The sequence below is a fragment of the Telluria sp. ZT3P26 genome (genome assembly GCF_059686035.1).
Genome location: NZ_JCASII010000001.1, coordinates 397622 through 455082, shown reverse-complemented (window position 1 = coordinate 455082; position 57461 = coordinate 397622). Strand labels below are relative to the sequence as shown.

Here is a 57461-nt window from a genome sequence, read left to right as displayed (position 1 = left end):
CAGGGTGGCAAACAGGAACGACAGCGTGCCAGGCTCGCCCGCCACAGTACCGGGATCGAACAGCGTCGGCCCTGCACTGGCCAGGAAGGCGCCCTCCTGCGCGCCGTCGAGCCTGAACATGGCGCTGTCGAAGCCGAGGTCGAACTGGTAGGCATACAAGTCGGCAACGTCGGCGGCGCGAACGTCCACCGTAAAGCGGGCTCCGGCGGTAACGCTGGCAGGACCGGACAGGGTTACCGTGGGACCGGCGTGCGCCGTCACGGGCGCCAGCACCGACAGAACGAACGCCGCGCAGGATGCGGCAAGCAAGCGTGAAAACATCATCATCGTATCTCCAGTCAGTGAACGTCGTTGTCAGGCATTGCAGGACAGGCCAGCCGGGATCAGCCGTGCGATGGCCGACACATCGCGGATATCGATCACGCCGCTGCCATCCACGTCGAGCCGCGGCACATAGGCAGCGGTATTGCGGCGCGCAGCGATGATCGCCTTGACGGCCAGCAAATCATTGCAGCCGAAGTCGACCATTGCCGTGGTCTCGCTGCCCAGGTCGACGATGCCGGGACCGGTTCCGCCCTCGAACGTCGCCGTGACGCGGTCCATACCTGCGCGCAAGCCGGCCGGCACGGGACAGGTCGCCACACCGCTGGCATCGGTGGTGGCCGTGCAGACGGCGCCGTCGGCATTGACCCGGAACGAGACCTGCTGGAGCGCAAGCGGCCCCCAACCGTTGCTCAGGCGCGCAGCAAGGCGGTTCGGCGACGGTGTCGCGGGAAGGAAGTCGAGCGCGCTGACACGCCATACCGGTACCGACGTTGCAGCATCCTGCCCGGCCAGCCAGGCCGCCGTGCATTCGCGCCCGACCGCCAGGGCACGCAGCAGTTTTTCGTTGCCGATGATGAACTGACTCGGCGAACGCAACCCTTCGGCCTGGATCTTCTTGACCAGGTTGACCGAGCCGTCCCAATACACGTGCGGGTTGGATGCGCTGTCGATCTTCTGCCCCTTGACCAGCGCATAAGTCCGCTCCATCGAATCGAGGTAGTCGCGGATGAGGGGCGCCGCTGCCTGCATCGACGAGCCGCCGGAAACGAACAATCTGACCGGCTTGCCTTTATCGTGCGCCTCGATGACGTAGGCGGTGGCGCCCGGCGTATGGCCGGGTGTCGCCAGCACCGTGACGGGCACGCCGGCGATGGTCACATTCTTTGGCGCGCGATCGGTCGAGACCCAGGTGGCCGGCTGGTACGCCTTGCCGGTGGCATCGGCCGCGCCCAGGTAGGCGATCGCGCCGAGGTTCGTCCGGAGATAGTTCATGCCGCCATCGTGGTCGCCATGGCCATGCGTGAGCAGCACGGCATTGAGCGGCAGACTGGCGCTCAGGCCCAGCGAGCGCAGTGCCGGCACCGTGTAGGTTTCGACTTCCTGGGCATTGTTGCCGGAGTCGATCATCACGAAGCCGCGCTCGTTCTTGATGATGTAGGTGCCGACGTACTCGCTGCCGATGTACCACACGTCGTCGAAGAGCCTGGTCAGCGGCATGCGGATCACATTCCTGGCACGCTGCTCCAGGACGATCCGGTTGTTGTCATCGGGCAGATTGCAATAGAACGCGCGCCAGGATTGCACCAGCGACGGGTCGCCACCGGTATTGCGCGTCGACGCTTCCATATGGCGCTGGAATTCGGCAGTGGATTGCGCCTGGACCCAGGGGCAGACGGCCAGCGCAGTCGACAACGCGCTGCACTGGAGCAAAGTCTTGAATGTTTTCATGATCGTCTCGGCAGTAAATAGGTAATCCGTCGGGATAACGCGGTCAAGCGCGGCTTACTGGATCGTGACGTTCGCGTCCTTGACCAGCTTCGCGTAGCGCTCGGTGTCGGTCTTGATCTGGGCCGCCATCTGCGCTGCGGTGTTGCCGACCGGGACGGCGCCGATGTCGCTCATCTTCTTGCGAAACTCCGGCGACGAAACAACCTTGATCACTTCATTGTTCAGGCGCGTTACCACGTCCTTTGGCGTTGCCGCAGGCGCCAGGATGCCGAACCAGGTGCCCTGGTCAAAGCCCTTGAGCCCGGCTTCGTCGAGCGTCGGCACGTCGGGCAGGGCCGCCGAGCGCTGGATGGTGGTCACCGCGAGGGCGCGCAGCTTGCCGGCGCGGATGTGCGACAGCACGGGCGTGACCGTGTCGAACGACATGTCGATCTGGCCGCCCAGCAGGTCGATGGTCAGCGGCCCGCTGCCCTTGTACGGCACGTGCAAGATGTCGACCCCGCTGCCGATATTGAACTGGGCGCCGATCAGGTGCTGGCCGGTCCCGTTGCCGTTCGAGCCGAAGGTCAGCTTGCCGGGCGACTTTTTGGCCAGCGCCACGAGCTCGGCGATGTTTTTGGCCGGCAGCTTGGGATTGACCACCAGCACGTTCGGCACGATCGCGATCGTCGACACGGGCGCCAGATCGCGCTGGAAATCGTACGGCAGCTTCTTGTAGACGCTCGTGGCAATGGTGTGGTGGACCGCGCCCATCAGCAACACGTACCCGTCGGGCCGGGCCTTGGCGACATAGTCGGCGCCGATCGTGGCGCCGGCACCCGGCTTGTTTTCGATGATGACCGGCTGGCCCAGTCCCCGGGACAGCTCCTGACCGAGGGTGCGCGCGATGGCGTCGGTCGTGCCGCCGGTGGCGAAAGGAACAATGATGCTGATGGTCTTGGCCGGCCAGGCCTGGGCCATGGCCGCGCCACTGCCGCCGATGAGGGTGGCAGCGGCGATGGCAATGGCTGTCGCGCAGCCCGAGTACGACCGGGTCAAATGGTGCATGCTTGTCTCCTGATTTATTGGAAATTGCCCGGACGATACGATCTGACGGGGCCAGGTCGTTCGCTTTTTATACGTCGGGTCAGGTGAAATATACGGACTTGTTGCCAATTAAAGATGGTGCTAAGGTTGAACCATTGTCAAATTTGGTTCAACAATGTCAACGCCAGCCACTGCCCATTCCGAGATGTCGTTCTTCAGTTTGCTGGTGCGCGCCGGCAGCCTGTCCGCTGCCGCGCGCGAACTCGATGTGACCACGGCGGGGGTGAGCAAGCGCCTGTCGCAGCTCGAGGCGCGCCTGGGCGTGCGCCTGCTGCACCGGACCACGCGCCGCATCGGCCTGTCGGCCGAAGGCGAGATGTACCTCGAGCATTCACGCCGGATCCTGGCCGATATCGAAGACATGGAGCAGATGATCACCAGCGCCGGCACCGCGCCCAAGGGCTTGTTGCGGGTCAATGCCACACTCGGGTTCGGCCGCAGCCATATCGCGCCGCTGATCTCGGCCTTCCACAAGCGCTATCCCGAAGTCGATATCCAGCTGCAATTGACCGTCAACCCGCCCAGCCTGATCGAGGACGCGTGCGATGTCTGGATTCGTTTCGGCCAGCCCCCCGACACGCGTGTCATCGCGCGCCGCATCGCCTCGAACCGGCGCCTGATCTGCGCCGCCCCGGGTTATCTCGAACGCCACGGCACGCCGCGCGTGCCGCACGATCTGGCCCACCACAGCTGCATCGGCATTCGTCAGGGCGAAGAAGGCTACGGCATCTGGCACCTGAAGTCGGGCCAGCGCAACGAAACCGTCAAGGTACGTGGGCCGCTCAGCACCAACGACGGCGAGATCGCCGTCGACTGGGCGCTCGAGGGCCACGGCCTGATCATGCGGGCAGAATGGAATATCGCGCGCTACCTGGAGAGCGGCAGGCTGCGTCAGGTGCTCGAGAACTGGGAGACGCCACCGGCCGACATCTACGCCGTCTACCCCTACCAGTTGCAGACGGCAGCGCGGGTGCGCAGCTTCGTCGACTTCGTCGCCGACGCCTTCTCGGCCGCCACGCCGACCGGCATCGAGGTGGCGCGCTGGCCGGCGCAGGATGCCGACGCCGCTGCGCCCTAGAACGTGTGGCGCACGCCCAGGTTGAAGGCGCGGTCGCCGCTGCCTGACTCGGAATTGTTCGCCACCGTGTAGCCGGCGCCGTTCTTGTTGTCGATGACGCCATAGACCGTATACAAGGTCGTCCGCTTGGACAGCAGGTACAGGTAGCCGACGCCGTACGCGCGGGCATCCTGGTCGAATGCGGTCTTGTCGTCCTTGCGCTGGAACGTCACGACCACGTTGCCGGGACCGGCGCGTACCACGGCCCCGAGCAGCAGCGAATTGCCATCGGTCGATGCCGTTGGCGCCACCCCGCCGTACGGATTGCTGTTGTTGCCGAGCGGCGCGCTGTTGAAGCCCTTGTCCACGCTGAACGCCAGGTGGGCTTTGAACAGCTTGAAATCGTAGTTGGCCGCCAGCAGCTTGTTGCTGCCGTTACCGCGATTGACCGGCGTCACGCCCGGCGCCGCTGCCACGTCCGAATTCTTGTTGTTGTAGACCAGGCGCACATTGAGCGGTCCGGCCGAGTAACCGACCGATGCACCGTACTGGCGTCCTGCCTTGCTGCTGCCGGGCTGTTCGCCGAAACTGTAGGCCAGGTCGCCCGAGAAACCGCGCATCACCGGCGAGGCGTACAGCACCGTGTTGCTGGTGCGGACATTGCTGCCGTAATCGGCGAACAGGTTCTTTGAACCGCCGGCATAGCCGGTGCCGAACGGATCGCCGACCTGGGTCAGCGCCTGGTGCCACGCCGTGTACTGGCGCCCCAGCGACAGCGCGCCGGCCCTGGTCTTGAGCCCGACGAAGGCCTGGCGATTGAAGATGGTGCCCGAGGCATCGACTTCACCGGTGTCGAGGCGATGGCCATTCTCGAGCGTGAAGAACACCGACATCCCGTCGCCCAGATCTTCGCTGCCGCGAAACCCGATCCGCGATGTCGATCCGGTGCCGCTGGTAATCTTGTTGACGCTGCCATTCTTGCCGCCGCTTTCGTGCACGTAGCCGGCATCGGCGATACCGTAGATCGATACGCTGCTTTGCGCCCAGGCCCCGCCTGCGCAGCAGGCCAGGACGGCTGCCACGCTGAGTTTGCTGTACATGTCTCCTCCGTTTTTTATTGTGGAGCGATCGCCCCTTTTACCACGCCTGTGCAGGCCCTTCACCGGCAAGCCTGCGGTACCACTCACTGCACTGCCCCGCCCTCGCCCAGCCGGGCAATGTGCAGCAGATTGGTGCTGCCGGCTGCGCCGAATGGCATGCCGGCTGCGATCACGACAATCTCGCCCGGCGCCGCAAGATGCTCGCGCCAGGCGGTGGCGCAGGCAAATCCGGTCATCTCGGAAACCGATGCGACGTCATGCGTCAGCACCGCATGCACGCCCCACACCAGCGCCAGCCGGCGCGCCGTTGCCAGCCGCGGCGTCATGCCGAGAATCGGTGCGCGCGGGCGCTCGCGCGCAATGCGCAGCGCCGAGTGGCCGGAGCTGGTATAGGCAACCACCGCGGCCGGGGCCAGCAGGTCGGCCACGCTGCGCATGGCCAGGCCGATGGCGTCGGCGATCTCCGCGCGCGCCGGACTGTGGCTGGCCTGGATGCTCTCGGTGTAGTGGGTATCGGCCTCGGTTTGCACGATGATGCTGTTCATCATCGTGACCGCTTCGAGCGGAAATTTGCCCGACGCCGATTCGGCCGACAGCATCACCGCATCGGCGCCGTCATAGATGGCGGTGGCGACGTCGGATGCCTCGGCCCGGGTCGGCACGGGCGCGGCCACCATTGATTCGAGCATCTGGGTGGCGACAATCACCGGTTTGCCAAGGCGGCGGCAGACCCGCACGATGCGTTTCTGGATCGCCGGCACCTGCTCGGCCGGCATCTCGACCCCGAGGTCGCCGCGCGCGACCATCACGGCGTCGGCCGCGTCGACGATCGCATCGAGTTGTGCGATCGCCGCCGGCTTTTCGAGCTTGGCGACGATCGCCGCACGCTCGCCCACCAGCGCGCGCAGTTCGTGGATATCCTCGGCGCGCTGCACGAACGACAGCGCGATCCAGTCCACGCCCAGTTCGAGCCCGAAGGCCAGGTCGGCGCGGTCCTTGGCCGTCAGCGCCGACAGCGGCAGCACCACGCCAGGCACATTGACGCCCTTGCGGTCGGACAGCAGGCCGCCATTGACCACCGTCGTGTCGGCCCGTTCGGCATCGAAACCTTCGACCCGCAACTGGATGCGGCCATCGTCGAGCAGCAGCTCGGTGCCGACAGCGAGTGCGGCAAAGATTTCAGGATGCGGCAACGCCACACGGTTTACGTCGCCGGGCCTGGCGGCGTCGAGGTCGAGCCGGAACGCGGCGCCATTCTCGAGCCTGACCGGACCGTCGGCGAAGGTGCCGATGCGCAGTTTGGGGCCCTGCAGATCGAGCAGCACGCCGATCGGCCGGCCCACGCTGTGTTCGAGGGCGCGCAGGGTGGCGAGCCGGCGCCGGTGGTCGTCATGCGTGCCGTGGCTGAAATTGAGGCGAAATACGTCGGCGCCGGCACGGAACATGGCCTCGAGCGTGGTTGCATCGGTGCTGGCCGGTCCCACGGTGGCGACGATCTTGGCTTTGCGGGCACGGTTCATCGGGCAGTCTCCATGGCAGGATCAAGAATGAGAAAGGCGCGAAAATCGTTGACATTGGTCAGCGTCGGCCCGGTGATGACGGCATCGCCCAGCGCCTGGAAAAAGCCGTGACCATCGTTGCGGTCCAGGCTCTCGCGCGGCCGGATTCCCCGGGCGAAGGCGCGCGCCAGCGTGTCCGGCGCGATGTACGCGCCCGCGATCTCTTCGCGGCCGTCGACCCCGTCGGTGTCGCCGGCCAGCCCATGCACGCCGGCAGCGCCGCGCAGCGCGAGCGCCGCCGCCAGCAAAAATTCCACATTGCGCCCGCCGCTGCCGTCGCCGCGCAGCGTGACGGTGGTCTCGCCGCCGGACAGCAGCACGCACGGCGCCCGGAACGGCTGACCGCGCCGCGCCGCCTGCAATGCGATGGCGGCCAGGGTCTTGCCGACGTCGCGCGCCTCGCCCTCGATGCCATCGCCGAGAATGTACGCGTCGATGCCGGCCCGGCGCGCAGCCGCGGCCGCGGCGTCGAGCGCCATCTGCGGCGTGGCGACCAGCCTGACCTCGTTGCCGGCCAGGCGCGGGTCGCCCGGCTTGACCGACTCGCCGGCCCCGCTGGCCAGTATCTCGCGCACGTGCGGGTCCAGCGCAATGCCGTAGCGGTCGATGATCGCCAGCGCATCATGGCAGGTACTGGCATCGGCCACGGTTGGACCGGAAGCGATATCGCACGGATCGTCCCCCGGCACGTCCGAGATCAGCAAGGTGATCACGCGTGCCGGATGGCAGGCGGCCGCCAGGCGCCCGCCCTTGATCGCCGACAGGTGGCGCCGCACGCAGTTCATTTCGCCGATGCTGGCGCCCGAAGCCAGCAATGCGCGGCTGAGCGCCTGCTTGTCCTCGAGCGTGATACCGGGCAGCGGCAGCGGCAGCAGCGCCGACCCGCCGCCCGACACGAGGCACAGCACGGTGTCGGCAGCGTCGAGCTGCGATACCAGCGCCAGCATGCGCGCGGCGGCATCGCGCCCGGCGCCGTCGGGCACCGGGTGGGCGGCCTCGACCACCTCGACCTGCGCGCAGGGCGCACCATGGCCGTAGCGTGTGACCACCAGGCCTTCGATGCCGTCGCCCCAGTAGTCCTCGACCACGCGCGCCATCTCGGCCGACGCCTTGCCGGCGCCGATGACGATCAGGCGGCCGGCCGCGGCTGATGCCCCCTGGCGCGGCAGGCATTGCTCCAGGTGCGGCGTCATGCAGTGCACCGGCTGCGCTGCCGCAATCGCAGTGCGAAACAGCTGTTCGAGAAAAGTGCGTTCGGCGCCGGCGCCGGCATGTGCCCCGTCCAGCGCGCTGTTGACTGTCATGTCCATCATCATCTCCATAAGTCCGGGCCGGCTCAGGCGTTCGCCTTGCGCGGACCCGCGCCGCCGATCAGGTTGAGCGCAACCGCGTCGGCCTCGCCATGCACATCCTGCTCCGGCGCTGCCAGCGGTTCGACCGGGTGGCCGTCGAGGATGCGGTGCATGCGCACGGTGTCCACGGCGCCGACCCAGCGCGCCACGGCCACCGTACCAACGGCATTGCCGATGGTATTGGTGATGGCGCGCGCTTCCGACATGAAGCGGTCGACGCCGAGCAGCAGCACCATGCCGGCCACCGGAATATTGCCCATCGATGCCAGCGTCGCGGCCAGCGTGATGAAGCCCGAACCGGTGACCCCGGCCGAGCCCTTCGACGTCACCATCAGCACGCCAAGGATCACGAACTGGTCCATCAGCGACAGTGGCGTATTGGTGGCCTGCGCAATGAAAATGGCAGCCATGGTGTAGTAGATGCACTGGCCATCGGGATTGAAGGTGACACCGGATGGCACGACCAGGCCCACGACAGGCTTCGAGACCCCCAGGTGTTCCAGCTTGTGCATCAGCTGCGGTACGACGGATTCCGACGAACTGGTGCCAAGCACGGTAAACAGCTCGTCACGGATGTAGCGCAAAAATTTCCACAGGCTGAAGCCTGCGATACGGGCGATCGTGCCAAGCACGAACACGACGAACGCCACGCAGGTCAGGTACATGCACGCCATCAACTGGCCGAGCGACACGAGCGATTCGAGACCGTATTTGCCGACCGTAAAGGCAATCGCACCAAAGGCAGCAATCGGCGCGATGCGCATCACCATGGCCACCACGACGAACATGGCGTTGCTGAATGCTTCCAGCACGTCGACCACCGGCTTGGCACGACGCCCCATATGCGACAGCGCGATACCGAACATCGTGGCAAACACGAGGATCTGCAGGATATTATTGTTGGCCAGAGCATCGACCACGCTGGTGGGCACCATGCCCAGCAGGAAATCAATGAACCCGCCCGACGTCGCCGCGGCCGAGGTGTAATTGCTGATCGCGCTGGTGTCGAGCGACTTGGGATCGACGTTCATGCCGACACCCGGCTGGAACACATTGACCACCAGCAGGCCCAGCAACAGCGCAAACGTCGACAGAACCTCGAAATAGATCAGGGCCCGTACGCCGACGCGCCCGAGCTCTTTCATGCTCTCCATCTTGGCGATGCCAAGCACGACCATGGCAAAGATGACCGGTGCGAACACCATCTTGATCAGACGAATGAAGAGGTCGCCGAGCGGCTTGAGATCCTCGCCGAGTTGGGGATACAGAAATCCGATCAGGCCGCCGGCAAGGACGCCGATCAGGACCTGGACATACAGCTTTCCGAAGAAGCGCTTTGACATGGGGTGTCTCCTTGATAGGTGCTGCGCGGTACGCGCCCTCCCCGCTCTGCGGCGAGTTGATGCTGGACACGTACGGGAATGCGCCGCGCCGCGCGGGGAGCGCGGGCGGCAGGCTGCCGTGCGGCGGGCGCCACGACCGCCGGATGGGGCGGTCAGGCAGCGCGGGCCGCGACGCTGGCGAGTTTGCCGATGAAGTCGCACACGGCGCTGGTGACGTCGGCGGTCGTGGCCTTGCCACCCAGGTCGCGCGTGTGCAGCGCAGGATTGCTTGTCACGCTTTCAATGGCTTCCATGACGTCGCGCGCCGCGGCATTCTCGCCCAGGTGTTCAAGCAGCATCACGACTGACCAGAAAGTGCCGATCGGATTGGCCAGACCCTGGCCCATGATGTCAAACGCCGAACCATGGATCGGCTCGAACATCGACGGGTAACGGCGCTCCGGATCGATATTGCCGGTTGGCGCGATGCCGAGGCTGCCTGCCAGCGCCGCCGCCAGGTCGCTCAGGATATCGGCATGCAGATTCGTCGCGACGATGGTGTCGAGCGTGGCAGGCCGGTTGACCATGCGCGCCGTGGCGGCATCGACCAGTTCCTTGTCCCATTTGACGTCTGGGAATTCCTTCGAGATCTGCACCGCGATCTCGTCCCACATGACCATCGCATGGCGCTGGGCATTGCTCTTGGTGATCACGGTCAGCAGCTTGCGTGGACGCGACTGGGCCAGCTTGAACGCATACCGCATGATGCGTTCGACGCCCACCCGGGTCATCATGCTCAGATCGGTCGCCGCTTCGATCGGGTGCCCCTGGTGCACGCGACCGCCGACGCCAGAGTATTCGCCTTCGGAATTCTCGCGCACGATCACCCAGTTCAGGTCTTGCGGCGCGCAGCGCTTGAGCGGACCATCGATGCCCGGCAGGATACGGGTCGGGCGCACATTGGCGTACTGGTCAAAGCCCTGGCAGATCTTGAGCCGCAGGCCCCACAGGGTGATGTGGTCGGCAATATCCGGATCTCCGGCCGAACCGAACAGGATCGCATCCTTGTCGCGCAGCGCATCGAGGCCGTCGGCCGGCATCATGACGCCATGCTTGCGGTAGTAATCGCCTCCCCAGTCAAAATCCTCGAAGTTGAACTGGAATGTACCGCTGGTTGCCGCCAGCGCTGCCAGTACTTGCTGGCCTGCCGGCACGACTTCCTTGCCGATGCCGTCGCCTGGGATGGTTGCAATGTTGTAGGTATTCATTGATGCTGTCTCCGTGAAGGGTAATGTCGTGAGCACCACTTTATCGGATGAAGACAGTTACAAGATAACCATAATTCAAAGCATTGTTAACTCAGTTTTAATAATTGCAGCAATATCGGTGGGGACGACGAAGCCAAAGGGCGCGCCAACAGCCAGCGCCTCTCTATCATGGACGAACTTTCGACCACAGTTCTTTTTGGTTATATGATCATGCTTCCGGGTCGGGCGGTTCAGCAGGATCGTGCATACCGAAAATTCATCTCGTCACAGGAGCATGCATTGAACACACGCTCGCTAACCTTGCTCGCAGCCGGGGTCCTCGCGGCCATGCTTGCCGGACCAGTCCTGGCGCAGGGAGAAAAAGTGTCGTCCGCTGTCGAGCTGGCACGCCAGGCAGACCGGCTCAAGCCCGGCCAATGGGTGTGGGCGCCGCAGATTTCGCCGCAGGGGCCGCTGCTGGTCTTCGTCGACCTGTCGAAACAGCTCGCCACCGTGTACCGCAACGGCGTGCGCATCGGCGTGAGCACCGTCTCCACCGGCAAACCCGGGCACGAGACGCCGACCGGCGTATTCACCATCCTGCAAAAGGATGCGAAACACCGTTCCAGCAAGTACAACAACGCGCCGATGCCGTTCCAGCAGCGCCTGACCTGGGACGGTGTCGCGCTGCATGCCGGTGGACTCCCGGGCTACCCGGAAAGCCATGGCTGCGTGCATCTTCCCTTCGCCTTTGCCAAGGCACTGTTCGAGACGACCGGGCATGCCACGACCGTCATCATCGCCGGCAATGCAGCCCATCCCGTCAGCACCGGGTCGGGTGACGTGCTGGCGCCGTCGGATGGCGACGTGCCGGACACCGGCTTCTGGAATCCGGAGCGGTCCGCATCGGGGCCGGTGACCATCGTGATGTCGCGCAGCGACCAGGCACTGATCGTGCTGCGCAACGGGGTCGAGATCGGCCGCTCGCCAATCTCGCTGGATCAGGGCAACGATGCCACCCATGTCCTGACGCTGACTGAAGATGCCGATGGCCAGCCGGCCTGGGTCTTTGCCGGGGTGTCGGGCCATGAGGACGAGGCCGGCCGCGTCGTCGACGAGGCCACCCGCAACCTGGTGCGCATTCCGCGCGAATTCCATGAACAGGTGGTGCCGATCCTGCGTCCTGGCACCACCTTGCTGGTGACCCAGGCGCCGCTCAGGAGCGGCCAGCCGGGTACCGGTCTTACGGTGATGAGCAGCAGCCCCTAGCAGGTCAGAAGCGGCGGTGTCCGCTGTCCATTTCGCAACGGCCGTTGAAGGCGATCATGCCTTCGACGGTGATTGCGCCGCTGCGGCGATCGATGTTCAGGGTCGGCCGGTTCAGTGCGTTCAGGCGGAAGCGGCCCCGGATCTCGTTGTGACCGACGAGCAGCTCATCGATATCCCACCAGCCATCGCTGCCGCCGGAATTCATCGGCGGGATCAGCTGCTTCGGAATGCGGATGCGGCCCCGATCGTCATGGATCGAAATAGTCACGGTCGTGTCGAAGTCATGCTTGCCGGCGACCACTTCCGACTTCTGCTCGTACTTGTGGGTGGACGAATTCCACTCCACGCCCGACCGGTTTTCGTAGCGGGTGTTCTCGGCCTGGCCGAAGCACGACAGCTGGATGTCTTCGCCACCGTAACGGCGGTCATCGTTCTGACGCGTGTCATCCGACCGTGGACGGTCATACCGTTCGTACTGCTGGGCACTGGCCGACATCGCGACCAACAGCATGGCAAGAGGGAGAATTTTCATGACTGACTCCTTTGAGTGTTGTTGAATAATAGACTTACATAACTACCGGGTCCGCAGCAGTGCCGTGCAGGTTCACGTCGAACTTGCGGCGCGCAACGGCGATGCCCTCTGCCTGCAGCGCCGAATGGATCCGCGTCAGCAAGGCGTTACGAACGGTGCCCCAGCTCCCCGGATCCTCGGTCCACACACTGACAACGAACCTGAGCCCGCCATCGCCGTAGTCGGTCAGCATCACCCTGGGCGGTGGTTCGGTGGACAGGCCGGCGGTCGCCTCCACCTGCGCGCTCAGGATCGTGAGCACACGGTCCGGATCGGCATCGTCGGCCACACCGATCGTGATCTCGAAGCGCCTGGTGCGGTCGTACATCGTCCAGTTCGTGAGACTCCCGTTCAGGAGCAGGCCATTGGGGATGACCGTATCGGCGCCATCGGCCGTGCGGATGGTGGTCGAGCGCAGGCTGATCTCGCGCACGGTGCCCGAGACGCCGGCCGCATCGACCGTGTCACCGGGCTGGATCGGGCGCTCGAACATCAGCACGAGCCCGGAGACGAAGTTGTTGACGATATTCTGCAGACCGAACCCGATGCCCACGCCGAGGGCGCCGAACACGATGGCCAGTTGTCCGAGCGCCACGCCGGCGGCCGACAGCGCAATCAAGAAGCCTGCCAGCAAGACGGCGTAGTAGCTCAGCGTGGCGATACTGCTGCCCACCCCGCGCGCCAGATGACGGTGGCCTGGCAATTCCTCGCGCAACACGCGGCGCACGGCGCGCGCGGTCCAGTAGGCCAGCCAGGATGACACGGCAAAGGTGAGCACCTCGCCCAGGTGCACCGAGATTTCCCCGACTTCGATGCCAAGGCCCAGGATGGTGCTCAGCGCGCTGCGCGCGGGGCGCAGCAGGCGGAAGCGGTCGAGGCTGTACAAGAGCCAACCGCAGGCCGCCGCCAGCAGGAGCACGTTGACCAGCGATGTCCGCAGGTCGGCATAATTGCCGGCGCCGGTCTGACCGCGCCGGGCTGCGCGGCCTGCCAGCGCCGCGCGCGCCATGTCGCGGCACACGATCGCGCAGGCATAGAGCAGGATCGCCATATAGGCGCTGTCGATGATGCCGCTGGTGAGCATTTCGGCCAGCGTCACGTTGCCCACGATATTGCCGACGACAGCGATGACCAGCAAGCCGGCAACCGTCCACGCGAACGGCCGTACGAATACCCGTGCACGCGACGCCAGAGCAGCCTGCGGCGCGCGCTCCGGCATTGGCGTTGCCAGGCGGATCGCGTGCCAGGCCAGGACCAGCGCCAGACCATCCAGCACGAGCAGCAACGCGCGATACAGGCTGCTGTCGGCGCTCGCCAGCACACCGAGCCGGTCGACCGCATACAGCAACACCGCCGCGAACGGCCATACGGCCGAGGATCCCCGTCGCCGCTTCGGCAGCAGGCGCAACACCGGAATGAGCGCCGCCATCAGGGCGATCTCATGCACAAGCATCGGGGCATCGGGCTCCAGCACCAGAACCCCGACCATCGACAGCAGGATCCATGTCGAAACAGGCCGGTGCAAGGCGTGGCGCGTGGTGACTGTGGCTGCGGTGGCCGTGCGCCGGTTGCGCATGTTCAGCCAGACCAGCAGGATCAGCAGCAGCACTTGCACCAGCAGCAGCGCGTGCTGGTTGTCCGTGCCGGCGGCCTGATAGTCGATGGCGAACTGGCGTTCGATCAGCACGCCGCGCTCGATGGCAGCCCACATTTCGTGGCGTCCCCCGGCTGCGTCAAAGGCGTGCCAGATCGGCGGCGAATCGATCCGCAGCAGACGCTCGTCGACCTCGGCAATGACGAGCGCCATGCGGTTGCGCTCGGCCTCGAGGCGCGCCCTGAGCTCCCCGCTACGCTGCATCAGCATCAGCTGGTCGCGCAGCACGTCGCCCAGCCGCGCCTCGGCATCCGCGATGCCTGCCAGGATGACTTCGACCCGCTCGGACAGCACGACCGGCAGCGCGCCGCTGGCCGCCGCAGCGCGCGTCGCCGTCCAGGCAGCGCGGCTGTGCGCCAGTTGCACGGCCAGCTCATCGTACGGTGTGAACACGTGGCGCGCCTGCTGGTCCCAGGCGACCAGCCGCCGCGCATTGAAATCGAGATGGCGCGCCAGACTCTCGAGCCGCATCACCGGCAAGCCACGCAGCTGGACACCCATGATGTTATTGGTCCTGGCGTCCACCGCCGCCGCGATGGCGTCGAGCGCACGGGCCTGACCGCGTGTCACCTCGGTATTCGCCGCCAGTTGCCTTGCCAGTTCGACCCTGCGCTGCTCGGCATCGGCCTGAAACAGCAGATCCTGGACCGGGATGGCCGGGACGCTGGCCCCGGTTGGCGCCGGGTCAGGCTTGGGGGCGCCGGGAAACGCCTGGCTCGCGTTCCCGGTGCAATGCATCATTGCCATCACCAGGAAGCAAAACAGGGTACGGCTCAGGCTCGAGAAACAGGCAGTCCGCATGCAGGTACCGGATTTCAAAAACGGGTATAGACGAAATGGGTAAAGAATATTATTCTCAAGACAACCTTATACGTAGTTCAATTGCCGCTAGCAACATTTTTTTCAAGCGAACGATAACGGGAGGAATACCATGCGCGTGACTTCAGCGATCCTGACAACCTGTCTTGCTCTCACTGCATGCGCAGGTGCACCACCGCCGGCCACGCTGGACGGAACGTCGTGGCGCCTGGCGATGTTCCAGTCCAATGACGACGCAACGGGCACGCTTCGCCCGGCCAACGGCGACAGCTTCACGATGGCGTTCGGCAAGGACGGCCAGGTCGCGGCAAAACTCGACTGCAATCGTGGCACCGGACCATGGCGTGCCGAGCCAGCCGCCGGCAGCAGCAGCAGCAGCAGCAGTGGCAGTATCACCATCGGCCCGCTGGCCACCACGCGCATGATGTGCCCTCCCGATCCGGTGGGTGACCGGCTGGCACGCGATGTCGACACGCTGCGTTCCTACCGTCTCCAGGACGGCCGCCTGTACCTGATGTTGCCGGCCGACGCCGGCGTCTATGTCTGGGACCGCGTGGCGCCATGAGCGTTCCTGCCGCAGGCCCATCCGCAATGCGTGCACCGTTGCAGCTGAACCCGATACGCGCGTTGCTGATCATGGTGGTGTGGGTCGCGCTGACCATCGGCATCGGCTACGCCGTCGGCGACGGCGAGAAACACCCCCTCGCGTACGCAGCGTCCAATCAGATCGGCTGGCCCTGGCTGGCCGGGGCAGCCTTCGCAGGCGTCGTGGCCTGGCTTGCCGGCGCCGACGCGATGGGCCTGCGTCGCCCCTCGCCTGCGTCATCCATCAAGCTCGTCTGGCTGCCGCTGCTCTACGCCGTCATCATGCTGACGGTCGATGCGCTGATCGGCTTGCCATCGCCGGGCGTGATAGCCATTCTCGCGCTGAACATGCTGTTCGTCGGCCTGTCCGAAGAACTCATGTTTCGCAGCATCGTGTTCCGGGGCCTTCTCGCACGATTCAGTATCTGGCCCACCATCCTGCTCACGTCATTCCTGTTCGGCATCGTGCACTCGCTCAATGTCTTCACGACCGGGCAACTGGACCAGGCAGTGCTGCAATCGGCTGCCGCAGGCATGCAGGGCCTGGCCTATCTGGCCATCCGCATCCGTACCCGCTCGGTGTGGCCCATGGTGATCGTCCATGCGCTCTGGGATTTCTCGCTGATACTTTCGGCCACGACGCACCCCGCCGAGGCAGGCGCCGATGCCGGCTGGACGTGGACACCGTTGCTCATCGCGCTGCCCGTGTTCCTGTATGGCCTGTTCTTGTTGCGTCATGTCGGCAAGAGTGCTGACGACTGGCGCAACGCCGCCCCCAGTACGAAGGGATCACCATGATGCTGCGGGCAACTCGATCAAACCACTATTAGAAAATTTGGAGACATCAATGCCTGTATCACATCGTCGCTGGATCGTACCTGTGTTTCTGAGCACGGTTTTCTTCGTCGCGCCCGTGACGGCGCAAGTGCAGCCCGAGGCGCCCCCGGTACCGCTGCGGTTCGCTCCCGGCCAGACAGAGGTGGAAGTGCGCGGGACCGTGACGGGTTACCAGACCCAGGCCTACACGTTCGACAGCGCCGCTGGCGGCAACGCCACCGTGCGCCTGGATCACAAGGGGCAAGCCTCGCTGTACTTCAATGTTGCGGCGCCTTCCGGTGCGACGATCTTCAACGGCAGCATGGACGGCCCAAGGTTCCAGGCCATTCTGCGCGAGCGCGGCCGCTATCAGGTCAGCGTCTATTTGATGCGCAATGACGCTCGCCGCGGCAAGCAAGTGCCATTCACCTTACGTATCAACCAGTCCGCATCCAACATGCAACAGCCCTTGCCGCCACACGCAGATGGCCCGAGCTTCGACTGCAGCAGGGCGCGCGGCGTTATTGAAACTGCCATCTGTCGCAGTCCCGCCCTGTCCGAACTCGACGGGCGCCTCGATTTTGTGTATCGGGACGCGCTGGCAGGGGCTGGTCCCCGGCAAAGGGAAGATATCCGCAACGACCAGCGCCAGTGGCTGAACGCGCGTGCGTCGTGTGCCCGTGATTCTGCGCTGGAGCGGTGCCTGACCAGGCTTTACCTGGCGCGTATCAGCAGGCTTGAGCCGAAACGTTGAGGGTCGGTGGGCGGGGGAAGCCGAGGGAGAGGAAGCAGTTAGCGCGTTTGCTAACCGTTTGGTTTGACTGGTAGGCCTCCCGTGAGTCGAACACGGCACCGACGGATTATGAGTCCGTCGTTAGCGCTTTGCGCTACCTTGCTCTCGCTGCTCTTTCCCTTTCAGATCAACAGTTTACGCTGGTGGTGCTACTTGAGGCAACCAGGTTCGCAGTGCTTTGCTTGAGCAACAGTTGAGCAACAGTTGAGCATAAGAGAGTGCCCCCACCCCGTGGGATGCCTCTAACCCTTCCTTAGGTGCATTGCCCCTTCAAAATATCTCAGCAAAATTATCCGTTTAAGACGCTTGTTGACTCTCAGCGAACCGCAACATCAAGGCACCAGTAATCGCAAATGCATCCACTCATTCATTCGCTCAACGGTTTGTTTGGTTGGAAAAAACTGATACAAATTCATCACGCACGGACACGGGCACGTAGGCGCTCATAGAGGACAATCGATGACTCATGCTGAAGTTCAACGACCACTGCAAAGCGTTGTGCCAACTCTGCAGGAGCCCATCCCCCTTCACATCGAACAATTAGGAAGTACTTGTCGCCATAAGATTCTATCCCTCTAGCAAACTCGATAGATGCTCGTTGCAGTGTCCCCTTTTCTCGCGATGTGGACCCAGGCTTCAATTTACAGTCAAACTTGGCTGAAAGTTCAGGTACCCCCCCTTCATCCTTGGACCGTTTTCGATAATGTTCAAAGACAGTTTCAGCGGTACAGCCTCGAATGAGCCGAAAGCTCATTTTTATACCGAGATAGTCACTGCGGGAGTGGCGAACAGGAGGGTCATATGCAAGTGTTACCGTGACTTTCCTGCGTCCTGTGTTTCCTTGAAATTCCGAAGGGATCGGAATTTCATAGACAGCAAAGTGATCGACTGGAAGGCTCGCCTCTGCATAAAGGACAACTCGGCTTTCATCTGAATATGCTGCCCGTTGGACATCAGCCTGACCATGCCCACAGACATCAGAAACTGCGCTCCCTGATAAGGTCTGTAACCTACCCGTCATCTCATCACTATGGCTAGCGGAATTGGCTAGGAGTGCACGCAACAAATTTGCGCTCGCTGTGGGAATAAGAGCAAGAAGCTGGCTTGCCTTGAACGCTACAAATGGTGCTGCGTATGAGGTACCGGAACCCGAGCTGAACAAATTTTCAACGTGCTTGTTGTGAAGGGTAAGTAGTCCTGCGCTAGGATAATGTGAACCATTTTTTAGGCTTCCGGTGACTGCATCGTAGACCATAGTTCCGCCGAAATCGACTAAGTCAGGCTTGATACACCCATTCACTCCGGGTCCAGCGCGTGTGAACGGTGCGGGCTCTCCTGGTTCCGTGATGTGCCTAATGTGAATGTCATCGACCATGGCCTGAGTCATTCCGTTTCCATGCGCAAGCGCTCCTACAGTCAATACGTTTGCAGCTCCTGCAGGCTCCAGAATTCGATTGTTAGGCTCAGTCAAGTATGCCGGGTACGACGTAACTCCTTCTTCAACTTTGGCCCCGCTCCTTGGAACTCTATTTCCAGCAGAGACGATGATCAACGCATTCAGCTCACGTGCAACTTCGTCTAGAGTAGCCGCCCATGCCCCAACCTTCCCCCCAGTATACGGACTGGTACGATCACCTAGTGAAATGACAAATATTCTGCAACCGTACCGAGAATGTAAGGTGGTAAGCGCCTCCCTCATTTGCGAAGGCACTAGCTTCCTGTTATCAAAGGCTCCATGACTATTCACTACTTTGGCTGAGCAGATACGCGCATTTCTCATCAGGGAACCTGATTCCAACTGCAAGCGCAAGTCTCCAAAGATCGCCGTCCCAGCTACCCGTGTCCCGTGCCCCCAATCATCCGCTATTCCAAGGGTATCCGGCACTGCAATGGAACCTACTAAGATATCTGTAAGGAGGGGATGAGCGTTGACTCCACTGTCAATGATCCCTATGACCGGAGCATCGTCCGGAACTTCGTCCATTGGCGGCACATCGACCAGCGACAAATCATACATATCGTCTTGAATCATGTCCGGCACTGGAGGCAAATCAATTGATGCAATTTCTTCAACTGAAAGCAGTGCTTTCAATACGATGCCGTTGATGTGAAGGCGGAGAAGTGAAATAGAAGGGCCAATGTACTCATCGTACACCTCACCCTCCATGGCAGTGACATAATTGCCAATTTCAGACAATTTCAGCTCGCGAAGAGCTCTCTTGCCCAAGTCCCACAGTTCAAGGTCGACAGTGAACTGGGCATGCGGGAGGATGTCATCAAGTGAATTGAATCCGGCCTCACGCAACCTTGGGCCTAGTCGGTCCTTTGGCTCGATTGTGGAAATCGATTCGACTGATGTGATGAAGTTTTCATAGGGCGGGTTTTTCTGCCCTGCTGGCTTAGGCCCACCGTACGCAGTAAGGCGATAACGAAATGCTGATAACTCATCAGCGTTAGCAAACAAAACCAATGTCCTGTCGGCGTCATTTGACAACACTGTAAGGCCAGCGGCTTCCCAGTCGGCCTCAAGCAAAGGACCAACCATTTGCACACGAAGTATTAATGCAGGATCAATAAATGTAACTGGGCGACGTTGCTTTTGTACTTGAATTGCAGTGTCAAGTTGCGTCTCGAGCTTAGCAGCATGAGCAGCTTTTTCTCGTGCATACGGCTTGCCAAAGCCAGGTTTTTTACGGCGCTCTAATTGCTCTGGGAGGCGAACTAACTTGAGATGTTCGAAATTTGGCATAGGTCCCTACAACAACGCTGTTGTACATTAGGCGACTCTTGCTCGCCTTCGTTTCTCATCGGATAGGGCGGCTTTGAAATCGACAGCGCTCACCTCTCTCGCACCTCGAATAATAGACGATTTTATTGCCATTACGCAAACCCTCTCAATTTCAGCATAGCTAAATCCCTTGAACGCCATCGAATGCTTCGTTGGATCAAATGTGCATTTAACATTCTTGAGCTGCGATACTAGAAATCGTTCAACCAGTGCTGGTGTAGGCCGATCGAACCATAGCACCTCATCAAAACGTCTCCAAATAGCGGGGTCCAGTGAACTATCAAGGTTTGTTGCAGCTACTAGAAATCCCTTGCTCTTTAATCGATCAATGAAAAGTAACAGTGAGTTAACTACGCGCCTGAGCTCACTGTGTTCACTACTGTCCTCTCGTGAGCGGGCAAGTGCGTCAAATTCATCTAGAAAGAGGACGCAAGGACGCTTAGAAGCGAACTCGAAGATTTTACGAATGTTAGTCGCCGTCTCACCTAAATACGAAGAGATCAGTCGATCTAATTTGACGATATATAAAGGAAGGCCAAGCTCGGCAGCGAAGATCTCAGCAAAGAGTGTCTTGCCGCACCCAGGGGGACCGCAAAGCAACACTTTCGATCTTACAGGCAGACCCTTTAGTCGAATTTGGTCCCCATGGCGGAACTCCTTCAAGAGTCCGACTAAAACCCGTTCATTGTCGCTAGAGAGGGTAATTGCTCTGTGAGAGATGTTAGGTTCAATACGTTCAACGAAATCCCGTGCAGGGTCGGTGACGTTAGGCAAAACAGACATCCCGGCGATCCCAACTTCCACCGTCGAAGAGGCTTGCTCAAGCGTTTTACGCAACGACTTCGCGAGGAGCGAATTCTTCTTGTTCTCTTCCTCCAGAATTATCTGCTCGGCTACGGATCGGAATTCGTCATTCCGACCATAGCTTGCAAATAACTTCCTCATCAACTCGCCGCGCGCCATAACTCATCTCATCACTTAGTAGGTTCGCATGGCGAACAACTTGTCTACTGACCAGCGTATTCTAACAGGCAACCGGGCTGAATCAGCATTTGAATGAGGCTAAAGACTCTGGGCACTGAGTCGTTGCTAACGTCAGGAACATTCATGCTAGATGTTCTGACTTTATCGGATTCGTTCATGCAGTGAAGAACTTAACTTGCACACAGACGTTACCAATTGCCTAATTTTTGAGCATGGCCATAAGTTACTGTTGTACCAATTCGTTGCCCAGCAGATGATTGGCAATGAACTTAGCGCTGCCACTTTCCGGATGGGGTTCGGCGTAAGCCAAGAGCGCGGCTATGGAATCGTAATCCAACTATCCCTGCCCGCTGCGTGGCCCGTTTAAAGGCATTAGAGATGGTATATGAGGCAGAGGCAGCAAATACGGTATCGCCTGCTTTTTCGATGCTGTTTAGGATTGCTAGGGCTCGGAATGATAGCGGCACGATCCTACGCTCGCCGTTCTTCGTATCAGGCAGAAGAGCTATTCTCTTGTCGAAGTTGATGTTGTCCCATCGAAGAGATAGAAGCTCGTCTGCACGCATTGCTGTCTCAACCGCCAATAGGATGAGTGACGACAGCACAGTTCCCTCCGTAACCGCCAACAAGGCATTCAGCTCTCCTTCTTCTAGGCGGCGCTCTCTTCCTCTCGATGGTCGTGGTCTTTTGATCTCGGCTAGCGGGTTCGCTAGCAAGGTGAAACCCCACTCAAGCTTAGCGCACTTGTATACCGCAGAAAGCAAGGACAGCTCAATTCTAATAGATGTGTTTACCTTCCCTGCTTTGGCTCGCTGATCACAGTAGGGGGCAATTTCTGCTGGTTTGATGGATGCGGCATCTCGACTCGCCAATGGATGTTTGAGCCAGGAATTGATGCGGACACTTCCTGCTTGCCTTTTCTGCAAGGGTGAGACTGAGGCCAAGTCGCGCTGAAAGAGCGTAGAGAGAAGAACCGTCTCACGTCCAAGCGCCTCACCTCGCTCAAGTTTGAGTTCGGTGTTCTTCGCCCATGTTTGCGCGTCCTTGAGCAGACTGAAAGACTTACAGACCGTAGGATGGTCTTTCCTACAGATGCGTACGTGCCACTTATCGCCACGCTAGCCGATTGATGCCATTTGATTCCCCCTTGAGCATACGTTGAGCAGGAGGGAAAGGCAGAGAGATAGGAAGGTGATCAAAGTCACCTAACCCTTTGAATACACAACAAAAATATTGGTAGGCCTCCCGTGAGTCGAACACGGCACCAACGGATTATGAGTCCGCTGCTCTAACCAAGCATGAGCTAGAGGCCCAGAAACTGGGATAGTGGCAAGCAACTCGCCACCTGCTCATCGATAGGAACGTGATGAGCGAAGTGGCGAGAGCATATTGCCTTTAGTACAGGGCCGTCAAGCCCGCATCAACAATCAGCTGTTGTTCTCGAGGAAGCTCTTGAGCTTGTCCGAGCGCGACGGGTGACGCAGTTTGCGCAGCGCCTTCGCTTCGATCTGGCGAATCCGCTCACGGGTGACGTCGAACTGCTTGCCGACCTCTTCCAGCGTGTGGTCGGTCGACATCTCGATGCCGAAGCGCATGCGCAGCACCTTGGCTTCGCGTGGCGTCAGCGAGTCCAGCACATCCTTGACCACGCCCCGCATCGACGCGTGCAACGCAGCATCCGATGGTGCCAGCGTGTTGTTGTCTTCGATAAAATCGCCCAGATGCGAATCGTCGTCGTCACCGATCGGCGTTTCCATGGAAATCGGCTCTTTCGCGATTTTCATGATCTTGCGAATTTTATCTTCCGGCATCTCCATCTTGATTGCGAGCGTGGCCGGGTCGGGCTCGGCACCGGTCTCTTGCAGGATCTGGCGCGAGATCCGGTTCATCTTGTTGATCGTTTCGATCATGTGAACCGGAATACGGATCGTGCGCGCCTGGTCCGCGATCGAACGGGTGATTGCCTGGCGGATCCACCACGTTGCGTAGGTCGAGAACTTGTAACCGCGGCGGTACTCGAACTTGTCCACGGCCTTCATCAGGCCGATATTGCCTTCCTGGATCAGGTCGAGGAATTGCAGGCCGCGGTTGGTGTACTTCTTGGCAATCGAAATCACCAGGCGCAGGTTGGCCTCGGTCATTTCGCGCTTGGCCTTGCGCGCCTTCATTTCACCAGCCGCCATCTGGCGGTTGATGTTGCGCAGGTCAGGCAGCGGCAGCACGACGCGCGCTTGCAGGTCGATCAGGCGTTGCTGCAGTTCCTTGATCGTCGGGATATTACGGCCCAGGATCGCGCTGTAGGCGTGGCCGGCGTTGACTTCGCCATCCACCCATTCCAGATTGGTTTCGTTGCCCGGGAAGACCTTGATGAAGTGGGCGCGCGGCATGCCGCAGCGGTTCACGGCCACGTCGAGGATCTGCTTTTCGATGTGGCGCACTTCGTCGACCTGGCCGCGCAGCGTGTCGCACAGCTTTTCCACGACCTTGGCCGTGAAGCGGATGCCCAGCAGTTCGTTGGAGATCGCGTCCTGCGCCTTGACGTAGGCTTTCGAGTTGTAGCCGTCCTTTTCGAACGCCTTGCGCATCTTGTCGAATTGCTGGGCGATCTCGGCGAATTTGCCCAGGGCAGTCACTTTCAGCGCTTCGAGCTGTTCGGCCGAGTAGCCGGCGGCGCCCGAGTTGCTTGGCGCCTCTTCTTCTTCCTCTTCGCCTTCGGCGTCGTCTTCGTCGTCTTCGTCGTCGTCCGAGTCGCTGGCGGCGGGCGCGGCAACTTGCGGCGTATTGTCTTCGCCTTCCTGGTCGACCAGGCCGTCGACGATTTCGTCGATCTTGATTTCGTCGCTGTCGATCTTGGCGGCGGTGCCGATGATCTCGGCGATCGTCACCGGGCAGGCCGAGATGGCCTGGATCATGTCCTTCAGACCGTCTTCGATGCGCTTGGCGATCTCGATTTCGCCTTCGCGCGTGAGCAGCTCGACCGAGCCCATCTCGCGCATGTACATGCGGACCGGGTCGGTGGTGCGGCCGAAATCGGAGTCGACCGTCGACAGCGCAGCTTCGGCAGCCGCTTCGGCTTCATCGTCGCTGGTGGCGTTGGGGACATTGTCGGACAGCAGCAGCGTCTCGGCATCGGGCGCGTGTTCGTAGACCGCGATACCCATGTCGTTGAACGTGCCGATGATGCCCTCGATCGCTTCCGGATCGACGATGTTTTCGGGCAGGTGGTCGTTGATCTCGGCGTACGTGAGGAAGCCGCGCTCCTTGCCCGACTTGATCAGGGCCTTGAGCTTGCTGCGGCGCAGCTCGAGTTCTTCTTCGCTGGCCTCTGTATCGGACGAGAACGCATCCTTGAGCAGTGCCTTCTCTTTGGCCTTGCGGTCCTTGGCCTTGGCCTTGTCCGCAGCCTTGAGTTCGGCGCGCTCGACCGCATTCAGCGCGGCGATCTCGTCGTTTTCAGGAGTGAATTCTTTTGGCTTGCGACCGCGCCGGCCCGGCACTTTGACAGAAGGCAAGACGTAGCCCGACGTGTCGATGGCGGCAAGCGTGGCCGCATCGGTCGTCTGGTTGACAGGTGCCGAGGTCGCCGTACGCACCTCCGCCTTGTCTTGCACATTGTCGGCCTTGGCGGCAGACGTTCTCGTGGTCGTGGCAGCCACGTTGGTTTCGGGTTTCTTGGTTGGCACAGGCGCTTTCGATGTCACAACGACTAACTTTACGATGGTTAAGAATAAAGTTTTGTTACCTTCATCATCCTGCAGGCACAAATCCATGCCCCGCTAACTAATACTCCACGCACGCAATTGAACCAAGAAGTGTTTCAACAGTTGCAATAGTTAGCGTTTTATTATAGCACGCACCCTTTCTTTTTCCAGTCGTGAACGCCTTGGCCCACGGGGAGAAAGCCAGTGTTCATCGGGGTGCCATCGCCGCAGTGGCTTCACGTTCCAGAAGGTCCAGCTGGGCAGTAATCTCGCGATAGCGAGTACTGACCTGATCTGGGGTCAAGCCGGCAGAAAACAACTGGTTCAATTCTTCGCGTAACGAATCCATCTTGATCTGGCGTACCGAACTGAGCAGGACGATGCGGTCGCCGTCGACCTCATTTTCAGGTTCGGCGGCAATTTCGGCAATCATGCCATCATACTCGTTAGTGACTTCATGCAACTGTTGTGACAGTGCGGCAAACGTGCCGTGTGGGCCCAAGGCCTGCGCGGTGTCGATCAGATGCCGCAGGCGATCCGCGCCCTCTTCGCCAAAATAGTCGAAGGCGCTCAGCGCGACCTCGTCGAGTTCCAGCGCCAGGTGCGGATGCGCGACCAGGATGCGCAGCATCTTGCGCTCCAGGCCAACCGGCTCGGGCCGGCCCTGGCGCGGCGGCGCCCGGCGCGCGGTGGCTACCGGCTTAGACAACTCGAACAGGCTTTCGATCTCCGCCGGCGTCGACTGGGTCATGCTGGCCAGGCCGCGCACGATCTGCAGGCGCAGGCTCGACGGCGTCATCGATTGCAGCAGCGGCTTGGCGTCGAACTGCGATTTGGCGCGGCCTTCGGGCGTATCGAGATCGTGCTCCTGCGTGACTTCGCGCAACAGGAATTGCGACAGCGGCATCGCATCGGCAATTTCTTGCTCGAAGGCTTCGGCGCCGCGCTCGCGCACGAAGCTGTCCGGGTCATGCTCTTGCGGCAGGAACAGGAACTTGATGGTCTTGTTGTCGCTTACTTGCGGCAGGCATGCTTCCAGTGCGCGGCGGGCGGCCTTGCGGCCGGCCTTGTCGCCGTCGAAGCTGAAGATCACGTCGTCGGTCTGGCGCAGCAGCTTTTGCACGTGGGTGCTGGTGCAGGCGGTGCCAAGCGTGGCCACCGCTTGCGGGAAGCCCAGCTGCGCCAGCGCGACAACGTCCATATAGCCTTCGGTCACCAGCACATAGCCGGCGTCGCGGATTGCCTGGCGCGCCTCGAACAGGCCATACAGTTCCAGGCCTTTCTGGAACAGCGGGGTTTCGGGCGAGTTCAGGTACTTCGGTTCGCCTCTGTCGAGCACGCGGCCTCCGAAGCCGATGACCTGGCCCTTAGTGTTGCGGATCGGGAACATCACGCGTTCACGGAAGCGGTCATAGCGTTTGTGGCGGTTGCCCTCTTCGTCGACCTTGTCGATCACGAGGCCCGACTCGACCAGCACATGCGCCTCGTACTCGGGGAACACCGCGCGCAGGCTGTCCCAGCCGGCCGGCGCGTAGCCCATGCCGAAGCGGGCGGCCACTTCGCCGGTCAGGCCACGGTTCTTCAGATACGCGATGGCGTCCGGCGCCTCGCGCAGCTGCGCGCGGTAAAACGCGCACGCCTGCGTCAGTGCATCGGTCAGCGCCAGCGACTGCGCCTGCTGCGCAGCGCGCTGGGCCGGCGGGATCTTGTCATCGACGTCGGGCACGATCATGCCGACGTTCTGGGCCAGGTCTTTCACCGCATCGACAAAGCCCATGCCCGAGTATTCGATCAAAAAGCCGATCGACGTCCCGTGCGCGCCACAGCCGAAGCAGTGATAGAACTGTTTCGTCGGGCTGACGGTAAAGCTGGGGGACTTTTCGTTGTGAAACGGGCACAGGCCCATGAAGTTCGCCCCGCCCTTCTTGAGCTGGACGTAGCGGCCCACGATATCGACAATGTCGACCCGGTTGAGCAAATCGGTGATGAAAGTTTGCGGAATCACTTGAGCTTACACAGTGTTTGTCTAGGGCCAGACTATACCGCAGCGCCTGCTGCAAATTGATATGCAACAAGTTGTCGTCCCTGCCCGAGGGTGGGCAGAAACGACGCGTTGCAGGTACCGCTTACGCGCCAGCCAGGGCTTTCTTGACCAGGCCGGAGACCACGGTCATGTCGGCGCGGCCAGCCAGTTTCGGCTTGAGCACGCCCATCAGCTTGCCCATGTCTTGCGGACCGGTCGCGCCGGTTTCGGCAACGGCAGCAGCGACTTCGGCAGCGATTTCTTCGTCCGACAGGCCGGCTGGCATGTACGCCGACAGGATGACCATCTCGGCCTTTTCGATGTCGGCCAGGTCAGGACGGTTGCCGGCCTCAAACTGGCTGATCGAATCCTTGCGCTGCTTGATCATCTTTTCGATCACGGCCAGCACCTGGGTATCGTCCAGCTGGGTCTGTTCGTCGAGTTCCTTGCGCTTGACTTCGGAAATGATCAGGCGCACCGCTGCCAGGCGGCCGGTTTCCTTGGCGCGCATGGCGCTTTTCATGTCTTCGGTCAGTTGTTCTTTTAAGCTCATGGGATCTCCGTATTCAAAAGGGTGAAACGACAAAACCCGCTGCGGCGAAACCGAAGCGGGTTTGCGGACTTCAGCGACTCGCCGGGACTGGCAATGCCGTCACCGGGTCTTGGCCGTCTGAACTGTCTTAGTACAGTTTCTTCGGCAGTTGCTGGCTGCGGATGCGCTTGTAGTGACGCTTCACTGCTGCTGCCAGCTTGCGCTTGCGTTCTGCGGTCGGTTTTTCGTAGAACTCGCGTGCGCGCAGTTCCGTCAACAGACCGGTCTTTTCGATGGTGCGTTTGAAGCGACGCATGGCGACTTCGAACGGCTCGTTTTCTTTAAGGCGGATAGTGGTCATGTAAAAATCAAACCGTTGGATTTAGGGAAGAACGAAATTCTAGCATCGTTTGCAGTCGAGTGGAAGCTTTAATCACGAAGTGGTGTTTTCAAACGTCAACTATTTACCACCGCCAGACCGGCCGCCACGCCCGATGCCCAGGCCCACTGGAAGTTGTAGCCGCCCAGCCAGCCGGTCACGTCGACCGTCTCGCCGATGAAGTACAGGCCGGGCACCTTGTTGACCATCATCGTCTGCTGCGACAGGCTTTTGGTGTCGACGCCGCCGAGCGTGACTTCGGCCTTGCGATACCCTTCCGAGCCGGTCGGGACGATGGCCCAGCGGTTGATCGCGTCGCCCAGCGCGCGCAGTTTTGCATCGGCCATGTCGGCCAGGCGCGCAGTCGCATCAAAGCCATTGGCCGCGAGCAAGCCTTCGGCCAGGCGCGCGGGCAACCACTGCGTCAGCACATTGCCCAGCTGTTTTTTCTCGGTTTTCTTCAGGCCGATCAGTGTGTCGGCCACATCCATATCGGGCAACAGGTTCAGCACAATCGGCGTGCCCGGTTGCCAGTAGCTGGAAATCTGCAGGATTGCCGGCCCCGACAGGCCGCGGTGCGTGAACAGCAAGTCTTCGCGGAAATGCCCTCCCCGTGCGCCCTTGCCTTTGCTGCTGCCGGTACTGACGTCGACCTCGAGTGCGATGCCCGCCAGCGGCACGAACGGTTCCCAGCTCGGGCCGTCGAAGGTCAGCGGCACCAGGCCGGGGCGGGTCTCGATCAGTGGCAGGTCGAACTGCGTGGCGATGCGATAGCCGAGATCGGTCGCGCCGATCTTCGGGATCGACAGGCCGCCCGTGGCAACCACGACACTACCCACCAGCAACTCGCCGGCATCGGTGTCGACGGCAAAGCCGTCATCGGTCTTGCGCACACCGGCCACCTTGCACGGCATGCGCCACTCGACGCCGCCCAGATCGCACTCGGCGCGCAGCATCGCGATGATCTGCTCGGCCGAATCGTTGCAGAACAATTGGCCGCGGTGCTTTTCGTGGTGGGCGATCCGGTATTTCTTGACCAGCGCCAGGAAGTCCTGCGCGGTATAGCGCGACAGCGCGCTGCGGCAGAAATGGGGATTGTTCGACAGGTAGTGCTGCGGTCCGGCATTGACGTTGGTGAAGTTGCAACGCCCACCGCCCGAGATGCGGATCTTTTCGGCCAGCTTGGCCGCGTGGTCAACCAGCACCACGCGCTTGCCGCCCTGCGCCGCGACGGCCGCGCACATCATCCCGGCCGCGCCCGCGCCGATTACCGCCACATCGAATTGATTTGCCATGCCTGCCACCACCTTTGCTCAACCCGCCATTGTATGCGAGTGGCGCACTGGCGAACAGCTAGTCGGCCGCTGGCAGACTGCGGGCGCGGATCTTGCGCGAGACCTCGACGCAGTACGCCACCTGCGTGGCAATCGATGGCGGCACCGGCACCTCGCCGCGCAGCGCGGCGCCGATCCAGGCGGCGGTGGTCACGGCATCGCGGCCGTCGGGCACGATCGCCAGGTCGTCGGTGGGCGCGTCGCGCTCGACCAGCAGCGCGCGCTGGCCCGCATGGAACCAGTCGATGCGCTGGGCGCGGTGCGGGTGGGCGACGGTTTCGCCCTCGGTGCCGCGCATCAGGAACGCGTCGCCACGGGTTTCGCTGTCGACGCCTTCGAAGTATTCGCCCAGCGTCGTCAGGTATTCAGGGTGCGTGTACGAGACCAGGCGCAGCGCCGGGCCATCGAACGGCTGCAGGACCTTGACGATGGTGTGGGTCGAATTGCGCACGCCCAGCACGCGGCGCAGCGCCAGCATGCGCGCCAGTTCCGGGGCCAGGTGCTCGATCGGCATGAAGGCCGCGCGGCCATGGACGAATTCATTGTGCACTTCGGCGCCGGTGGTTGCGTCAGTGACGCCCAGTTCGTGCAGGATTTCAGCCGTGGTGACGCGCCCCGGATCATTGCTCACGCCATGCACCAGCACCGGCACGCCTTCGCGCGCCAGCAGCAGCGCCAACAATGGCGTCAGGTTGGCCAGCTTGCGCGAACCGTTATAGGTGGGAATCGATACCGGTGCGAATTCGCCGCGCGGCGCGGGCAATGGCGTGAATGCGGCGCTCGCTGCATCCATGAAGCCGGCCAGTTCATCGACCGACTCGCCCTTGATGCGCATGGCAAGCAAAATGGCACCCAGTTCGAGGTCGGACACGCGGCCCTCGAGGATGGCCGCATACAGCCGGTGCGCGTCATCGCGCGTCATGCTGCGCGCCCCTTTCACGCCGCGGCCGATTTCCTTGATGAAGGGGGCAGCGACAAAGCGTTCGATATCGGTAGTCATGGCAAAAGGATACACGTGAAAGGGGCAATCCGAGCGCGAGCTTGACTAACGTGTTGCCGACCTCGACTAGGGAGAGCGCTCCTCGCGTTGCGTACTTAGTTCCTTACCGTCCAAGAGTATTGACCGGCTGCCAGTTTTCTCCAACATACCAACATATTTCTCCGATGCTGAAACAAGTATGCCTATCGAAACTTGCCTTCCCTCTTCGGTTACTTCAGTACAAGGGAAAAATTTTTCTCTCGAAAGCGATTCGCATCCTTTTGAAATCTTTGCCAAATAAGATTTGGCTTCACGCTTTGCCGCAGTCTGACCTAATATAACCGGCATCGTGAGGATTAGAGCAAAAAACAATGGAACGTAAAATGTTAGGATCGAACCTAGCAACGGAAAGAAAATTGTAAATGACACTTTCTTCAACAGCGGGCTACCGATGAACCTAGACTGGATGCTGGTAACCCATCGATGCTTTTCCAAAGCCACCACTATCAAACCAATAGCTGTGACAAACACCCATATGAAAACAATAACCAACGCTACTATGACATCCGAGAATATTGGCGGCAATATCGCAGATAATGTTGAGAAACAAGCATAAAACGCGTATATGAAATACTCAGTGGCCTCTTGTGGATAAAGTTCCGCGTTTAAACCCAATTCACTAAGTAAGCTTTGATGATATACCACCCCTACTAAGTAAGCAGTCCAAGTTAGCGCGGTAATAACTATCGTTCCATTAATGAATGCAAGAGAAGCAGTGGTAGGCAATTTCTTCTCTCTGACGTACTTCGAAGCCCGTTTTCGACTGAATATCATAGTCTTATGCAAAATATATAATTCCGAAAACCAATTCTTACATAATTTTGACGCCTCAAAAGCTAATTCAACTGGTAGTTGTAAAAAAGAAACTTTTGTGATTCACTTAGCGCAAAGGACATCTCATGTGCACATACAGCAATTTCCGCTTACACTGATCCATCCCCCAAAAGAAATATAGATCGCATCATGACCAGTACGCCACAAATCGAAAATACCAACGTCAGCTCGTTTGCCCGCATGCCAACGCCAGTCGAGCTGCATACCAGCCTGCCGCTGAACGAACGCGCCTATGCCACCGTGATGCAGGGCCGCGAAACGCTGCGCAATATCCTCGACCGCAAGGACAAGCGCCTGTTTGTCGTCGTGGGTCCGTGCTCGATCCATGATCCCGAAGCCGGCCTCGACTACGCGCGCCGCCTCAAGGCGCTGCAGGATGAAGTGAGCGAGACGATGGTGCTGGTGATGCGCGTGTATTTTGAAAAGCCACGCACGACCACCGGCTGGAAGGGCTATATCAATGACCCGTTCATGGACGATTCGTTCCGCGTCGAGGTCGGCATGGAACGTGCGCGCCAGTTCCTGCTCGATGTCTGCGAAATCGGCTTGCCGACCGCGACCGAAGCACTCGACCCGATCTCGCCGCAATACCTGGGCGACCTGATCGCCTGGACCGCCATCGGCGCGCGCACGACCGAATCGCAGACGCACCGGGAAATGTCGTCGGGCCTGTCGACGCCCGTGGGCTTCAAGAACGGCACCGATGGCGACGTCAGCATCGCGATCAATGCGGTGCTGTCGTCATCCAATCCGCACGCGTTCCTGGGCATCAATGGCCAGGGCTCGGTGTCGATCGTGCGCACCAGCGGCAATGCCTATGGCCACGTGGTGCTGCGCGGCGGCGGCGGCCGGCCGAACTACGATTCGGTCTCGGTGGCCATTGCCGAACAGGCGCTGACCAAGGCCAAGCTGCCGGCCAACCTGGTGGTCGACTGCTCGCACGCCAACAGCTACAAGAAGCCGGAGCTGCAACCGCTGGTCATGTCCGATGTCATCCAGCAGATCCGTCACGGCAACCAGTCGCTGGTGGGCGTGATGATCGAGTCGAACATCGTCAGCGGCAGCCAGTCGATTCCAGGTGACCTGTCGCAGCTGGTGTATGGCTGCTCGGTGACCGATGGCTGCATCGGCTGGGAAGAAACAGAAACCATGCTGCGTGAAGCGCACAAGGAATTGCTGCAGCGTCCGTAACAAACCGCGCAGCATCCGCAGGGTGGGCAGCGCCGCCATCCGCCCTGCGGTAGAATGCCCGGTTCCGCTCAATCCACCTGGCTTTCCCCCATGATCGTTCTCGGCGTCGAATCCTCCTGCGATGAAACCGGCTTTGCTCTGTATGACACCGAGCGCGGCCTGCTGTCCCACGCCCTGCATTCGCAGGTGGCGATGCACGAAGAATATGGCGGCGTGGTGCCCGAACTGGCCTCGCGCGACCATATCCGGCGCGCCATTCCGCTGCTGGACGAGGTGCTCAAGCGCGCCAATCTGCCGGCCTCGAACATCGACGCCATCGCTTACACGCAGGGCCCTGGCCTGGCCGGCGCGCTGCTGGTCGGCTCGTCGGTGGCGTGCAGCCTGGCGCTCGCGCTCGACAAGCCGGTGCTGGGCGTGCATCACCTCGAAGGCCACCTGCTCTCGCCGCTGCTCGCGTCGGAACGCCCGGACTTCCCGTTCATCGCCCTGCTCGTCTCGGGCGGTCACACGCAGCTGATGCGCGTCGATGGCGTGGGCAGCTACACGCTGCTGGGTGAAACGCTGGACGATGCTGCCGGCGAAGCCTTCGACAAGTCGGCGAAGCTGCTGGGCCTGGGCTATCCGGGTGGCCCGGCGATCTCGCAACTGGCCGAGCGTGGCGACCCGGCGGCCTACAAGCTGCCGCGGCCGATGTTGCACAGCAAGGACTTCAATTTCAGCTTTTCGGGCCTGAAGACGGCGGTGCTTACCGTCGTCAAGAACCACGACGTCAAGGTGATTGCGGATATCCCGGAACAGGACAAGGCCAATATCGCGCGCGGCTTTGTCGACGCGATTGTCGACGTGCTCACCGCCAAGTGCGTGAGCGCCATGAAGCACACGGGTTTGAACCGGCTGGTGATCGCCGGTGGCGTTGGCGCCAACAAGCAATTGCGCGCGTCGCTCAATGCGGCGGCCGCCAAGCGCAAGTTCAAGGTCTATTATCCGGAGCTGGAATTTTGCACCGACAATGGCGCGATGATCGCGTTTGCCGGTGCGATGCGTCTTGAGCGCAACCCGGCACTGGCGCAGCGCGATTACGCGTTCAATGTGCGTCCGCGCTGGCCGCTGGACGAGCTCGAAGCGGCCTGAAAACACAGCGGCGCCAACCTTCAAAAAGACTGCCGCCCGCATTGAACTTGCCTGTCTGACACTGATCCTACGGTGTGACCGTTGCCATTAAAACGGTGGCAATATCCGTCGATCAAGTTTTACGGAGGTGAACAATGCGCGTAGTCAGCTGGAATATACATTGGGGGTGTGGCAAGGACGGTCGGATCCGCATTCATGCGATGATCGACGTGCTGCGCCGGCTGAACCCTGATGTCATTTGCCTGCAAGAAGTCGCTGCCAATCACCCCGAGCTTGAAGGCAGCGCCAGCGCCAACCAGTTCAAGCAACTCGCCGGCGCCTTCGGCGGCTACCACGCAATGGAGCACGCGCCGAGCGAGATTTACCAGAACAATGTCCCGCGCCTGTTCGGCAACCTGATCCTGTCCAAGTACCGCATTTCGCAGGTGCACCGTCACCTGCTGCCGTGGCCGGCCGACCCGGAGCATGCGGCCGGCATGCCGCGCGGCCTGCTTGAAACGGTCGTCGAAGCGCCTGGCGGCAAGCTGCGCCTGCTCACGACGCATCTCGAATATTATTCGCCCGTCCAGCGCATGGCGCAGGTCAACCGCATCCGCGAACTGCATGCCGAGGCCAGCGCACGCGCGCTGCTGTTCCAGCCCGATCCGAACCTGGACGCGCCATACCAGCTGGGCTTTCGGCCCGGCTCGGCCATCCTGTGTGGTGATTTCAATTTCGCGCCCGATGCGCCGGATTACGCGGCGCTGCTGGCCGCGCCGGAAGGCAGTGCGCTGGCACTGGTCGATGCCTGGCGCGTGGTGCACGGCGACATGGCGCGCGCGCCGACCACCGGCTTGCACGGCTATCCGTGGCCCGAGCGGCCTGAATGCTACGATTATTTCTTCGTCACCGACGATCTGGCGCCGCGGCTGACTGCCCTTGACGTGCAGTCCGAAACCGCGGCATCGGACCACCAGCCGGTGGTCCTCGATCTGGTTTAAACGGCGGCGTCGACCGGCGCTTCCAGGCCCGGAATCTCACGCAGCGCGCGTTCGAAGACTTCCGGCAGCTGGCCACCGGAAATCAGGTGTTTCTGGTTGATGATCACGGCCGGTACCGACTTGATGCCGGCATTGAGGAAGAACTGCTCGCGCTCGCGCACTTCGTCCTTGTACTCGTCCGATGCGAGGATGCGCGCTGCCGTCTCGCGCTCCAGGCCCACGCTCTCGACCGCGCGCAGCAGCACGGCGTGGTTGCTCGGGTCTTCGCAGCGGGTGAAGTACGCTTCGAGCAACGCGACTTTCAGCTGGCGTTGCTTGCCTTCTTCTTCGGCCCACGACAGCAGGCGGTGCGCGTCGAAGGTGTTGTAGATGCGGCCGCGGCGCTCCATGTCGAACGTGAAGCCGACGGCGGCGCCGCGCTCGCGGATCATTTCGCGGCTGGCTGCCTGCTGCTCGAGGCTGGCACCATATTTTTCAGTGACATGCTCGACGATGTCCTGGCCTTCCGGCGGCATGTTCGGGTTCAGCTCGAACGGCTGGAAATGCAGGTCGACGCGCACGTCGTCGCCCACTTTCAACAGTGCCTGTTCGAGCGATTTGAGACCGACCGCGCACCATGGGCACGAGACGTCCGACACGAAATCAATCCTGAGTTGCTTGGTCACGGTGTAGTACCTTTCTGTCCGGCGCGGCGCGAATGTGCCGCTATTGCCGACCATGGTAACGCCTCCGTAAAAACCCCGCGCACGCTGCCCTATTTTGCTTTCCCGGCCCCGCCCGACTTGCTGCCGAGCTTGGATTCCTTGCCCGCGATCAGGTTGCCGATATTGCCGCTGTGACGCCACACCAGCAGTGCGCTCATGGCGATCACGGCCAGCAGGATCGCATCGGCGCCAAACAGCAGGCCGTAGTACAGCGGCGCGAACACGGCCGCCACCAGGGCTGCCAGCGACGAGTAGCGGAAGGCATAAGCGATGATCAGCCAGGTCGCCAGCGTTGCCAGGCCGAGCCATGGATTGATGCCGAGCAGCACACCGAGCGCGGTGGCCACGCCCTTGCCGCCAACGAAGCGGAAGAACACGGGCCACAGGTGGCCGATGAACACGGCGATGGCCACCAGCGCGATGCCGGTATCGTCCAGCCCGTAGTCGTAGCCATAGCGCACCGCCAGCCAGACGGCCAGCCAGCCCTTGGCCGCGTCGCCGACCAGCGTGGCAATTGCCGCCTTCTTGCTGCCGCTGCGCAGCACGTTGGTGGCACCGGGGTTTTTCGAGCCATACGTGCGCGGGTCGGACAGGCCGAATGCGCGGCTCATCACGACGGCAAAGGAAATCGAACCGAGCAGGTAGGCGGCAATCGTGGCAATCAGGGTGTTCATCGTGTCTCTTTCGTGGGCACCGGTATCGGGCTCATTCTTCTACCGGAAATTGGTGCGTGAATATACACCATCGGATGGGTGCGGCGAAGCTACTCGGCGATGGCGCATGCCACCGGCCGCGCCTGCAGCACATCGACCAGCACGCGCGGATCGATGCCCACCAGATAGCCGCGGCGCCCGCCGTTGATGTAGATTTTTTCGAGCTGCAGGACACTCTCTTCGACATACACCGGCAGCGCCTTGCGGATGCCGAACGGCGATGTTCCACCAACCAGATACCCTGAATGGCGCTGGGCCACATCCGGCTTGCATGGTTCGACCGACTTGCAGGGGATGGCGCGGGCCAGATTCTTGGTCGAGACCTTGCAGTCGCCGTGCATCAGCACGATCAATGGCCTGGCTGCTTCATCCTGCATGACCAGGGTCTTGATCACGTCATGTTCCGGCACGCCCAGCGCACTGGACGAGACCGACGTACCACCATGCTCCTGGTACGCATACGGATGCTCTGAAAACACGACGCCATGCTTGCGCAGGAATTGGGTGGCGGGGGTCTCGGAGACGTGCTCTTTCTTGGCCATGCGTGTTACGCTAAAGACGAACAATAGGGGTTTCTATTATGCAGGAAGAACTTCGGTTTGCCACCTTCAACACTTTCAATCTGGCACCGCCTGGCGCACGCCTGTACGACAATCTCGCCCCCACCACGGCCGACGAATACGAAGCCAAACTGGACTGGACGGCGCGCCAGCTCGACCTGATCAATGCCGACGTGATCGGCTTCCAGGAAATTTTTTCGCAGAGCGTGCTGGCGGAAGTCCTGCGGCGCACGCGGCGCTATCACGACGCGCACCATATCGGCTTCGATCCCGACCCGGGCGCGGCGCGCCTGACGCCCAGCGTGGCCCTGGTCTCGCGCCTGCCGCTGGCCGAGCCTGGCACCGAGCTGGGCACCTTCCCGGCCAATGTCACGATGCCCGCCGGCAGCCGCGACCCGGACCGCTTCACGCGCGCCCCGCTGCATGCGGGCGTGATTGCGCCGTCGGGCGTGGTGATCGACGTCGTCGTCGTGCACCTGAAATCGCGCCGCCCCGATTACCGCTCTAGTGACAGCGGGGCCGACCCGCACCTGTACGCGCTGGCATGCCTGCGCTCGCTGATCCGGCGCGGCACCGAGGCCACCGCGCTGCGCGTGCTGCTGACGGACATGGCGCACACCCACCGCCGCCCGCGCATCGTGCTGGGCGACTTCAACGACGTGGCCGATTCGGTGACGACCGAAATCGTGCTGGGCGCCGGTACGCCGCTGAGCGAACGCCTGTACGACGCGAGCCAGGTGCAGCGCCGGCTCGATCACCAGCGCCATGTGGGGTATTCAATTTTGCACGACACGCGGCATTCGACGATCGACCATATCCTGGTCTCGCCGGAATTCAATCCGGCATTGCCCGATGCAATCGGAGAAGTGATCGATGTCGTGTATCTGAACGATCACCTGAACCTGGCGTTGCCGGAATCGTCGGATCACGGGCAGGTTCTGGCCAGGATCCGGCTCTTCGGCTAACACCGCCAGGTTCACGGCCGATGCGGCGCCAGGTTCGGCCGTGTACTGGCCGCGCTGGCATAGAACCCCTGGTAATCGTCGCAACCATGGCGGCGCAAGAAGTCGAGCTGCCCGGCAGTCTCGACGCCCTCCCCCACCACCCGTAGCTGCAGGCTGCGCGCCACCGCAATGATGGCCGGCACCATGGCGGCATGCACGGGATCGTGCATCACGTCGCCCACGTAGCTGCGGTCGATTTTCAGTTTGGTGAGCGGGAAGCGCCGCAATGCTTCCAGGCTCGACAGGCCAGTACCAAACCGGTCGACATTCAACTGGACACCGCGTGCGCGCAGCGCCAGCGCCGTGGCGCGAAACGCCGGTTCGCCCCGGATCAGCGCGTCTTCGGCGATCTCGAGTTCGAGCGCCTCTGGCGGCAGGCCGGCGCTCTCGAGAGCGGCGTCGATTGCCGGCAGCAAACCGTCATGCGCCAGCTGGGCATCGGACAGATTGACCGCCACCGTGGCGGTCGCACCGGCATGGCGCCATGCGCGCGCACGGCGACACGCGGCGCGCAGCACCCATTCGCCGATCGGGACGATCAGCCCGGAATCTTCGGCCACCGGCAGGAATTCGTGCGGCAGCAACAGCCCCCGTTGCGGATGGCGCCAGCGCAGCAAGGCTTCGACCGATGTGACGCGCCCGGTTGCCACTTCAATTTCAGGCTGGTATTGCAGCATGAATTCCTTGCTGTCGAGCGCCTGGCGCAAGCGGTTTTCAAGCTCGACCCGCTCGATGACGTGGGCGTTCATGGCGGGATCGAAAAAGCGGAAGGCGCCGCGACCGTTCTGCTTGGCGTGGTACATCGCCACATCGGCATGGTGCAGCAGGGTTTCGACATCGGCGCCATCGTCGGGACACAGCGCGATGCCGACTGACGCCGACAGCATCACGTCCTGCCCGCCAATGTCGATGGGCTGCGCCACGGCTTGGGTGACCGCGACGGCCACGTGGGCTGCCTGGTCGGCGCCCTTGATGTCCGACAGCAGCACGACGAACTCGTCGCCGCCCAGGCGGCTGATGGTGTCGACCTGGCGCACGCAGGCGCATACCCGTGTGGCCACTTCACGCAGCACCACATCGCCGGCCTGGTGGCCGTAGGTATCGTTGATGGCCTTGAACTTGTCGAGGTCGAGAAACATGACGGCGCAGCGGTTGCCCTGGCGCCGCCAGGTGGCCAGCGCCTGGTGCAGCCGGTCGAGGAACAGCATCCGGTTGGGCAGGCCCGTGAGCGCGTCGTGCTCGGCCTGGTGGCGCACCTGCTCCTCGATACGCTTGCGCTCGCTGATATCGGACAGCATCGCCATATAGCTCGACACGTCGCCATGCGCATCGCGAATCGCCGTGAGCGTGACGCGGACCGGATAGCGCTGGCCATTGCTGCGCGCGCTGGCCAGTTCGCCTTCCCAGTGGTCGGTGCCGTCGAGCTCGGCCCAGATGCGCTCGTAGAAGCCGTCGTCGACACCCCAGCCGAGGCTGGCAAGCGTGTGGCCGATGATCTGCTCGGGCGCATGGCCGGTGATGCTGGTGAACGCGCCATTGACGGCGCGCACGCGGTACTGGGCATCCATCATGATGATGGCGTCGCGCGCATTCTGGAACACCTGCGCGGCCTGCGCGAGACTGGTTTCGGCCTCTTTGCGCGCCGTGATGTCGACTTCCATGCAGAAGATTTCTTCCATCACGTGGTCGTGCTTGACGGGGTAGTAGCAGGAATACACCCAGTGGCGGCGGCCGGTCGGCGACTGCACCAGCCAGTCGCTCGCCTGCGGCGCCTGGCCGGTACGCCAGATGGTGGCGATCACGTCGTCGAATTCGGTCTGGCGGCCGGGGTGGAACACCACGTCGCGAAACGCCCGGCCGACCGCGTCGATGGCGCGGATGCCGTAAAGTTCTTCGCTGGCGTGGTTCCAGAAGCGGATGATGCCGGCGCGGTCCATCGAGTGCACGGCAACCACCGGCGCCGCTTCGAGGGCGGTGACGAAATGGTAGAGCCAGCCAAAGGCCTGCGGGTTGCCCCCGGCCCAGTCGAACCCGGCCTGCCTGGCTGCCGCACGCTCCGGGGGGTCTGGCAATGGCTTGCTCATGGCAGCGCCTTTCGCTTGGGCAGTGACAGCAATCAGGAAGACAAGCCTGTCATTGGCATGCTGCGAGACACGCTTCGTTTGCGACGCGGCGCTGCGTGCTGGCAGCGAGGCAATTGCACCCACCCGTCAGGTCGGGCAGCCAGCTGCCCGCTTGTCGCATTCAGATGGCTCAGACTGCAATTACCGCGGTTAGTTCAATGATGAGATCAAGCGGGGCTGGCAGGCACGGCTGCCGGGGCCACGGCCTCGCTGTCGCTGTCGTTACTGCTGTCTTGCACGATGACATTGCCGTCGGCATCGAGATCATTCTTTGGTTCGAGCTTGCGCTTGGCCTTGTCGTCGGCCTTGCGCTTCTTGTCGAGTTCCCGTTGCCGTTTTTCGTATTGAAAATTATTCCGTGCCATAGTCACCTCGATATGATGGAGCGGTAGGGGCTACCGTCCTGACCGGCCATTATGGACTACCGCGCCGATCCCGGCTTGCCTTAACGCTAACCGCGGGGGTGGTGCTCGGTGTGCAGGCGCTTGAGTCGTTCGCGCGCCACATGCGTGTAAATCTGCGTGGTCGAGATATCGGCGTGGCCCAGCAGCAGTTGCACCACGCGCAGGTCGGCGCCGTGATTAAGCAGGTGCGTGGCGAATGCGTGGCGCAGCGTGTGCGGCGACAGCGGCCCGGTGATGCCGGCTTTCTTGGCGTGCTTCTTGATCAGGATCCAGAACATCTGGCGCGACATCGGCCCACCGCGGCTTGTCACGAACAGGGCGTCATCCATCTGGCCATTGAGGATGATGCCGCGCGCATCCTTCAGGTAGCGCTCGATCCAGCGCCGCGCCTCTTCGCCAAACGGCACCAGGCGCGTCTTGCTGCCCTTGCCCGTCACGCGCAGCACGCCATCGTTCAGGCTCACTTCCACCAGCTTCAGGGCCACCAGTTCCGACACCCGCAAGCCGCTGGCATACATCAGCTCGAGCATCGTGCGTTCGCGCAGGCCCAGTGGCGTGGCCACGTCCGGTGCCGCAAGCAGCGCCTCGACCTGGCTTTCGTTCACCGTGTGCACGAAACGGGTCGGCTGGCGCGCGGATGCCATCTTGAGGCACGGATCGGCCTCGATGCGGTTACGGCGCAGCGCCAGCCCGTAGAAGCGCTTGAGCACCGACAGCCGGCGGTTGGCCGTGCTCGGGCGCGAGTCGGGATGGCGCTCGGCAAAATAGGCGGCCAGGTCATCCGCGCCGACGGCCAGCAGGCCGCGCTCGGGATGATGCGCATGCAGCCAGGTGGCGAACAGGCGCATGTCGCGCCGGTAGGCATCGAGCGAGTTCTTGGCCAGGCCCTGTTCCAGCCAGAGCGTGTCGCAGAACTCGTCGATCAGGGAAAGATCGACTGTTGTTGCCATGGGCTTGCGGTGGCGCCTTCGTGGCGCAGCAACCAGCGTTTGACGGACAGATGGAAACCGTTTTCGTCATCCTGGTTGGCAAAGCCGCCCAGGCCGCCGGTGGCGGTGACGCGGTGGCACGGGATCACGAGCGGGAACCGGTTGGCGCCGCAGGCCTGGCCGACGGCGCGCGGGGCCGAACCGATCACGCGCGCCAGGTGCCCGTAGGTGCGCACGGCGCCGCGCGGGATCGCGTGGATGTGTTGCCAGACCTTGCGCTGGAATTCAGTGCCGGCTTCCAGCAGCGGCAGGTCGAACACGAAGTCAGGATCCTGCAGATAGCGCGCAACCTGCTGCGCCGCCTCCCCGGCAAGCGCGTTGTCGGCGCTTTTTTCGGCGAACGATGGCGGCAGGTAGACCAGCTCGCAGACCTTGTCACCGTCCGTGCGGATGCCCAGCGCGCCAAAGGGCGCCGGTACGATGGCATTGAACAACAGGGAGGCGCGATCTGGCTTCATGGCGGCGGTTGGCAGTGCGCGGCAACGGGACCATCCCGCTGGCAGGCACCCCGGCATCTTACCCGCCGCAGCGAGTGCGCGGCCAGTCGTTTGGTATCAGCACATGAAAAACAGGCGAAAAAAAAGCGCACCATCTGGTGCGCTCCAATTCGGGTCACGTCTCCGGTCGTTTGGCAGTGCCAACGACTTCTGTAAAACGTGCTGTCTCCTCGAATATTCTCCGGTACGAATACCGTTCTTATAGCAATGCTCCCCCAAAACCTGTACTGCATGTTGCTGGCCCTGCGCCGCACCACTTCAGTGCGTATGAGCGCCATGATAACGCAAATGCTTATAGAAAATGTATCTTTTAGGTCACAAAAACAGAAAATTGTTTTACTTATAAACAAAATGCTTTGGTGACCACGCTTTGACGCTCAGCGTGCAACTTCGCGCAGGATAGCATGCACGGTCTCTTTGCCGATACGGCTTTCCATCTGGCTGTACACCGGCTGCAGTGCACGGCGCCATTCGGCCTGCTGCGCCGGATTGAGCGTATGGATCACGGTCGTGCCCGACTGGCGGATTTTTTCCATCGCTTCGTCATTGGCGCGCTGGGCAATCTGCTTTTCATACACGGTCGCTTCGCGCATCGCCCGCGTCAGGATCGTGCGGGTCGCCGTGGGCAGGCCGTCCCAGAACTTCTTGTTGACGATCACGGCGTAGCCCAGATAGCCGTGGTTCGACACGGTCAGGTGTTTCTGCGTCTCGTGCATGCGCTGCGTGTACATATTGGACGGCGTGTTTTCCGTGCCCTCCACCACACCATCGCGCAGGGCCGGCGCGGCTTCGGAAAACGCCAGCACCATCGGCTGCGCGCCCAGCGCACGCATCTGCGCGTCGAGCACCATGGAGGCCTGGATGCGCATGCGCACGCCGTCGAAATCCTTCAGCGCGACCAGCGGCTGATTGGCCGACATGACCTTGAAACCATTGTCCCAGAAGGCCAGGCCGGTGATGCCCTTCGGTTCGAGCTTGCGCAGCAGCTCGCGCCCGATGCGCCCTTCCGTCACCTTGTACAGCGCGGCCTTGTCCGGGAAGATATATGGCAGGTCGAACGCTTCGAATTCGCGCACGCCCAGCGGCGAAAACTTGGCCAGCGACGGCGCCAGCATCTGCACGGCGCCCAGTTGCAGCGCCTCGAGTTCTTCGCGGTCCTTGTACAGCTGGCTGTTCGGATAGACTTCCACCCTGACCTGGCCGCGCGTCATTTGCTCGGCCAGCGCCTTGAAACGCTCGGCAGCGCGGCCCTTGGGCGTATCGGGCGCCACCACGTGACTGAACTTGATCACGATCGGCCCTTGTGCCCAGGCATTCATACTTGCGGCTGCGGCCAGCGCAGCGCACAGCGCGCGCATGGCCAGGGAATTGAGTTGCATGACGATTCGATTCTTCCTGATGAAACGTTACACTGGTGGATGCCGCATTGCCCGCCATCGCGGCGATGCCACAATGCGCCCGACAGTGTAACCAAAACAGGACCTTGCATGAAATTTCCATTCATCCAGCCCGGGGCGACCGACGACCTGGACGCCGAGCCCGAGCCGCGCGCGCGCTCGCGCGGCTGGCGCTTCCTGCGCTGGATGGTACCGATCCTGCTGGTCCTGCTGTTCCTGGCCGTGCTGATCTGGCTGCCATGGCAGGCGCGCCAGATGGAGAGCAACGACCGGCAAGAGCAATTGATTGCAGATACGCTGTGGGTCGAACAGACCCTGCGCTTCGAGCTGGCGCGCAGCGAGGAAGCACTGGCCGCGCTCGGCGCCGACCTCGTCGTCGCGCCGCTGCCGCCGGCCAAGCTGTCAGCGCGCTTCCGCCAGATGTTTACCAATGGCCCGGAACTGGTGCGCGTGGTCTGGAGCGATGCCGACGGCGTCCAGCAAGCCATCCACGGCAGCGACCTGCCTGCCGCCGGCCTGCCGCCTGCCACATTGCTGGCCGGGGAGATGGCGCGCTCGATCCGGCGCGGCCGCTACAGCGTGCCCTACGGCGCCACGGCATCGACCCACGGCGTGATCGACTACTACCTGCCGCTGTTTCGCGGCGGCCAGTTCGCCGGCAGCCTGGTGGCCACCTACAGCCTGCAGGTGCTGCTCGATGAAACGGTACCGTGGTGGTTCGCGCAGGACAATGCGCTGACCCTGCTCGACCGCAACGAACTGCCAGTGGCGCGGCGCGCGTCGGGCGGCCCGGGCCGCAACGTCTACACGCACCAGCGCGAGCTCGACCTGCCCGGCGCCCAGCTGGTGCTGTCGACCAACAGCGTCAAGCGCGCGCCGCAACTGCTGCCGAACCTGCTGGTGGGTTCGGTGATCGTGCTGGCCCTTGGCCTCTTGATGAGCCTGGCGGCGCTGTGGCGCCACATCTCGCGCACGCTGGCGGCCGAGGCCGCGCTGCGCCAGCAAATGGCGTTTCGCACGGCCATGGAAAACTCGCTGATCACGGGCCTGCGCGCGCGCGACCTCGAGGGCCGCGTGACGTACGTGAACCGGGCCTTTTGCCAGATCGTCGGCCTGTCGCAGGAAGAATTGATCGGCAAGAAGCCGCCGATGGCGTACTGGGCGCCCGAAGCGATGGCCGAATACGAAGACCGCTTCCAGGGCATCCTGTCGGGCAAGGTCACGCCGCAGTTCGAAACCGTGTTCCAGCGGCCCGACGAAGTGCGGGTGCCGGTGCTGGTGTTCGAGTCGCCGCTGGTCGATGTCGACGGGCGCCATACCGGCTGGATGAGTTCGGTGCTCGACATCACGGATCGCAAGCGCGTCGAGGAACTCAACCGCCAGCAGGAAGAAAAACTGCAGGCCAGCGCCCGCCTGGCCACGATGGGCGAGCTGTCGTCGATGCTGGCGCACGAACTGAACCAGCCGCTGGCCGCCATCTCGAGCTACACGGTCGGCGCGCTGAACATGCTCGACCGCGCCGCCGGCGCCGGCCAGGAAGTCAAGCCCGGCATGCTGCGCCACGCGCTGGAACAGGCGCGCCAGCAAGCCCAGCGCGCCGGCCAGATCATCCGCAGCGTGCACGAGTTCGTCAAAAAACGCGAACCGCTGCGCCAGGAACTGACGATCCGCAGCGTCATTGCCAGCGTGCATGCGCTGATCGAATTGCAGGCGCGCCAGGCCGGCGTGGTGCTGCGCGTGCACCTGCCACCGGGCTTGCCGCCGGTGCTGGCCGACCGCGTCCTGCTCGAGCAGGTGCTGCTGAACCTCACGCGCAACGGCATCCAGGCGATGCAGGACACCGTGCCCGACCAGCGCGTGCTGCGCATCGAGGCAGCGCACATCGATGATCAGGTGGCCGTCTCGGTGATCGACCGCGGCCATGGCATCTCGGCGGAAGTGGCCGAGCGGCTGTTTTCGCCGTTCTATTCGACCAAGGCCGAGGGCATGGGCATGGGTCTGTCGATCTGCCGCACGGCGATCGAGTTCCACGGCGGCACCCTGAGTCACGCGCCGTATCCGCCCGGCGGCACCGTGTTCACGTTTTCGCTGCCCGCGCAGGCAGGGAGTCGGGCGGTCGGCTAGAATCGCGTGCGGCGCCCTGCCCGACCATTACGGAGACCTCCCATGCTGCACATCGTCGACGACGAAGAAGTCATACGCGATTCGCTCGCCTGGCTGGCGCAATCGCGCGGCCTCAACGTGCGCAGCTATCCCGGCGGCCAGGAATTTCTCGATGTCATCAAGGATCTCGACGGCAGCGGCGACTGCGTCCTGCTCGACGTGCGCATGCCCGGCATGAACGGCATTGCCGTGTTCGACCAGTTGATCGGCCGCGGCCTGCTGCCGCGCCTGCCGGTGATTTTTCTGACGGGCCACGGCGAAGTCCCGATGGCGGTCGATTCCCTCAAGCGCGGCGCCTTTGATTTCTTCGAGAAACCGTTCAACGACAATGTCTTGATGGACCGCGTCGAAGAAGCGCTGGCGGCCTCGCGCAAGGCAGCCACATCCGCTGCAGTGCAGGCGCGGCTGGCAACGCTGTCGACGCGCGAACGCGAAGTGCTCGACCTGATCCTGGCCGGCATGATGAACAAGGTCGTGGCCGACAAGCTCGGCATCAGCATGCGCACGGTCGAAGTGCACCGGGCCCACATCTTCGACAAGATGCAGGTCAAGACGGCGGTCGAACTGGCCGGCTTGCTCAAGTAAATACCGGCGGCGCGCCCGCGCTGCCTTCACACTGTCTTCATTTTCCGCGCGTCAAGGGTCTGAACGGTCCGCTGCAAGCCTTGTAAAATAATGTCTGAACGCGCCGCGGCCAGGGCGCCGCGATGCACAGGCTCTTTCAGGGAACGCGCATGAACGAAAAGACAGTTGCAGACAAAATGTTTTTACGCACGGCGAAATCAATGCTCGTGCTCAATGGCCAAGCCAATCCGACCGTCGCGGCGCAGATGCCGGCCGACATCGTCAAACAAGGGGACGGGCCGTTCGACGTCATTCTGATGTTTTGCATGGGTCAGAACGACCTCGCGCATTACCTGCCGCTCGCCAGACAACAGCTGAACGCCACCGGCTCGCTCTGGATCGCGTACCTGAAGCAGACGGCGTCGAAGGCGACCGACATCAACCGTGATTCGATCAACGCCTATGCCAGGGAGCATGGCATCACCGGCGTGGCCATGATTTCGATCGACGGCGACTGGTCGGCGCTGCGCCTGAAACGCATCGACGTTTAGGTGGCCGGATGGGGCCGGGCGCCGTGGCGCGCCAGCGCCCACGCCACATGCTCGCGTACCAGTTCCGATGGATGATCGGCCCGCCCTTGCAGTGCCGCCACGATGGCTGCATCGCCGGGCAACTGATCCGCCGCATTGCCAAGGCCCACCGCCAGATTGCGCAACCAGCGCTCGTGCCCGATGCGCCGGATCGGGCTGCCTTCCATGCGCCGGTTGAATTCCGCTTCTTCCCATGCGAACAGGCCCACCAGGTCACCCTCGCCCAGGCCGTTGCGCTCATCGAAATCCGGCACCTGCGCCCGCTGCGCGAACTTGTTCCACGGGCACGCGACCTGGCAATCGTCGCAGCCGTAGATGCGGTTACCGATCAGCGGGCGCAACTCTTCGGGGATGCTGCTTTTCAGCTCGATGGTCAGGTACGAGATGCAGCGCCGCGCGTCGAGCTTGCCCGGGCCCAGGATGGCGCCGGTCGGGCACATGTCGATGCAGGCCGTGCAGCCGCCGCAATGCTTGCCGGTGGGCGGATCCACCGGCAGCGGCAGGTCGATCAGGATTTCGCCGATGAAGAAGGTGGAACCGGCCGCGCGCGACAGCAGCAGCGTGTGCTTGCCGCGCCAGCCCAGGCCCGCTTTTTCGGCCAGCGGCAATTCCATCACGGGCGCCGAGTCGGTGAACACGCGAAACCCGAACGGCCCGATTTCTTGCTGGATCTTCTCGGCCAGCGCCTGCAGCCGGTTGCGCAGCACCTTGTGGTAGTCGCGGCCCCGCGCATACACCGACACGACGGCCGCATTCGGGTCAGCCTGGCGCAGGCGTTCCGTGGCGCGCCAGTCGTCCTGGCGTTCGGTCGGCAGATAGTCCATCCGCACCACGATCGCGCGCACGGTGCCAGGGACGAGTTCAGCCGGCCGCGCACGCTTCATGCCGTGGGTTGCCATATAATCCATCTCGCCGTGGTACCCCGCATCCAGCCAGGCTTGCAGGCCCGCTTCCAGGTGCCCCAGATCGACATCGGCAATGCGCACGTCGGCAAAGCCCAGCCCCGCGCCCCATCCCTTGATGGCGCGCGCTAGCTGGGGCAGGTCGACGGATGAGGTTGGGGAATCGGACATACCGGGGTGGGAACACCACAAGAAAAGAATGCAGTACAACACGCTATTTTATGCCATGCAGCCCATCAAAGCGCACTTGCACCACTATTTGCCGGACGAGTCGGCCACCGATGCACTGGGCGGCGCGCTAGCCCGCGCGCTGGCGCCCGGCCTGGTCATCTACCTGCACGGCGACCTGGGCGCCGGCAAGACCGCCCTCACCCGCGCCCTGCTGCGCGCGCTGGGTCACACGGGCACGGTCAAGAGCCCGACCTACACGTTGTCGGAGCCGTACAACGTGACGCTTGACCATCAACCGCTGAGCGTGATCCACTACGATCTGTATCGCATGTCGAGTCCGGAAGAATTCCTGGACGCCGGCTTTCGCGAAGATTTCGACGGCCACAACGTCTGCATCGTCGAGTGGCCCGAAAAAGGCGAGCCCGTGTTACCGCCGCCGGACATCCGTTTACTGCTGAGCGTCAGCGGCAACGGTCGTGCTGTAGAATTGCAAGCGTTGTCTGAATTGGGCCTGCTATGCCTCGATCGTCTCGCTTTCCCCCCGCCGCACCAGTAAGTACGCCCTCCGCACGCCGCCGCGTCATGCTCAAGGCCGGCGGGACGCTGCTGTTGTCCGTCGTCGCCCCACTGCCCGCCAGCGCCAACCAGATTCTCGCGGTGCGCGTCTGGCCCGCGCCCGAGTACACCCGCGTCACGCTTGAAAACGACACCGACCTCAAGACCGAGCATTTCCTGATTCCCGATCCGCCGCGCCTGGTCGTCGACATCGACGGCCTGGGCCTGAGCCCCACGCTCAAGAGCCTGGTGGCCAAGATCGAATCGAACGACCCGTACATCAAGCAGGTGCGCGTGGGCCAGAACCGGCCGAACGTCGTGCGCCTGGTGTTCGACCTGAAAGCCGAGGTCAAGCCGCAAGTGTTTACGCTCGCGCCCGTGGCCGGCTACCAGCACCGCCTGATCTTCGACCTGTACCCGGTCACGCCGGTCGACCCGATCGCGGCGATGATCGAAAGCGGCGAATGGAGCACCGGCCCGACCAAGACCGTGGCAGCCGGCACGCCGGCGCTGGGTGACCCGGTATCCGGTCCGCCGGGCGCCACGATGCCGGCCACCGTGCTGCCGCCGTCCGGCGCCATCGGACCGGGCACTGCCGCAGCGGCAGGCGCCATCGTTGCCACCACGCCGCCGGTGCAGATCCCGACCCCGCCGCCAGTGGCGCCGCGCACCCAGCCGAACGCCGCGCCGGATGCCATCGCCCGGCTCGAAGCAGAGATCTCGGGCCTGCGCGGCACACCGCCGGCCCAGGCGGTGCAGCCCACGCCCGGCAGGGCCGGTGCACGCCCGTCCCAGAAAGTGGCGCGCATGGTCACCATCGCGCTCGATCCGGGCCACGGCGGCGAAGACCCGGGCGCGATCGGCGCCAATGGCAGCCGCGAAAAGGACATCGTGCTCGAAGTGGCCAAGCGCCTCAAGAACAAGCTCGAACAATTGCCCAACACGCGCGTGATGCTCACCCGTGACGGCGACTTCTTCGTGCCGCTCAATACCCGCGTGGAAAAAGCACGCAAGGTGCAGGCCGACCTGTTCGTCTCGATCCATGCCGATGCCTGGGTTTCACCCACGGCGCGCGGCTCGTCGGTGTTCGTGCTGTCCGAAAAAGGCGCCAGTTCCAGCGCCGCGCGCTGGCTGGCCAACGACCAGAACCGGGCCGACCTCGTGGGCGGCGTGAACCTGGCCGGCGGCAGCGCCGACCGGCAGCTTGCCAGCGTGCTGTTCGACCTGTCGACGACGGCGCAGATCACCGACAGCCTCAAGCTCGGCAAGGCCGTGCTGCGCGAAATCGGCGGCATCAACCGGCTGCACAAGGCTTCGGTCGAGCAGGCCGGCTTTGCCGTGCTGAAGGCGCCGGACATTCCGTCGATCCTGGTCGAAACCGCCTTCATCTCGAACCCGCAGGAAGAAGCGCGCCTGAACGACAACGGCTACCAGGACCAGCTGGCCAACGCCATCACGAACGGCATCCGCCGTTATTTCGCCGACAACCCGCCAATGGCCAAGAGCCGCCAGACCTGACATGGACCACATCACTTTCGGGCAGCTGCCTGCCATTCGCATCACGGCGCCCGACGGTGCCACCGCCGTCGTCACGCTGTACGGCGCGCATCTGGTCTCGTGGCACGGGGCCGACGGCGGCGAGCGCATGTTCCTGAGCGCCCGCTCGGCGCTCGACGGCAGCCGCGCGATCCGTGGCGGCGTGCCGGTGATCTTTCCGCAGTTCGCCGAACAGGGCGACGGCATGCGCCATGGCTTTGCGCGCGTGGCCACCTGGCGCCTGGAAGACAGCGGCGTCGAGGATGGCGCGGCGTGGGCCGTGTTTGGTTTGAACGAGGCCGACCTGCCGCCGGCACTGGCAGGCGCGTGGCCGCACCGGTTCGCGCTGCAGCTGCGCGTGGCCGTGCGCGCCAACGAACTGATCATGGCTTTCAATGTACGTAACACGGGCGATGCCGCGTTTCCGTTTGCGGCGGCGCTGCACAGCTACCACCTGGTGCCGCACCTGGCCGACGTGCGCATCGAAGGGCTCGAAGCGGGCACGCTGTCGATCGCCGACAAGCTCGACGTGGTGTACGAACAGGTCGACGACACCATCTTCCTGGGCACCTGGGCACGCGTGCTGACGCTCGAGCAGGAAGGCTTTTCCGATGCGGTCGTGTGGAATCCGGGTGCAGCCGACTCGGCGGCGCTGGCCGACATGGAAGACGAAGAGTATCAGCGCTTCGTCTGCATCGAACCGGCGCAGCTGACGCCGGTGCAGCTCGCACCCGGCACGGCCTGGGAAGGCCGCTACAAGGTCAGCTGAGCAGTTACATCGCGCTGTTACATTGATTCCTTGATCATCCGTCCATTGCTCGGCTGCACAGGCCGCGCATTGTACGGATACAACCGCGAAAACAGCGCCATCTGCTGCGGCGAGGCCGTCATTGGCTGCTTCATCACGATCCACAGCACGTTCTCGGTACAGGGCGGTTCGCTTAGCGAGCCCATGTACGTGAAGTAGTCGCGCCGCGCCGGCAGGATCTCGTTCACGTTCAGCACGATCGAGGGCGTCACGGTCGTCAGCTTTTCCAGCGGCAGGTTGTTCCACACGGTCTGGATCATCGGATTGGCATCGCCACGCTCGAGCTGCACCGCCAGCACGGCGATCTTGTTGTCGTAGCTCTTGTGCACCATGTGCACCACCATCTCGGTGCCGCGGCCATTGACGCGTTCTTCGCCCGGCCGGTGGAAGTGGAACTGCTGCAACTCGTACGTGGTGCCGCCCACGGTCAGGAAGTTCCCGCCCGCGACATTGACCTGCACCGTGTGGCCGTTGTCGATCTCGTTGAACGAGCTCGGCTGATAATCGAATGTGATCTGCTCGAGGTTGACCTTGATGCCGTCGCGCAGGTCGATCGGCGACTGGCGGTTGCCCGCATTGCAGGCCGCCCATGCGGTATTGATCTTGGACCAGTTCTCGGGCCCGAATTCACCGTCATAACTCCAGTGCGTACCGTTCTTCGGTTTGGCCGCTTCGACGGCCACGGCCGCCACCATCGCCGCTTCCCTCTTGCGGCGCGCGTCGGCGGCCTTGCGGGCGCGCGCGGCTTCTTCGGCGCGCAGGGCCTGCTTGGCGCGCAGCTCGGCGAGCTTTTCGGCGATACGCACCGACAGGTCGACCTCGGTATCTTCTTCGGATTTCGCGGGCGCAGCGGCAGCAGCAGGCGCAGCCGCGGCCGGCTTCAGATTCGGCCGGATGGAGGCGATCGCAGGCTTGGCCGGCTCGGCCACGGGCTTGGCAGTCTTCGGTGTCGGTTCGTTCGCCTGTGCCAGGGCAGTGACCAGGCCCAGCGTACAAAGTGCGATCAGGTTACGCATGTGATTTTCGGATAGTTTGATTCTCTCCCTCCTTTATCGGACCCGGCGCCTGTAACTTGAGTGCGCACCGGCAACATAGGGACTTAATTCGTCGGATTAGCCAGTTTGCAAGCCTTCGCGACAACATCCCGTGTCATTCTTGCATCGCCCGCCCCACACGCTGCGCCCTCGACTACAATTGCCCGATACTTACAACGACAGGGGGAGCAGATGCAGGCAGCGTCATCAAACAAGACGACAATCCAGGCAACCGTCGGCGCGGCGCTGTGCGCGCTGCTGGCCGTCTCAGGCGCGCACGCCGCGCCAGCCAAGGCTGACCAGGAATTGCCACCCAGGCTGACGGTGGCCGATGTGGTGAAAGCGTCCAAAGCAGCCGACTGGCGCGCGCTCGACCCCGAGAACACGATGTACATCGAGCTGCCGACGGGCCGCGTCGTCATCGAACTGGCGCCGCGCTTCGCGCCGAACACGGTCGCCAATATCCGCGCGCTGGTGCGCGAACGCTATTTCGACGGCTTGTGGGTGATGCGCGCGCAGGATGGCTTCGTCGTGCAATGGGGCGATCCGGATGAAGAAAAGCCGCGCCCGTTCAAGGCCGCCAAGACCGTGCCCGCCGAATTCACCGTGCCGTACACGAAGAACGATGCCTTCACGCACCTGAAGGAGCGCGACGTCTACGCGCCGCAAATCGGTCACGTCGACGGCTTTCCCGTCGCGCGCAATCCGGCCACCAAACAGACCTGGCTGCCGCACTGCTACGCGATGATCGGCGTGGCGCGCGACAACGGCGCCGACACCGGCAATGGCTCGCAGCTCTACACGGTGATCGGCCACGCGCCGCGCCACCTGGACCGCAACATCACGGTCGTGGGCCGCATCGTGGCCGGCATGCCGCTGCTCACCGTCATGCCGCGCGGGACCGGCGCTGCGGGCTTTTACGAGAAGGCCGAACAGCGCACGCCGATCGCCAGCGTGCGCATGGCGGCCGACGTGCCGCCCGCCGAGCGCAGCAAGCTCGAGGTCATGCGTTCGGACAGCGCCGCGTTCCAGGCCGTGATCGACGCCCAGCGCAACCGCGGCGGGCCGTGGAGCAAGGTAGCGGCCGGCGCGATCGACCTGTGCAACGTGCCGATTCCCGTGCGCGAGCAGCCCTGAAGCCACAGGGGCGGCGGCGCAATTTGCAGCCGGGGACGATCCGGCTCTTTTTGGGCGGGCTATAATCTGCGGATGAACGCCCCTGCCCCGACCATCCGTCCCATCCAGCAGCTTCCCGACCAGCTCATTTCGCAGATCGCCGCCGGCGAAGTGGTCGAGCGGCCCTCGGCCGTCGTCAAGGAGTTGCTGGAAAACGCGCTCGACGCCGGTTCGACGACGATCACGATCCGCCTGGAAGAAGGCGGCGTCAAACGCATCGCCATCACCGACAACGGCCGCGGTATCGCGCCCGAGCAGCTGCCCCTCGCGCTGTCGCGCCACGCGACGTCGAAGATCGCTTCGCTGAGCGACCTGGAAAACGTCGGCACGCTGGGCTTTCGCGGCGAAGCGCTGGCCTCGATTGCCTCGGTCGCCTCGGTGCGCGTGACCTCGCGCACGGCCGACGCTGCGCACGCGTTCGAGATCGTCGGCTCGCACGAAGGCGTGGTGGCGCCATCGTCCGGCGCCTGCGGCACCACGATCGACGTACAGGACCTGTACTTCAATACGCCGGCGCGGCGCAAGTTCCTCAAGTCCGAACAAACCGAATACGCGCACTGCGCCGAAGTCGTGCGCCGCATCGCGCTGTCGCGCCCCGATGTCGCCTTCAGCCTGTCGCACAACGGCCGCACGATCGACCACTGGAACGTCAGCGAAGCGGCCAAGCGCAGCGCCCACATCCTGGGCAGCGATTTTGCCGAGGCGCGCCTGGCGCTGGATGAAGCGGCCGGCCCGCTGCACCTGCACGGCTACGTGGGCCTGCCGACCGCCTCGAAGGCGCGCGCCGACGGCCAGTTCTTTTACGTAAACGGACGCTTCGTGCGCGACAAGGTGCTGGTGCACGCGGTCAAGGCAGCCTACCAGGACGTGCTGCACGGCGACCGCTTCCCGGCCTATGTGCTCTCGCTCGACCTCGACCCGGCGCTGGTCGACGTCAACGTGCACCCGTCGAAAACCGAGGTGCGCTTTCGCGACAGCCGCGCGGTGCACCAGTTCGTGTTCCACGCAGTGCAGCGCACGCTGGCGCAGACGTCGGCCACAGCGCACGGCAGCGTGCCGGGGCCGATGACCGCGGCCGAGGTGCGCCCGAGCGGCACGCCGCTATGGCAAACCTCGCAACTGTCGCAGTCGCCGTCGCAGCAACAGCGCCCGCACGAGCAGACCTCGTTCGGCGCGCAACTGACGCAGACCTTCTCGCCATCGCCGTACGCAGCGGGCAGCCGCTGGGACGATGCCGCCACCGGTGGCGGCGTGCCCCAACGGCTTGAAGCCTACGGCGCGCTGTTTGCCTCCGATGCAGCCAGCACGGCCGCGGTGCCGGTGCCGGTGCCCATGACGGCCGCCGACAAGCCGCTGTCGAACGACGACTTCCCGCTTGGCTTCGCGCTGGCCCAGCTGCACGGCATCTACATCCTGGCGCAGAACACGCGCGGTCTGGTGCTGGTCGACATGCACGCGGCGCACGAGCGCATCCTGTACGAGCAGATCAAGAATGCACTCGACGCCCAGGCACAGGGCCAGGAAATGCAGGTGCAGGCGCTCCTGATCCCGGTGACGTTCTACGCCGACGCGATGGAGGTCGCCACCGTGCACGAACATGCGGACACGCTGGCAACGCTGGGCTTCGACATCGCGGCCCTGTCGCCGACGACGCTGGCAGTGCGCAGCGTGCCGACGCTGCTCAAGAACGCCGATGCGCAAACGCTGGCGCGCGACGTGCTGCGCGACGTGCGCGAATTCGGCGGCTCGCGCGTGCTGATCGAACGGCGCAACGAGCTGCTGGGCACCCTCGCCTGCCACACGGCGGTGCGCGCCAACCGCATCCTGAGCCAGCCTGAAATGAACGCGCTGCTGCGCCAGATGGAAAGCACCGAACGCGCCGACCAGTGCAACCACGGCCGCCCGACCTGGGTGCAGCTCGAGATTTCTGCGCTCGACAAGCTCTTCCTGCGCGGTCAGTGATGGGTACCATGCACACACCGCTGGCCGTGGCCATCATGGGCCCGACCGCCTCCGGCAAGACCGCTGCCGCCCTGCGCATCGCCCAAACGCGCCCCGTCGAAATCATCTCGGTCGACTCGGCCCTGGTCTATCGCGAGATGGACATCGGCACCGCCAAACCCACGCCGGACGAACTGGCCGCCGTGCCGCATCACCTGATCGACATCCTCGATCCGCTCGACGCGTATTCGGTCATGCAGTTCCGCAACGATGCGATCCGGCTGGTGGCCGAGATCACGGCGCGCGGCGCGCTGCCGCTGCTCGTCGGCGGCACGATGATGTATTTCAAGGGCCTGGTCGAGGGACTGGACGATTTGCCCACCGCCGACGTGGCACTGCGCGCCGCGCTCGACGCAGAGGCTGCGCGCATCGGCTGGCCCGGCATGCACGACAAGCTGCGCGCGCTCGACCCCATCACCGCCGACCGGCTCGCACCGAACGACGCCCAGCGCATCAACCGCGCACTGGAAATCATCGAGCTGACCGGCAAGCCGATGTCGGCGCTGCTGGCGCTGCGCACCAAGCCCGTGCTGCCGTTCAGGCTGGTGTCGTTTGGTCTTGAGACCGATGACCGCGCGGTGCTGCACAAGCGCATCGCGCAGCGTTTCGATGCGATGCTGGGCACGCGCGACGACAGCGGCCTGGTGGCGGAGGTAGCGCGACTGCGGGCACGGGGCGACCTGTCGCCGCTGCTGCCGTCGATCCGCTGCGTGGGCTACCGCCAGGCCTGGGATTACCTCGACGGGCGCATCGACCGCGCCACGCTGCGCGAGACGGGCATCATCGCCACGCGCCAGCTGGCCAAGCGCCAGATCACGTGGCTGCGCGCGATGCCGGACCGGATCGTCATCGATTGCCTGGGGCCGGATCCGGCCGGCGCGATGCTGGCGCACCCTGCGCTGTTGGAAAAATGACATGCGCAGCGACTATTTGTGACCCACACGCCCCTGCGATCTTGACAGCCATCCACTCACGCCGGATAATACTTGCCGTTGCGGTGATATAGCTCAGTTGGTTAGAGCACAGCACTCATAATGCTGGGGTCGGTGGTTCAAGTCCACCTATCACCACCAAAGATTTCAGGCGATGGCCTGGCTCCAACGAGTCAGGCCATTTTGCTTTTGCCCGTTCCGGTGATATAGCTCAGTTGGTTAGAGCACAGCACTCATAATGCTGGGGTCGGTGGTTCAAGTCCACCTATCACCACCAGAGATTTCAGGCGGATGGCCTGGCTCCAACGAGTCAGGCCATTTTGCTTTCGCCCGTTACGGTGATACAGCTCCGCTGATTAGAGCACAGCACTCGTCATGTTTGTGTCGGTGGCTCAAGTCCATCTATTAAAATTTGCCGAAGCCGCTCCGCCTACAATAGCGCCGGCTTCCGGTGCCTGCAAACGTCCCTCGCTATTGGCCCAGCCATCTGATTATCCGGTCACAGCGCAGTGACCTCGGATGTCGTACCCGAGATAACACTGAACACTAGGTGCCACTACCGCTGTTGTGTCTGACCAGGGCACTTGCCGAACACATCTGCAATCAACGATGTTTCGGCCACGGCAGCCGTGCTGTGTTGGAACAGTTGCGCATCGTGCAGGGCATTCTGCTGCCATCTCCCGCGACGTCGCTGCACACCTTGACAACCTGCATCGGTCAGCAAATTTTATTTCTCGCATGCCCTCTTCCTGATGGTCCATGCACGCTGAATTGACGTATAGTTCTCTTGAGAAATATCTGTTTGAAAGCGGGCCAGCATCTTGAAAGGTGGTCGTCATGCAATTCGAAGAGTTTGATTTTTCCAGCACGCAGTCTGCCCGCGTCCTTCCCAATCCGTCCGAAGAAGCGTCGCCACCGCAACGATTCCAGTACCTCGTCGACAATACGCCGGCGATCATCTACTGCACCGTTCCCAGCGGCGACTTCAAGATGACGTTCGTCAGCAACAACGCCGTCCATGTGCTCGGCTACCGCCCCGAGCAGATGCTGGCCGATCCGAATTTCTGGTTCGACCACATCCACCCCGACGACGCCCCGCATATTTTTTCCAGCCTGGCACTCATCTTTACCCAAGGCCAGCGCAGCTATGATTACCGGTTCCGCGCCCACGACGGCAGCTACCTCTGGATGCACGATACGCTGCGCCTGATTCGCGACAAGAATGGGGCGCCGCTCGAAGTGATCGGTTCGCTGACCGACATCACGCTGCGCAAGCAAATGGAAGAAGACCTGAAGATCAAGGGGCTCGAACAACAGGCCTTGATCGCCGAGTTACGCAATGCTCACGAGCAGCTTCTGCAATCGGAAAAGATGGCGTCGATCGGCCAGCTGGCGGCAGGCATTGCGCACGAAATCAATAACCCGGTCGGCTTCGTCAACTCCAATATGGGGTCCCTGAAAACCTACGTCGAGACGCTGCTCGACGTGATCGACCGCTACGAACTGGCGGCGGCGGCGCATCCGCAGCTTGCAGCGCAGATGGCCGAGGTACGCAATCAAGCGGACCTGGCGTTCTTGAAAGGCGATGTGGTCGACCTGGTGGGTGAGTCAATGGACGGCCTCAAGCGGGTCAAGGACATTGTGCAGGCGCTCAAGGATTTTTCGCACGTCGGCGAAGCGGTCTGGCAAGTGGCTGACCTTCATCAGGGCCTCGACAGCACCCTCAACATCGTCGCCAACGAAATCAAGTACAGGGCACGGGTGGAGAAACATTATGGGGACATACCGCCCATCACGTGTCTGTCGTCCCAGCTCAACCAGGTGTTCATGAACCTGCTGGTCAACGCAGCGCAGGCGCTCACGGGCGATGGCGTCATTTCGATCCGCACCGGCGGATCCGGCGGCTGGGTCTGGGTCGAGGTGGGCGACAATGGCAGCGGGATCCCGCCGGACATCATGAAGCGGATTTTCGAACCTTTTTTCACGACCAAGCCGGTCGGCAGCGGCACTGGCCTGGGATTGTCACTGTCGTATGGCATCGTCAGCCGGCATGGCGGCCGCATCGACGTTGCGTCCGAGCCAGGCGTCGGCACCCGCTTCACCGTGCACCTGCCGGTCACCCCGCCCCAGCAGGCCGCTACAGCAGGATAGCGCCGTCGGCGTTGCGCCGCACGTGCAACATGCCGGGTTCCTCCGCCTCCAGCCGCGCCGCCTCGAGCTCCTGGGCACTGGGCGTGGCGGCTTTTGCTGCCACCAGGCGGGCGCGCAGCGCCAGCGCCAGGCGCACGTTTTCTTCGAGCTCGACCGGGTTCCACGGCTTGAGCATGAATCGGAACGCCTGCGCCTGGTTGATCGTGTGCAGCATGGTGTCGAATTCCGCCGATGCCGACAACATGATGCGCACGGTATCCGGCGCCACCTCCTTGAGCGCTTCGAGCAACTCCGCACCGTTCAACTGCGGCATCCGGTAGTCCGATATCACCAGGTCAACGTCGCAGGTGCAGATATGTTCGAGCGCCGCCATCGGATTGGTGAAGGCGTCGATGCGCAGCTGTTCGTGCTGGAACAGCAGCCGCAACGCGCGCTGCAAGGAATGCAACACATGTGGATCGTCGTCGACCAGTAAAATCCTGCTCATGCTGCCCCCGTTGGATTGCGCACCCATATCGCGAGGCGGCAGCGCGCTTTTTGCTCGAAGTCGCGCACGTGCGCGATGATG

The 57461-nt window shown here is 62.7% G+C and carries 51 protein-coding genes and 3 tRNA genes (2 of these 54 running past the window's edge); 21 read left to right on the top strand and 33 right to left on the bottom strand.

Annotated features, from left to right (window positions below):
- The 3 genes in view from AC56LN_RS02085 to AC56LN_RS02075 are tightly spaced (at most 54 nt apart) and all read right to left on the bottom strand, a layout consistent with a single transcriptional unit that may run on beyond the window.
- On the bottom strand, positions 1-327 hold the 5' portion of the coding sequence (locus AC56LN_RS02085; RefSeq protein ID WP_499569697.1) for a cohesin domain-containing protein. 261 nt of this gene lie to the left of the window's left edge; the window shows 327 of its 588 coding nt (coding positions 1-327); the start codon lies at positions 325-327; the stop codon falls past the left edge of the window.
- A 27-nt stretch (positions 328-354) separates the two neighbouring features.
- A complete protein-coding gene (locus AC56LN_RS02080; protein ID WP_499569695.1) occupies positions 355-1773 on the bottom strand; it encodes an MBL fold metallo-hydrolase in 1419 nt (472 codons plus the stop codon).
- Positions 1774-1827: 54 nt separating this feature from the next.
- Positions 1828-2820, bottom strand: coding sequence for a Bug family tripartite tricarboxylate transporter substrate binding protein (locus tag AC56LN_RS02075; protein ID WP_499569694.1), 993 nt, complete (start codon positions 2818-2820; stop codon positions 1828-1830).
- A 154-nt stretch (positions 2821-2974) separates the two neighbouring features.
- Here AC56LN_RS02075 and AC56LN_RS02070 point away from each other — a divergent pair, with 154 nt between their 5' ends.
- The gene (locus tag AC56LN_RS02070; protein ID WP_499569692.1) at positions 2975-3937 is read left to right on the top strand and encodes a LysR family transcriptional regulator; all 963 of its coding nucleotides are present in this window, start codon (positions 2975-2977) and stop codon (positions 3935-3937) included.
- Here AC56LN_RS02070 and AC56LN_RS02065 read toward each other — a convergent pair.
- The 5 genes from AC56LN_RS02065 to AC56LN_RS02045 all read right to left on the bottom strand — a co-directional run bounded on the left by AC56LN_RS02065 (position 3934) and on the right by AC56LN_RS02045 (position 10517).
- Positions 3934-5016, bottom strand: a complete 1083-nt coding sequence (locus AC56LN_RS02065; RefSeq protein WP_499569691.1) for a porin — start codon at positions 5014-5016, stop codon at positions 3934-3936. The genes AC56LN_RS02070 and AC56LN_RS02065 overlap by 4 nt on opposite strands.
- A gap of 83 nt (positions 5017-5099) precedes the next feature.
- On the bottom strand, positions 5100-6536 hold the full coding sequence (gene pyk / locus AC56LN_RS02060) for a pyruvate kinase (RefSeq protein WP_499569690.1): 1437 nt from the start codon (positions 6534-6536) through the stop codon (positions 5100-5102).
- Entirely contained in the window at positions 6533-7879 is a 1347-nt protein-coding gene (locus AC56LN_RS02055) for a glycerate kinase type-2 family protein (RefSeq protein WP_499569689.1), read from the bottom strand. The genes pyk and AC56LN_RS02055 overlap by 4 nt, the downstream gene beginning before the upstream one ends.
- A 32-nt stretch (positions 7880-7911) precedes the next feature.
- Entirely contained in the window at positions 7912-9270 is a 1359-nt protein-coding gene (locus AC56LN_RS02050) for a dicarboxylate/amino acid:cation symporter (RefSeq protein WP_499569688.1), read from the bottom strand.
- A 152-nt stretch (positions 9271-9422) separates the two neighbouring features.
- Complete coding sequence (locus AC56LN_RS02045; RefSeq protein ID WP_499569686.1) at positions 9423-10517, bottom strand: tartrate dehydrogenase; 1095 nt, start codon at positions 10515-10517, stop codon at positions 9423-9425.
- A 168-nt stretch (positions 10518-10685) separates the two neighbouring features.
- Between AC56LN_RS02045 and AC56LN_RS02040 the strand changes: the two genes are divergently transcribed.
- Positions 10686-11765 carry a L,D-transpeptidase gene (locus AC56LN_RS02040; RefSeq protein ID WP_499569685.1) on the top strand — a complete coding sequence of 360 codons (1080 nt, stop codon included), beginning with the start codon at positions 10686-10688 and terminating at the stop codon, positions 11763-11765.
- A gap of 4 nt (positions 11766-11769) precedes the next feature.
- Here AC56LN_RS02040 and AC56LN_RS02035 read toward each other — a convergent pair whose 3' ends face one another.
- Positions 11770-12297, bottom strand: a complete 528-nt coding sequence (locus tag AC56LN_RS02035) for a hypothetical protein (protein ID WP_499569684.1) — start codon at positions 12295-12297, stop codon at positions 11770-11772.
- 34 nt (positions 12298-12331) lie between these two features.
- Positions 12332-14731 (bottom strand): mechanosensitive ion channel family protein, encoded by a 2400-nt coding sequence (locus AC56LN_RS02030; protein WP_499569683.1) that lies wholly within the window; start codon positions 14729-14731, stop codon positions 12332-12334.
- Between the two features lie 190 nt (positions 14732-14921).
- On the opposite strand from AC56LN_RS02030, the gene AC56LN_RS02025 reads away from it, so the two are divergent.
- From AC56LN_RS02025 to AC56LN_RS02015, 3 genes are read left to right on the top strand one after another with little or no spacing between them, the layout of a single operon-like run.
- Positions 14922-15374: an META domain-containing protein gene (locus AC56LN_RS02025; protein ID WP_499569682.1), complete on the top strand. Its 453-nt coding sequence runs from the start codon at positions 14922-14924 to the stop codon at positions 15372-15374.
- Positions 15375-15400: 26 nt separating this feature from the next.
- Positions 15401-16192 (top strand): CPBP family intramembrane glutamic endopeptidase, encoded by a 792-nt coding sequence (locus tag AC56LN_RS02020; protein ID WP_499569681.1) that lies wholly within the window; start codon positions 15401-15403, stop codon positions 16190-16192.
- 49 nt (positions 16193-16241) lie between these two features.
- On the top strand, positions 16242-16964 hold the full coding sequence (locus AC56LN_RS02015; protein ID WP_499569680.1) for a lysozyme inhibitor LprI family protein: 723 nt from the start codon (positions 16242-16244) through the stop codon (positions 16962-16964).
- 454 nt (positions 16965-17418) lie between these two features.
- Here the strand turns inward: AC56LN_RS02015 and AC56LN_RS02010 are convergent, their stop codons facing one another.
- From AC56LN_RS02010 to AC56LN_RS01960, 11 genes are all read right to left on the bottom strand, one after another.
- Positions 17419-19752 carry a S8 family peptidase gene (locus AC56LN_RS02010; RefSeq protein WP_499569679.1) on the bottom strand — a complete coding sequence of 778 codons (2334 nt, stop codon included), beginning with the start codon at positions 19750-19752 and terminating at the stop codon, positions 17419-17421.
- 27 nt (positions 19753-19779) lie between these two features.
- Entirely contained in the window at positions 19780-20754 is a 975-nt protein-coding gene (locus tag AC56LN_RS02005; protein ID WP_499569678.1) for an AAA family ATPase, read from the bottom strand.
- A 290-nt stretch (positions 20755-21044) separates the two neighbouring features.
- Complete coding sequence (locus AC56LN_RS02000; RefSeq protein ID WP_499570768.1) at positions 21045-21491, bottom strand: site-specific integrase; 447 nt, start codon at positions 21489-21491, stop codon at positions 21045-21047.
- Between the two features lie 518 nt (positions 21492-22009).
- Positions 22010-22088, bottom strand: a tRNA-Ile gene (locus AC56LN_RS01995).
- Between the two features lie 114 nt (positions 22089-22202).
- The gene (rpoD, locus tag AC56LN_RS01990) at positions 22203-24458 is read right to left on the bottom strand and encodes an RNA polymerase sigma factor RpoD (RefSeq protein ID WP_499569677.1); all 2256 of its coding nucleotides are present in this window, start codon (positions 24456-24458) and stop codon (positions 22203-22205) included.
- A 226-nt stretch (positions 24459-24684) separates the two neighbouring features.
- Entirely contained in the window at positions 24685-26481 is a 1797-nt protein-coding gene (dnaG, locus tag AC56LN_RS01985; RefSeq protein WP_499569676.1) for a DNA primase, read from the bottom strand.
- 121 nt (positions 26482-26602) lie between these two features.
- Positions 26603-27052, bottom strand: coding sequence for a GatB/YqeY domain-containing protein (locus AC56LN_RS01980; protein ID WP_183556374.1), 450 nt, complete (start codon positions 27050-27052; stop codon positions 26603-26605).
- 127 nt (positions 27053-27179) lie between these two features.
- Positions 27180-27392, bottom strand: a complete 213-nt coding sequence (rpsU, locus tag AC56LN_RS01975; protein WP_005665410.1) for a 30S ribosomal protein S21 — start codon at positions 27390-27392, stop codon at positions 27180-27182.
- Between the two features lie 95 nt (positions 27393-27487).
- Positions 27488-28705 (bottom strand): BaiN/RdsA family NAD(P)/FAD-dependent oxidoreductase, encoded by a 1218-nt coding sequence (locus AC56LN_RS01970; protein WP_499569675.1) that lies wholly within the window; start codon positions 28703-28705, stop codon positions 27488-27490.
- 58 nt (positions 28706-28763) lie between these two features.
- Positions 28764-29744, bottom strand: coding sequence for a DNA-binding protein YbiB (gene ybiB / locus AC56LN_RS01965; protein WP_499569674.1), 981 nt, complete (start codon positions 29742-29744; stop codon positions 28764-28766).
- Between the two features lie 66 nt (positions 29745-29810).
- The gene (locus AC56LN_RS01960) at positions 29811-30509 is read right to left on the bottom strand and encodes a hypothetical protein (RefSeq protein ID WP_499569673.1); all 699 of its coding nucleotides are present in this window, start codon (positions 30507-30509) and stop codon (positions 29811-29813) included.
- Between the two features lie 237 nt (positions 30510-30746).
- On the opposite strand from AC56LN_RS01960, the gene AC56LN_RS01955 reads away from it, so the two are divergent.
- From AC56LN_RS01955 to AC56LN_RS01945, 3 genes are all read left to right on the top strand, one after another.
- Positions 30747-31808: a 3-deoxy-7-phosphoheptulonate synthase gene (locus AC56LN_RS01955; RefSeq protein ID WP_499569672.1), complete on the top strand. Its 1062-nt coding sequence runs from the start codon at positions 30747-30749 to the stop codon at positions 31806-31808.
- Between the two features lie 90 nt (positions 31809-31898).
- Positions 31899-32939, top strand: coding sequence for a tRNA (adenosine(37)-N6)-threonylcarbamoyltransferase complex transferase subunit TsaD (gene tsaD, locus AC56LN_RS01950; RefSeq protein WP_499455522.1), 1041 nt, complete (start codon positions 31899-31901; stop codon positions 32937-32939).
- A 134-nt stretch (positions 32940-33073) separates the two neighbouring features.
- On the top strand, positions 33074-33919 hold the full coding sequence (locus AC56LN_RS01945; RefSeq protein WP_482900081.1) for an endonuclease/exonuclease/phosphatase family protein: 846 nt from the start codon (positions 33074-33076) through the stop codon (positions 33917-33919).
- On the opposite strand, the gene AC56LN_RS01940 is transcribed toward AC56LN_RS01945, so the two are convergent.
- The 3 genes from AC56LN_RS01940 to AC56LN_RS01930 form a co-directional block, all read right to left on the bottom strand.
- The gene (locus AC56LN_RS01940) at positions 33916-34584 is read right to left on the bottom strand and encodes a DsbA family oxidoreductase (protein ID WP_499569671.1); all 669 of its coding nucleotides are present in this window, start codon (positions 34582-34584) and stop codon (positions 33916-33918) included. The two genes, AC56LN_RS01945 and AC56LN_RS01940, sit on opposite strands and share 4 nt — an antisense overlap.
- A gap of 89 nt (positions 34585-34673) precedes the next feature.
- Positions 34674-35297 (bottom strand): glycerol-3-phosphate 1-O-acyltransferase PlsY, encoded by a 624-nt coding sequence (plsY, locus tag AC56LN_RS01935; protein WP_499569670.1) that lies wholly within the window; start codon positions 35295-35297, stop codon positions 34674-34676.
- An 89-nt stretch (positions 35298-35386) separates the two neighbouring features.
- On the bottom strand, positions 35387-35878 hold the full coding sequence (locus AC56LN_RS01930; RefSeq protein WP_499569669.1) for an aminoacyl-tRNA deacylase: 492 nt from the start codon (positions 35876-35878) through the stop codon (positions 35387-35389).
- A 38-nt stretch (positions 35879-35916) separates the two neighbouring features.
- Between AC56LN_RS01930 and AC56LN_RS01925 the strand changes: the two genes are divergently transcribed.
- A complete protein-coding gene (locus AC56LN_RS01925) occupies positions 35917-36861 on the top strand; it encodes an endonuclease/exonuclease/phosphatase family protein (protein ID WP_482900085.1) in 945 nt (314 codons plus the stop codon).
- 11 nt (positions 36862-36872) lie between these two features.
- Here the strand turns inward: AC56LN_RS01925 and AC56LN_RS01920 are convergent, their stop codons facing one another.
- The 5 genes from AC56LN_RS01920 to AC56LN_RS01900 form a co-directional block, all read right to left on the bottom strand.
- Positions 36873-38984: a putative bifunctional diguanylate cyclase/phosphodiesterase gene (locus tag AC56LN_RS01920; RefSeq protein ID WP_499569668.1), complete on the bottom strand. Its 2112-nt coding sequence runs from the start codon at positions 38982-38984 to the stop codon at positions 36873-36875.
- 206 nt (positions 38985-39190) lie between these two features.
- A complete protein-coding gene (locus AC56LN_RS01915) occupies positions 39191-39388 on the bottom strand; it encodes a hypothetical protein (protein ID WP_499569667.1) in 198 nt (65 codons plus the stop codon).
- 86 nt (positions 39389-39474) lie between these two features.
- Positions 39475-40377, bottom strand: a complete 903-nt coding sequence (gene xerD, locus AC56LN_RS01910) for a site-specific tyrosine recombinase XerD (protein ID WP_499569666.1) — start codon at positions 40375-40377, stop codon at positions 39475-39477.
- Positions 40350-40874 (bottom strand): methylated-DNA--[protein]-cysteine S-methyltransferase, encoded by a 525-nt coding sequence (locus AC56LN_RS01905; protein ID WP_499569664.1) that lies wholly within the window; start codon positions 40872-40874, stop codon positions 40350-40352. The genes xerD and AC56LN_RS01905 overlap by 28 nt, the downstream gene beginning before the upstream one ends.
- A 416-nt stretch (positions 40875-41290) precedes the next feature.
- Positions 41291-42277 carry a TRAP transporter substrate-binding protein gene (locus tag AC56LN_RS01900; protein ID WP_499570767.1) on the bottom strand — a complete coding sequence of 329 codons (987 nt, stop codon included), beginning with the start codon at positions 42275-42277 and terminating at the stop codon, positions 41291-41293.
- A gap of 123 nt (positions 42278-42400) precedes the next feature.
- On the opposite strand from AC56LN_RS01900, the gene AC56LN_RS01895 reads away from it, so the two are divergent.
- The 3 genes from AC56LN_RS01895 to AC56LN_RS01885 all read left to right on the top strand — a co-directional run bounded on the left by AC56LN_RS01895 (position 42401) and on the right by AC56LN_RS01885 (position 45588).
- Positions 42401-44434: a PAS domain-containing sensor histidine kinase gene (locus tag AC56LN_RS01895; protein ID WP_499569663.1), complete on the top strand. Its 2034-nt coding sequence runs from the start codon at positions 42401-42403 to the stop codon at positions 44432-44434.
- A 42-nt stretch (positions 44435-44476) separates the two neighbouring features.
- Positions 44477-45058: a response regulator transcription factor gene (locus tag AC56LN_RS01890; protein WP_332532320.1), complete on the top strand. Its 582-nt coding sequence runs from the start codon at positions 44477-44479 to the stop codon at positions 45056-45058.
- A gap of 149 nt (positions 45059-45207) precedes the next feature.
- Positions 45208-45588: a DUF3052 family protein gene (locus AC56LN_RS01885; protein WP_499569661.1), complete on the top strand. Its 381-nt coding sequence runs from the start codon at positions 45208-45210 to the stop codon at positions 45586-45588.
- Here the strand turns inward: AC56LN_RS01885 and queG are convergent.
- Positions 45585-46700 (bottom strand): tRNA epoxyqueuosine(34) reductase QueG, encoded by a 1116-nt coding sequence (gene queG, locus AC56LN_RS01880; protein WP_499569659.1) that lies wholly within the window; start codon positions 46698-46700, stop codon positions 45585-45587. The two genes, AC56LN_RS01885 and queG, sit on opposite strands and share 4 nt — an antisense overlap.
- Positions 46701-46755: 55 nt before the next feature.
- Here queG and tsaE point away from each other — a divergent pair, with 55 nt between their 5' ends.
- From tsaE to AC56LN_RS01865, 3 genes are read left to right on the top strand one after another with little or no spacing between them, the layout of a single operon-like run.
- Entirely contained in the window at positions 46756-47256 is a 501-nt protein-coding gene (gene tsaE / locus AC56LN_RS01875) for a tRNA (adenosine(37)-N6)-threonylcarbamoyltransferase complex ATPase subunit type 1 TsaE (protein WP_482900093.1), read from the top strand.
- Positions 47217-48773, top strand: coding sequence for an N-acetylmuramoyl-L-alanine amidase (locus AC56LN_RS01870; RefSeq protein WP_499569658.1), 1557 nt, complete (start codon positions 47217-47219; stop codon positions 48771-48773). Before tsaE ends, AC56LN_RS01870 begins: the two co-directional genes overlap by 40 nt.
- A gap of 1 nt (position 48774) precedes the next feature.
- Positions 48775-49560, top strand: coding sequence for a D-hexose-6-phosphate mutarotase (locus AC56LN_RS01865; protein WP_499569657.1), 786 nt, complete (start codon positions 48775-48777; stop codon positions 49558-49560).
- A 17-nt stretch (positions 49561-49577) separates the two neighbouring features.
- On the opposite strand, the gene AC56LN_RS01860 is transcribed toward AC56LN_RS01865, so the two are convergent.
- Entirely contained in the window at positions 49578-50615 is a 1038-nt protein-coding gene (locus tag AC56LN_RS01860) for a carbonic anhydrase (protein ID WP_499569656.1), read from the bottom strand.
- Positions 50616-50825: 210 nt separating this feature from the next.
- On the opposite strand from AC56LN_RS01860, the gene AC56LN_RS01855 reads away from it, so the two are divergent.
- From AC56LN_RS01855 to AC56LN_RS01830, 6 genes are all read left to right on the top strand, one after another.
- Positions 50826-51770 (top strand): peptidylprolyl isomerase, encoded by a 945-nt coding sequence (locus AC56LN_RS01855; protein WP_499569655.1) that lies wholly within the window; start codon positions 50826-50828, stop codon positions 51768-51770.
- A 72-nt stretch (positions 51771-51842) separates the two neighbouring features.
- Positions 51843-53771 (top strand): DNA mismatch repair endonuclease MutL, encoded by a 1929-nt coding sequence (gene mutL / locus AC56LN_RS01850; RefSeq protein ID WP_499569654.1) that lies wholly within the window; start codon positions 51843-51845, stop codon positions 53769-53771.
- Positions 53772-53779: 8 nt separating this feature from the next.
- Positions 53780-54724: a tRNA (adenosine(37)-N6)-dimethylallyltransferase MiaA gene (miaA, locus tag AC56LN_RS01845; RefSeq protein ID WP_499569653.1), complete on the top strand. Its 945-nt coding sequence runs from the start codon at positions 53780-53782 to the stop codon at positions 54722-54724.
- An 82-nt stretch (positions 54725-54806) separates the two neighbouring features.
- Positions 54807-54883, top strand: a tRNA-Met gene (locus tag AC56LN_RS01840).
- Positions 54884-54942: 59 nt separating this feature from the next.
- Positions 54943-55019: transfer RNA gene (locus AC56LN_RS01835), tRNA-Met, on the top strand.
- A gap of 560 nt (positions 55020-55579) precedes the next feature.
- Positions 55580-56893 carry an ATP-binding protein gene (locus AC56LN_RS01830; RefSeq protein WP_499569651.1) on the top strand — a complete coding sequence of 438 codons (1314 nt, stop codon included), beginning with the start codon at positions 55580-55582 and terminating at the stop codon, positions 56891-56893.
- Here the strand turns inward: AC56LN_RS01830 and AC56LN_RS01825 are convergent.
- Positions 56880-57380 (bottom strand): response regulator, encoded by a 501-nt coding sequence (locus AC56LN_RS01825; RefSeq protein ID WP_499569650.1) that lies wholly within the window; start codon positions 57378-57380, stop codon positions 56880-56882. The two genes, AC56LN_RS01830 and AC56LN_RS01825, sit on opposite strands and share 14 nt — an antisense overlap.
- Positions 57377-57461, bottom strand: partial view of a response regulator c-di-GMP phosphodiesterase, NosR family gene (gene nosR, locus AC56LN_RS01820; RefSeq protein ID WP_499569649.1) — the end only. It continues 1244 nt past the right edge of the window; the window shows 85 of its 1329 coding nt (coding positions 1245-1329); its start codon lies off the right edge, out of view; its stop codon occupies positions 57377-57379. Before nosR ends, AC56LN_RS01825 begins: the two co-directional genes overlap by 4 nt.

Coding starts and splice junctions, on each gene's coding strand:
- AC56LN_RS02080 (WP_499569695.1), bottom strand. CDS start 1,773: ATGAAAACATTCAAGACTTTGCTCCAGTGCAGCGCGTTGTCGACTGCG.
- AC56LN_RS02075 (WP_499569694.1), bottom strand. CDS start 2,820: ATGCACCATTTGACCCGGTCGTACTCGGGCTGCGCGACAGCCATTGCC.
- AC56LN_RS02070 (WP_499569692.1), top strand. CDS start 2,975: ATGTCAACGCCAGCCACTGCCCATTCCGAGATGTCGTTCTTCAGTTTG.
- AC56LN_RS02065 (WP_499569691.1), bottom strand. CDS start 5,016: ATGTACAGCAAACTCAGCGTGGCAGCCGTCCTGGCCTGCTGCGCAGGC.
- pyk (WP_499569690.1), bottom strand. CDS start 6,536: ATGAACCGTGCCCGCAAAGCCAAGATCGTCGCCACCGTGGGACCGGCC.
- AC56LN_RS02055 (WP_499569689.1), bottom strand. CDS start 7,879: ATGACAGTCAACAGCGCGCTGGACGGGGCACATGCCGGCGCCGGCGCC.
- AC56LN_RS02050 (WP_499569688.1), bottom strand. CDS start 9,270: ATGTCAAAGCGCTTCTTCGGAAAGCTGTATGTCCAGGTCCTGATCGGC.
- AC56LN_RS02045 (WP_499569686.1), bottom strand. CDS start 10,517: ATGAATACCTACAACATTGCAACCATCCCAGGCGACGGCATCGGCAAG.
- AC56LN_RS02040 (WP_499569685.1), top strand. CDS start 10,686: ATGGACGAACTTTCGACCACAGTTCTTTTTGGTTATATGATCATGCTT.
- AC56LN_RS02035 (WP_499569684.1), bottom strand. CDS start 12,297: ATGAAAATTCTCCCTCTTGCCATGCTGTTGGTCGCGATGTCGGCCAGT.
- AC56LN_RS02030 (WP_499569683.1), bottom strand. CDS start 14,731: ATGATGCATTGCACCGGGAACGCGAGCCAGGCGTTTCCCGGCGCCCCC.
- AC56LN_RS02025 (WP_499569682.1), top strand. CDS start 14,922: ATGCGCGTGACTTCAGCGATCCTGACAACCTGTCTTGCTCTCACTGCA.
- AC56LN_RS02020 (WP_499569681.1), top strand. CDS start 15,401: ATGCGTGCACCGTTGCAGCTGAACCCGATACGCGCGTTGCTGATCATG.
- AC56LN_RS02015 (WP_499569680.1), top strand. CDS start 16,242: ATGCCTGTATCACATCGTCGCTGGATCGTACCTGTGTTTCTGAGCACG.
- AC56LN_RS02010 (WP_499569679.1), bottom strand. CDS start 19,752: ATGCCAAATTTCGAACATCTCAAGTTAGTTCGCCTCCCAGAGCAATTA.
- AC56LN_RS02005 (WP_499569678.1), bottom strand. CDS start 20,754: ATGGCGCGCGGCGAGTTGATGAGGAAGTTATTTGCAAGCTATGGTCGG.
- AC56LN_RS01980 (WP_183556374.1), bottom strand. CDS start 27,052: ATGAGCTTAAAAGAACAACTGACCGAAGACATGAAAAGCGCCATGCGC.
- rpsU (WP_005665410.1), bottom strand. CDS start 27,392: ATGACCACTATCCGCCTTAAAGAAAACGAGCCGTTCGAAGTCGCCATG.
- AC56LN_RS01970 (WP_499569675.1), bottom strand. CDS start 28,705: ATGGCAAATCAATTCGATGTGGCGGTAATCGGCGCGGGCGCGGCCGGG.
- ybiB (WP_499569674.1), bottom strand. CDS start 29,744: ATGACTACCGATATCGAACGCTTTGTCGCTGCCCCCTTCATCAAGGAA.
- AC56LN_RS01955 (WP_499569672.1), top strand. CDS start 30,747: ATGACCAGTACGCCACAAATCGAAAATACCAACGTCAGCTCGTTTGCC.
- tsaD (WP_499455522.1), top strand. CDS start 31,899: ATGATCGTTCTCGGCGTCGAATCCTCCTGCGATGAAACCGGCTTTGCT.
- AC56LN_RS01945 (WP_482900081.1), top strand. CDS start 33,074: ATGCGCGTAGTCAGCTGGAATATACATTGGGGGTGTGGCAAGGACGGT.
- plsY (WP_499569670.1), bottom strand. CDS start 35,297: ATGAACACCCTGATTGCCACGATTGCCGCCTACCTGCTCGGTTCGATT.
- AC56LN_RS01930 (WP_499569669.1), bottom strand. CDS start 35,878: ATGGCCAAGAAAGAGCACGTCTCCGAGACCCCCGCCACCCAATTCCTG.
- AC56LN_RS01925 (WP_482900085.1), top strand. CDS start 35,917: ATGCAGGAAGAACTTCGGTTTGCCACCTTCAACACTTTCAATCTGGCA.
- AC56LN_RS01920 (WP_499569668.1), bottom strand. CDS start 38,984: ATGAGCAAGCCATTGCCAGACCCCCCGGAGCGTGCGGCAGCCAGGCAG.
- AC56LN_RS01915 (WP_499569667.1), bottom strand. CDS start 39,388: ATGGCACGGAATAATTTTCAATACGAAAAACGGCAACGGGAACTCGAC.
- xerD (WP_499569666.1), bottom strand. CDS start 40,377: ATGGCAACAACAGTCGATCTTTCCCTGATCGACGAGTTCTGCGACACG.
- AC56LN_RS01905 (WP_499569664.1), bottom strand. CDS start 40,874: ATGAAGCCAGATCGCGCCTCCCTGTTGTTCAATGCCATCGTACCGGCG.
- AC56LN_RS01895 (WP_499569663.1), top strand. CDS start 42,401: ATGAAATTTCCATTCATCCAGCCCGGGGCGACCGACGACCTGGACGCC.
- AC56LN_RS01890 (WP_332532320.1), top strand. CDS start 44,477: ATGCTGCACATCGTCGACGACGAAGAAGTCATACGCGATTCGCTCGCC.
- AC56LN_RS01885 (WP_499569661.1), top strand. CDS start 45,208: ATGAACGAAAAGACAGTTGCAGACAAAATGTTTTTACGCACGGCGAAA.
- queG (WP_499569659.1), bottom strand. CDS start 46,700: ATGTCCGATTCCCCAACCTCATCCGTCGACCTGCCCCAGCTAGCGCGC.
- tsaE (WP_482900093.1), top strand. CDS start 46,756: ATGCAGCCCATCAAAGCGCACTTGCACCACTATTTGCCGGACGAGTCG.
- AC56LN_RS01870 (WP_499569658.1), top strand. CDS start 47,217: ATGCCTCGATCGTCTCGCTTTCCCCCCGCCGCACCAGTAAGTACGCCC.
- AC56LN_RS01865 (WP_499569657.1), top strand. CDS start 48,775: ATGGACCACATCACTTTCGGGCAGCTGCCTGCCATTCGCATCACGGCG.
- AC56LN_RS01860 (WP_499569656.1), bottom strand. CDS start 50,615: ATGCGTAACCTGATCGCACTTTGTACGCTGGGCCTGGTCACTGCCCTG.
- AC56LN_RS01855 (WP_499569655.1), top strand. CDS start 50,826: ATGCAGGCAGCGTCATCAAACAAGACGACAATCCAGGCAACCGTCGGC.
- mutL (WP_499569654.1), top strand. CDS start 51,843: ATGAACGCCCCTGCCCCGACCATCCGTCCCATCCAGCAGCTTCCCGAC.
- miaA (WP_499569653.1), top strand. CDS start 53,780: ATGCACACACCGCTGGCCGTGGCCATCATGGGCCCGACCGCCTCCGGC.
- AC56LN_RS01830 (WP_499569651.1), top strand. CDS start 55,580: ATGCAATTCGAAGAGTTTGATTTTTCCAGCACGCAGTCTGCCCGCGTC.
- AC56LN_RS01825 (WP_499569650.1), bottom strand. CDS start 57,380: ATGAGCAGGATTTTACTGGTCGACGACGATCCACATGTGTTGCATTCC.